The organism is Leucobacter sp. Ag1, from assembly GCF_000980875.1.
Taxonomy (GTDB): Bacteria; Actinomycetota; Actinomycetes; order Actinomycetales; family Microbacteriaceae; genus Leucobacter; species Leucobacter iarius.
This window is the reverse complement of record NZ_LAYO01000090.1, coordinates 1-57337: the sequence shown is the minus strand read 5'-3', so window position 1 is coordinate 57337 and position 57337 is coordinate 1. Positions and strand designations below refer to the sequence as shown.

Annotated in this window: 50 protein-coding genes and 1 tRNA gene (1 of these 51 cut by a window edge); 18 read left to right on the top strand and 33 right to left on the bottom strand. The window is 71.6% G+C overall.

Going from position 1 to position 57337, the window contains the following annotated elements; translation table 11 throughout:
- From XM48_RS07295 to XM48_RS07255, 9 genes are all read right to left on the bottom strand, one after another.
- On the bottom strand, positions 1-346 hold the beginning of the coding sequence (locus tag XM48_RS07295) for a homoserine dehydrogenase (protein WP_046455134.1). The gene continues 962 nt to the left of window position 1, outside the view; 346 of the gene's 1308 nt are visible here — the first part of the coding sequence; it begins with the start codon at positions 344-346; its stop codon lies beyond the left edge, outside the window.
- Positions 343-1776 (bottom strand): diaminopimelate decarboxylase, encoded by a 1434-nt coding sequence (lysA, locus tag XM48_RS07290; RefSeq protein WP_046455133.1) that lies wholly within the window; start codon positions 1774-1776, stop codon positions 343-345. The genes XM48_RS07295 and lysA overlap by 4 nt, the downstream gene beginning before the upstream one ends.
- A 178-nt stretch (positions 1777-1954) precedes the next feature.
- Complete coding sequence (locus tag XM48_RS07285) at positions 1955-3223, bottom strand: FAD-binding oxidoreductase (protein ID WP_046455132.1); 1269 nt, start codon at positions 3221-3223, stop codon at positions 1955-1957.
- Positions 3224-3278: 55 nt separating this feature from the next.
- Positions 3279-4457 carry a serine hydrolase gene (locus XM48_RS07280; protein WP_197074167.1) on the bottom strand — a complete coding sequence of 393 codons (1179 nt, stop codon included), beginning with the start codon at positions 4455-4457 and terminating at the stop codon, positions 3279-3281.
- Positions 4450-5385: an LD-carboxypeptidase gene (locus tag XM48_RS07275; protein WP_046455131.1), complete on the bottom strand. Its 936-nt coding sequence runs from the start codon at positions 5383-5385 to the stop codon at positions 4450-4452. Before XM48_RS07275 ends, XM48_RS07280 begins: the two co-directional genes overlap by 8 nt.
- Positions 5372-7177 (bottom strand): ABC transporter ATP-binding protein, encoded by a 1806-nt coding sequence (gene nikE / locus XM48_RS07270; RefSeq protein WP_084821054.1) that lies wholly within the window; start codon positions 7175-7177, stop codon positions 5372-5374. Before nikE ends, XM48_RS07275 begins: the two co-directional genes overlap by 14 nt.
- A complete protein-coding gene (locus XM48_RS07265; protein ID WP_046455130.1) occupies positions 7177-8094 on the bottom strand; it encodes an ABC transporter permease in 918 nt (305 codons plus the stop codon). The genes nikE and XM48_RS07265 overlap by 1 nt, the downstream gene beginning before the upstream one ends.
- Entirely contained in the window at positions 8091-9152 is a 1062-nt protein-coding gene (locus tag XM48_RS07260; RefSeq protein ID WP_046455129.1) for an ABC transporter permease, read from the bottom strand. The genes XM48_RS07265 and XM48_RS07260 overlap by 4 nt, the downstream gene beginning before the upstream one ends.
- 4 nt (positions 9153-9156) lie before the next feature.
- Positions 9157-11004 carry an ABC transporter substrate-binding protein gene (locus XM48_RS07255; RefSeq protein WP_084821050.1) on the bottom strand — a complete coding sequence of 616 codons (1848 nt, stop codon included), beginning with the start codon at positions 11002-11004 and terminating at the stop codon, positions 9157-9159.
- Between the two features lie 263 nt (positions 11005-11267).
- On the opposite strand from XM48_RS07255, the gene XM48_RS07250 reads away from it, so the two are divergent.
- From XM48_RS07250 to XM48_RS07240, 3 genes are read left to right on the top strand one after another with little or no spacing between them, the layout of a single operon-like run.
- The gene (locus XM48_RS07250) at positions 11268-12602 is read left to right on the top strand and encodes a M20/M25/M40 family metallo-hydrolase (RefSeq protein ID WP_046455128.1); all 1335 of its coding nucleotides are present in this window, start codon (positions 11268-11270) and stop codon (positions 12600-12602) included.
- A complete protein-coding gene (locus XM48_RS07245; protein WP_052961354.1) occupies positions 12595-14061 on the top strand; it encodes a serine hydrolase in 1467 nt (488 codons plus the stop codon). Before XM48_RS07250 ends, XM48_RS07245 begins: the two co-directional genes overlap by 8 nt.
- Positions 14045-14710 (top strand): MurR/RpiR family transcriptional regulator, encoded by a 666-nt coding sequence (locus tag XM48_RS07240; RefSeq protein ID WP_046455127.1) that lies wholly within the window; start codon positions 14045-14047, stop codon positions 14708-14710. Before XM48_RS07245 ends, XM48_RS07240 begins: the two co-directional genes overlap by 17 nt.
- A 1-nt stretch (position 14711) precedes the next feature.
- Here XM48_RS07240 and XM48_RS07235 read toward each other — a convergent pair whose 3' ends face one another.
- Complete coding sequence (locus XM48_RS07235; RefSeq protein WP_046455126.1) at positions 14712-16139, bottom strand: APC family permease; 1428 nt, start codon at positions 16137-16139, stop codon at positions 14712-14714.
- Positions 16140-16180: 41 nt separating this feature from the next.
- Positions 16181-17284, bottom strand: a complete 1104-nt coding sequence (locus tag XM48_RS07230) for an alcohol dehydrogenase catalytic domain-containing protein (protein WP_046455125.1) — start codon at positions 17282-17284, stop codon at positions 16181-16183.
- A 159-nt stretch (positions 17285-17443) separates the two neighbouring features.
- Here XM48_RS07230 and XM48_RS07225 point away from each other — a divergent pair, with 159 nt between their 5' ends.
- Positions 17444-18880, top strand: coding sequence for a CdaR family transcriptional regulator (locus XM48_RS07225; RefSeq protein ID WP_046455124.1), 1437 nt, complete (start codon positions 17444-17446; stop codon positions 18878-18880).
- A 12-nt stretch (positions 18881-18892) separates the two neighbouring features.
- Here XM48_RS07225 and XM48_RS07220 read toward each other — a convergent pair whose 3' ends face one another.
- Positions 18893-19669 carry a DUF2993 domain-containing protein gene (locus XM48_RS07220; RefSeq protein ID WP_046455123.1) on the bottom strand — a complete coding sequence of 259 codons (777 nt, stop codon included), beginning with the start codon at positions 19667-19669 and terminating at the stop codon, positions 18893-18895.
- 13 nt (positions 19670-19682) lie between these two features.
- Positions 19683-21353, bottom strand: coding sequence for an arginine--tRNA ligase (gene argS / locus XM48_RS07215; RefSeq protein ID WP_046455122.1), 1671 nt, complete (start codon positions 21351-21353; stop codon positions 19683-19685).
- Between the two features lie 73 nt (positions 21354-21426).
- Here argS and XM48_RS07210 point away from each other — a divergent pair.
- Positions 21427-21499 (top strand) — tRNA-Arg (locus tag XM48_RS07210).
- Positions 21500-21580: 81 nt separating this feature from the next.
- On the opposite strand, the gene XM48_RS07205 is transcribed toward XM48_RS07210, so the two are convergent.
- Entirely contained in the window at positions 21581-22543 is a 963-nt protein-coding gene (locus tag XM48_RS07205) for a GlxA family transcriptional regulator (protein ID WP_046455121.1), read from the bottom strand.
- A 117-nt stretch (positions 22544-22660) separates the two neighbouring features.
- On the opposite strand from XM48_RS07205, the gene XM48_RS07200 reads away from it, so the two are divergent.
- On the top strand, positions 22661-23260 hold the full coding sequence (locus XM48_RS07200; protein ID WP_046455120.1) for an isochorismatase family protein: 600 nt from the start codon (positions 22661-22663) through the stop codon (positions 23258-23260).
- Between the two features lie 136 nt (positions 23261-23396).
- Here the strand turns inward: XM48_RS07200 and XM48_RS17845 are convergent, their stop codons facing one another.
- On the bottom strand, positions 23397-23813 hold the full coding sequence (locus XM48_RS17845; protein WP_156174959.1) for a hypothetical protein: 417 nt from the start codon (positions 23811-23813) through the stop codon (positions 23397-23399).
- Between the two features lie 390 nt (positions 23814-24203).
- On the opposite strand from XM48_RS17845, the gene XM48_RS18470 reads away from it, so the two are divergent.
- Both XM48_RS18470 and XM48_RS07185 read left to right on the top strand, forming a co-directional pair.
- Positions 24204-26114 carry a helix-turn-helix transcriptional regulator gene (locus tag XM48_RS18470; RefSeq protein WP_046455118.1) on the top strand — a complete coding sequence of 637 codons (1911 nt, stop codon included), beginning with the start codon at positions 24204-24206 and terminating at the stop codon, positions 26112-26114.
- Positions 26115-26157: 43 nt separating this feature from the next.
- Complete coding sequence (locus XM48_RS07185) at positions 26158-26604, top strand: YdeI/OmpD-associated family protein (protein ID WP_046455117.1); 447 nt, start codon at positions 26158-26160, stop codon at positions 26602-26604.
- 7 nt (positions 26605-26611) lie between these two features.
- Here XM48_RS07185 and XM48_RS07180 read toward each other — a convergent pair whose 3' ends face one another.
- Positions 26612-27364 carry a copper homeostasis protein CutC gene (locus XM48_RS07180; protein ID WP_046455116.1) on the bottom strand — a complete coding sequence of 251 codons (753 nt, stop codon included), beginning with the start codon at positions 27362-27364 and terminating at the stop codon, positions 26612-26614.
- 145 nt (positions 27365-27509) lie between these two features.
- Between XM48_RS07180 and XM48_RS07175 the strand changes: the two genes are divergently transcribed.
- The 3 genes from XM48_RS07175 to XM48_RS07165 are packed head-to-tail and all read left to right on the top strand — an operon-like array spanning position 27510 to position 31026.
- Positions 27510-28892 (top strand): hypothetical protein, encoded by a 1383-nt coding sequence (locus tag XM48_RS07175; protein ID WP_046455115.1) that lies wholly within the window; start codon positions 27510-27512, stop codon positions 28890-28892.
- Complete coding sequence (locus XM48_RS07170) at positions 28889-30460, top strand: DNA-3-methyladenine glycosylase 2 family protein (RefSeq protein ID WP_046455114.1); 1572 nt, start codon at positions 28889-28891, stop codon at positions 30458-30460. The genes XM48_RS07175 and XM48_RS07170 overlap by 4 nt, the downstream gene beginning before the upstream one ends.
- On the top strand, positions 30457-31026 hold the full coding sequence (locus tag XM48_RS07165) for a methylated-DNA--[protein]-cysteine S-methyltransferase (protein WP_046455113.1): 570 nt from the start codon (positions 30457-30459) through the stop codon (positions 31024-31026). The genes XM48_RS07170 and XM48_RS07165 overlap by 4 nt, the downstream gene beginning before the upstream one ends.
- Here the strand turns inward: XM48_RS07165 and trmB are convergent.
- Entirely contained in the window at positions 31011-31775 is a 765-nt protein-coding gene (trmB, locus tag XM48_RS07160) for a tRNA (guanosine(46)-N7)-methyltransferase TrmB (protein WP_046455112.1), read from the bottom strand. The two genes, XM48_RS07165 and trmB, sit on opposite strands and share 16 nt — an antisense overlap.
- 108 nt (positions 31776-31883) lie before the next feature.
- Between trmB and aroQ the strand changes: the two genes are divergently transcribed.
- Positions 31884-32321: a type II 3-dehydroquinate dehydratase gene (gene aroQ / locus XM48_RS07155; RefSeq protein ID WP_046455111.1), complete on the top strand. Its 438-nt coding sequence runs from the start codon at positions 31884-31886 to the stop codon at positions 32319-32321.
- A 63-nt stretch (positions 32322-32384) separates the two neighbouring features.
- Entirely contained in the window at positions 32385-34769 is a 2385-nt protein-coding gene (locus tag XM48_RS07150) for an excinuclease ABC subunit UvrA (protein ID WP_046455110.1), read from the top strand.
- A 68-nt stretch (positions 34770-34837) separates the two neighbouring features.
- On the opposite strand, the gene XM48_RS07145 is transcribed toward XM48_RS07150, so the two are convergent.
- The 6 genes from XM48_RS07145 to XM48_RS07120 all read right to left on the bottom strand — a co-directional run bounded on the left by XM48_RS07145 (position 34838) and on the right by XM48_RS07120 (position 41368).
- On the bottom strand, positions 34838-35848 hold the full coding sequence (locus XM48_RS07145; protein WP_046455148.1) for a TIGR00730 family Rossman fold protein: 1011 nt from the start codon (positions 35846-35848) through the stop codon (positions 34838-34840).
- A 44-nt stretch (positions 35849-35892) separates the two neighbouring features.
- Positions 35893-36951 carry a P1 family peptidase gene (locus tag XM48_RS07140; protein ID WP_052961353.1) on the bottom strand — a complete coding sequence of 353 codons (1059 nt, stop codon included), beginning with the start codon at positions 36949-36951 and terminating at the stop codon, positions 35893-35895.
- Positions 36948-37712, bottom strand: a complete 765-nt coding sequence (locus XM48_RS07135; protein ID WP_046455109.1) for an amino acid ABC transporter ATP-binding protein — start codon at positions 37710-37712, stop codon at positions 36948-36950. Before XM48_RS07135 ends, XM48_RS07140 begins: the two co-directional genes overlap by 4 nt.
- A complete protein-coding gene (locus XM48_RS07130) occupies positions 37709-38683 on the bottom strand; it encodes an amino acid ABC transporter permease (protein ID WP_052961352.1) in 975 nt (324 codons plus the stop codon). The genes XM48_RS07135 and XM48_RS07130 overlap by 4 nt, the downstream gene beginning before the upstream one ends.
- A gap of 25 nt (positions 38684-38708) precedes the next feature.
- Entirely contained in the window at positions 38709-39692 is a 984-nt protein-coding gene (locus XM48_RS07125; RefSeq protein ID WP_231580833.1) for an ABC transporter substrate-binding protein, read from the bottom strand.
- Between the two features lie 86 nt (positions 39693-39778).
- On the bottom strand, positions 39779-41368 hold the full coding sequence (locus tag XM48_RS07120; RefSeq protein ID WP_046455108.1) for an amidohydrolase: 1590 nt from the start codon (positions 41366-41368) through the stop codon (positions 39779-39781).
- A gap of 119 nt (positions 41369-41487) precedes the next feature.
- Between XM48_RS07120 and XM48_RS07115 the strand changes: the two genes are divergently transcribed.
- A complete protein-coding gene (locus XM48_RS07115; protein WP_052961351.1) occupies positions 41488-42399 on the top strand; it encodes a LysR family transcriptional regulator in 912 nt (303 codons plus the stop codon).
- A 4-nt stretch (positions 42400-42403) separates the two neighbouring features.
- Here the strand turns inward: XM48_RS07115 and XM48_RS16885 are convergent, their stop codons facing one another.
- On the bottom strand, positions 42404-43651 hold the full coding sequence (locus XM48_RS16885) for an amidase (protein WP_052961350.1): 1248 nt from the start codon (positions 43649-43651) through the stop codon (positions 42404-42406).
- A 218-nt stretch (positions 43652-43869) separates the two neighbouring features.
- Between XM48_RS16885 and XM48_RS07105 the strand changes: the two genes are divergently transcribed.
- Positions 43870-44601, top strand: coding sequence for an aspartate/glutamate racemase family protein (locus XM48_RS07105; RefSeq protein ID WP_084821053.1), 732 nt, complete (start codon positions 43870-43872; stop codon positions 44599-44601).
- A gap of 17 nt (positions 44602-44618) precedes the next feature.
- Here XM48_RS07105 and XM48_RS07100 read toward each other — a convergent pair whose 3' ends face one another.
- From XM48_RS07100 to XM48_RS07090, 3 genes are read right to left on the bottom strand one after another with little or no spacing between them, the layout of a single operon-like run.
- A complete protein-coding gene (locus XM48_RS07100) occupies positions 44619-46859 on the bottom strand; it encodes an FtsX-like permease family protein (RefSeq protein ID WP_052961349.1) in 2241 nt (746 codons plus the stop codon).
- A complete protein-coding gene (locus tag XM48_RS07095) occupies positions 46856-47542 on the bottom strand; it encodes an ABC transporter ATP-binding protein (RefSeq protein WP_046455106.1) in 687 nt (228 codons plus the stop codon). The genes XM48_RS07100 and XM48_RS07095 overlap by 4 nt, the downstream gene beginning before the upstream one ends.
- Positions 47539-48072, bottom strand: a complete 534-nt coding sequence (locus tag XM48_RS07090) for a PadR family transcriptional regulator (protein WP_231580832.1) — start codon at positions 48070-48072, stop codon at positions 47539-47541. The genes XM48_RS07095 and XM48_RS07090 overlap by 4 nt, the downstream gene beginning before the upstream one ends.
- 74 nt (positions 48073-48146) lie before the next feature.
- On the opposite strand from XM48_RS07090, the gene XM48_RS07085 reads away from it, so the two are divergent.
- Positions 48147-49616 (top strand): RNB domain-containing ribonuclease, encoded by a 1470-nt coding sequence (locus XM48_RS07085; protein ID WP_046455104.1) that lies wholly within the window; start codon positions 48147-48149, stop codon positions 49614-49616.
- Here XM48_RS07085 and ispG read toward each other — a convergent pair.
- From ispG to XM48_RS07065, 4 genes are all read right to left on the bottom strand, one after another.
- Positions 49606-50733: a flavodoxin-dependent (E)-4-hydroxy-3-methylbut-2-enyl-diphosphate synthase gene (gene ispG / locus XM48_RS07080; RefSeq protein WP_046455141.1), complete on the bottom strand. Its 1128-nt coding sequence runs from the start codon at positions 50731-50733 to the stop codon at positions 49606-49608. The two genes, XM48_RS07085 and ispG, sit on opposite strands and share 11 nt — an antisense overlap.
- Before the next feature lie 76 nt (positions 50734-50809).
- Positions 50810-51583, bottom strand: coding sequence for a M15 family metallopeptidase (locus XM48_RS07075; protein WP_052961348.1), 774 nt, complete (start codon positions 51581-51583; stop codon positions 50810-50812).
- 1 nt (position 51584) lies between these two features.
- Positions 51585-52847 (bottom strand): CapA family protein, encoded by a 1263-nt coding sequence (locus tag XM48_RS07070; protein WP_046455103.1) that lies wholly within the window; start codon positions 52845-52847, stop codon positions 51585-51587.
- Between the two features lie 55 nt (positions 52848-52902).
- Entirely contained in the window at positions 52903-54273 is a 1371-nt protein-coding gene (locus XM48_RS07065) for an RIP metalloprotease (RefSeq protein WP_197074166.1), read from the bottom strand.
- Between the two features lie 85 nt (positions 54274-54358).
- On the opposite strand from XM48_RS07065, the gene XM48_RS07060 reads away from it, so the two are divergent.
- The gene (locus XM48_RS07060) at positions 54359-54706 is read left to right on the top strand and encodes a TfoX/Sxy family protein (protein WP_046455138.1); all 348 of its coding nucleotides are present in this window, start codon (positions 54359-54361) and stop codon (positions 54704-54706) included.
- Between the two features lie 63 nt (positions 54707-54769).
- Here the strand turns inward: XM48_RS07060 and dxr are convergent, their stop codons facing one another.
- Both dxr and XM48_RS07050 read right to left on the bottom strand, forming a co-directional pair.
- Positions 54770-55864: a 1-deoxy-D-xylulose-5-phosphate reductoisomerase gene (dxr, locus tag XM48_RS07055; protein WP_046455102.1), complete on the bottom strand. Its 1095-nt coding sequence runs from the start codon at positions 55862-55864 to the stop codon at positions 54770-54772.
- A 4-nt stretch (positions 55865-55868) separates the two neighbouring features.
- Positions 55869-56861 (bottom strand): FKBP-type peptidyl-prolyl cis-trans isomerase, encoded by a 993-nt coding sequence (locus XM48_RS07050; RefSeq protein ID WP_046455137.1) that lies wholly within the window; start codon positions 56859-56861, stop codon positions 55869-55871.
- Positions 56862-57018: 157 nt separating this feature from the next.
- Here XM48_RS07050 and XM48_RS07045 point away from each other — a divergent pair.
- Positions 57019-57337: 1-acyl-sn-glycerol-3-phosphate acyltransferase (locus XM48_RS07045; RefSeq protein ID WP_046455101.1), on the top strand; the 319-nt coding region annotated here is incomplete at its 3' end.

Sequence of the window (57337 nt, the reverse complement as noted above, 5' to 3'; positions counted from 1 at the left end):
GCTCGGGGCCGTGCGCCGCGATGAGCGCCTTGTTGGCCGTGACCACGTCGGCGCCGGCCTCGAGGGCCTGCAGGATCAGGGTGCGCGCGGGCTCGACGCCGCCCATGAGCTCGACCACCACGTCGGCGCCGAGCACGAGCTGCTCCGCGTCGGTGGTGAAGAGCTCCTGCGGCAGCTCGACGTCGCGCTTGGCGTCGAGGCTGCGCACGGCGATGCCGGCGAGCTGCAGGCGCGCGCCGACCCGAGCGGCGAGCTCGTCGCCCTGCTCGAGGATCAGCCTGGCCACCTGCGCCCCCACCGAGCCGCAGCCCAGCAGTGCGACGCGGAGATCGCGGTATCCGTTCACTTGCTTCCTCCGTTCGGGAGCGGCTCGAACACGCTTCGCGCGAGCAGCTCGTCCTCCGTCTCGCCGCGCACGATCATGCGGGCATCGCCTTCGCGCACCGCGACCACGGGGGGTCTGGGCACGTAGTTGTAGTTGCTCGACAGCGACCAGCAGTAGGCGCCGGTCGCGGCGACCGCGAGCAGATCGCCCGGGGCCACGTCGCCCGGCAGCAGGTCGCGCTGCACGACGATGTCGCCGGACTCGCAGTGCTTGCCGACGACGCGCACGAGCGCGGCCTCGGCCTCGCTCCGCCGGTTGGCGAGGCGCACGTGGTAGTCGGCGCCGTAGAGCGCGGGCCTCGCGTTGTCGCTCATGCCGCCGTCGACGCTGACGTAGAGGCGCTCGGCGTGCCCGAGGTCGGCCGGATCCGCGTCGGCGTCGCTGCCGCGCAGAGAGACGGGCTTGGTCGTGCCGACCGTGTAGAGCGTCACGCCGGCCTGACCGATCACGCTGCGCCCGGGCTCGAACGCGACCCTGGGGATCGGGATCCCCGCCTCGGCGCAGCTCGCGGCGACGATGTCGGCGAGCTCGCGCGCGATCGCCGCGACCTCGGGCTCCTCCTCGGCCTGGGCCGGGGTGTAGGCGATGCCGAAGCCGCCCCCGAGGTTCAGCTCGGGCACGGGGGTGCCGAGCACCTCGGCCAGCGCACCGTAGACGCCGACGAGGCGGCGGGCCGACTCGCGGAACCCGTCGGTGGCGAAGATCTGGGATCCGATGTGGCAGTGCAGCCCGGCGAAGTCGAGGGCGGGCTCCGCCGCGATGAGGCCGACGACCTCGACCGCGCGATCGAGCGGCAGCCCGAACTTCTGGTCCTCGTGGGAGGTCGCGAGGAAGTCGTGGGTGGAGGCGTGCACGCCGCTGTTGACGCGCAGGCGGACCCGCTGCCGGATCCCGGCCTCGGTCGCTGCGGCGGCGACCCGCGCGATCTCCTGCACCGAATCGAGGATCAGCGTGCCGACGCCGGCCGCGACCGCGCGGGCGATCTCGCGCTCCGACTTGTTGTTGCCGTGGAACCCGATGCGCGCGGGATCGACTCCGGCCGCGAGCGCAACGGCGAGCTCGCCGCCGCTGGCGACGTCGATGTTGAGGCCCTCTTCGCTCATCCAGCGGGCGACCTCGACGCAGAGGAACGCCTTGCCCGCGTAGTAGACGGTGGCCTCGGTGCCGACCCGGGCGAACTCGCGCTGCAGCGCCCCGCGGATCTCGCGCGCCCGGGCGCGGGCGGCGTCCTCGTCGACCACGTAGAGCGGCGAGCCGAAGCGCTCGACGAGTTCGGTGGCGCGGATGCCGCCGAGCTTGAGCTGGCCGCACTCGCTGCCGCGCCGCGCGGCGGGCGGGAACACGCGCTGGTCGATGGCGTTCAGGTCGTCCGATCGCATCGCATCGGTCATCGTTCGCTCCTGGGGGGTGGATCTGGATGGTGCTCGTCGGCGCTCGCTCACCAGCGTCTTCTGGTGGTGGCGAGCGGACCCGGATTGGCCCCTGAAGCCGTGCGAACGGAGAGCATCTCTCAGAACGAACTCGTCCAGCCTAGCGGGCCGTGCCGGGGTGTGGCGGCATGTGACGCGGTCAGCGCCGAACGGTGAACGGCGCGAGGTCGAGGGGCGCGCCGTCCGCGGTCGGCTCGCGTCCGGCGACGAGGTCGGCGACGACCTCCCCCGTGACCGGGCCGAGCGAGAGTCCATGCATGTTGTGCCCGGCGGCCACGATGGTCTCGGGGCGCCCGGGGACGATGCCGAGCAGCGGCATCCCGTCGGCGGTCATGGGTCTCGCCCCGACCCACTCGTCGGTCCGATGCTCCCAGTCGGCGCCCGCGATGAGGCCGCGCGCGGCTCGCGTGAGCACTTCCAGGCGGTCCCGGTGCAGCCGTTCCGGATGCCCGTCGAACTCCATCATGCCGACGATCCGGAGCCGGTCGTGCATGGGGATCGCGACGCAGTGCCGATCGATCGAGTGCACGAGGGTCGCGGGCATCCGTTCGACCGGCACGGTGTAGCTGTAGCCCTTGCCCGAGACGATGCCCGCCGAGCGGATCCCGGATCGGCGCAGGATCGGCGTGGTCCAGGCGCCCGCCGCGATCACGACCCGGTCGCCCGAAACCCGGATCTCCGCGCCGTCCCGGTCGATGCAGACGACCTCGGCGCCGTCGCCGAGCCGTCGGGCCTCGAGCCCGAGCCGGACCTCGGCGCCGGCCGCGATCACGTGTTCGGCGAGGCTCGCCACGAAGGTCACCGGATCGAGCGAGAACTCCTCGGGCAGCAGGAACCCCGCCTCGGTCCCGGGCGCGAGAGCCGGCTCCTGCGCGCGCAGCGCTTCGCCCCGCAGGATCGGACCGGGTGCGACGCCCCAGCCCCGCGCGGCGCGGGCGCGGTACTTCTCGTGCGCCGCGATCAGTTCGTCACCGTCCGCGCAGGTCATGAGGTATCCGCTGCCGCCGCCCGAGAGGTCGACGCCGTCCGCGCCGAAACGGTGCAGCGACGGCAGGATCGCCCGCGAGAACTGCGCGAGCGCCTCGGCGCCCCGCTCCGCGCGCTTCCGCCCGGATGCGCGGAGGAATCCCAGCCCGAACCCCGCGAGCGCGGGCAGCCTGGGGATCGCGATCGACAGGTAGGAGGACCGGGTCAGGACTCCGGCGACGACATCCCGGGCGGTGTTCGGCGACGCCAGGGGCGCGACCTGCTGCGGGGTCAGCTCCCCCGCGTTGCCCGTCGCCGCGCCGGCTCCCAGATGGTCGCGTTCGACGATGGTCACCCGATGCCCGTCGCGGAGCAGGGCGTGCGCCGCGCAGAGGCCGATCAGGCCCCCGCCGACCACCACCGCGTGCTGGATCTGCTGCATGGTTCTCGTCTTCTCCGTTTCGTGTGCGATGTCGTGTCTGCGGGCGGCGCCCGGATCAGCGGCCGGTGCCGAGCAGTGCTCCGGCGGCCCGCGATTCGCGCAGGATCCGGTGCTCCACCGCGGATCCGACCGCGCGGATGGTCTCGAGCGCGGCCGAGGTCTCGAGACCGGCGGTGCAGACGGCGAGCACGCTCGGGCGCTGCTGTCCGCGGTGCCGGAACCAGGCGACGTCGTGCCGGATGCCGGTCACCCAGCCGCTCTTCGATCCCCAGTCGTCGCTCTCGTCCAGTCCGTCGGCGATGACGGGGAAGCGCTGCCGCGCGAGGTGCGCCGCGAGGAGGCCGGCGGATTCCGCCGACAGCGCATCGCCGGCGACGATCGTCCGCATCACGGCGGCGAGGTCCGCCGCGCTCGCCTCGTGGGTCTCGCCCGCATCGCGAGCCGCGTAGTCGCCGATGAGCCGGGTCATGCGGGCGGTGCGGGCACCGGTCACGGCGAACGCCTCGGCCACCGCGGGGAGCCCGAGTCGCCGGACCAGCAGGTTGGTGCCCTCGTTCGATGAGACCTCGATCATGCGGGCGAGGCACTCGCCCAGGGTGACCGGAGCGCCGTCCGCGGGGAACCCGGCATCGACCTCGTCGGGGGTGAAGCCGAAGTCCCCCGCTCCGGGGATCGCGCTCGGGAACCGGTGCCGGCTCACGACGGTCTCGGAGAGATCCAGCACGCCGCGATCCACCGCGAGCAGCGCGGCCACGGCGACGCCGAGCTTGATCGTGCTCGCCGCGTAGCGGACGAGCCCGGGACCGCGCTCGGCGAGGATCCCGCCGTCGGCGTCCAGCGCGCGGAAGGTGACCGCCGGTTCGCCCCGCTCCGCAGGCGCGGAACCGCCGAACAGCACCGCCGAGATCGCGGCCGCGGCCTCGGCGGCGTCCGCGGCCGAGAACGCACGGGCGATCACCGCCAGCCGGACCTCCTGCCCGTCGGCGACGGCGCGGGATGCGTGGCAGCGCACCCCGCCGTCGCCCCCCGTGCCCGGTTCCGCCCCGTCTCCGAGGCTCGCGGCCAGAGCACGCGCGGTGAGCGTCTCGCCCGGTCTCCCGAGGGCTCCGCCGTCGAAGCGGCGGTCCGCACCGCGCCCGAACACCTCGCCGTCGGCCCCGATACCGCACCAGCTCAGCACCGGCACCCCGTCGGAGTAGGGACCGTGCACGCCGGAATCCGGCCGCTCACTCAACAACGTCGATCCTCGGGTTCGCTCCCTCGGCGACGAGTCGTCCCCGCAGACCGAGCGGTACGCAGTCCACGCCGAAGCCGTGTCCGAACGGCAGTCCCCAGAGCAGCGGGATCCCGAGCGGCGCGAGCATCTCCTCCGCGATCGCGCGGATCTCGGGCAGCGGCCCGCACTTCACCCAGGTGCCGAGCGCGATGCCGCGCGCGCCCGCGAAGTACCCGGAGCGCAGGAGCGTGAGCAGGAATCCGTCGATCCGGTAGGGGTCCTCGGTCACGTCCTCGAGCAGCACGATCCGTCCGTCGGCGCGCACCCGGTCGACCGGATGCGCGCCCGCGGTCATGACGAGCAGGCTGAGGTTGCCGCCCGCGAGCCGCCCCTCGACGGTGCCCGGAACGATCGGATCCGCGCCCGGAGCGGTCAGCACGCGGCCCCGGGTCGGGGTGAACAGCGCCCGCTTCAGCGCGGCGACGTTGCCGGGATCGTCCATCAGGTCGCCGGTGCCGAGCATCGGAGCGAAGAGGGTCGGCGTGCCGATCTCGTGCTCCCAGTACTCGTGCAGCGCGGTGATGTCGGAGGACCCGATCAGCAGCTTGGGCCGCGCCGCGCGCAGCTCTTCGGGATCGAGCAGGTCGAGCACGCGCGCGGCACCGTACCCGCCGCGCATGCAGAACACCGCGGAGAGCGAGTCGTCGGTCCACGCGCGGCGCAGGTCCTCGGCCCGGTCGCGGTCCTCGCCCGCGAGATAGCTGCCCGCGCGCGGGTGCTTGTCGAGGGCGTGCTCGCCGATCACGGGCACGAGCCCCCAGCTCTCGAGCAGGGCCACGGCCTCGCGCAGGCGGCGCTTGGGCACCGCGCTCGAGGGCGAGACGAGCCCGACCCGGTCGCCCGGGCGCAGCGGTTCGAGCGGTACGGCGGTCTCAGCGGTCGGCACGTGCGGTCTCCTTCGGTCGTTCGGTGTCGGTGGGTTCGCTGTCGGTCTGCTCGGTGCCGGCCCGGTCCGGGCCGGCACCCTCGGTCTCGCGCAGCTGCCGGGACGGCACTACCGAGAGCAGTCGACGCGTGTACTCGTGCTGCGGGTCGAGCAGCACCTGTTCGACGGTGCCGTGCTCGACGATCTCGCCGCGGTACATGACCGCGACGCGGTCGGCGATGTTCCAGGCCAGGCCGAGGTCGTGCGTGATCACGAGCGCGCCGAGTCCCAGCTCGCAGCGCAGTCGGAGCATGAGCGCGAGCACCCCCGCCCGCACCGAGGCGTCGAGGCTCGCGACCGGTTCGTCGGCGACGAGGAACTCCGGTCCGAGCGCGAGGGCGCCCGCGATCACGACGCGCTGCCGCTGGCCGCCCGAGAGCTCCTGCGGGATCGCTTCGAAGTACCGCTCGGGAGGGGTGAGCTCCGCGTCCGCCAGCGCGCGGAGGACGAGCTCCCGCTCGTCTCCGGGCAGGCGGTGCAACCGGGGCCCCTCCGCGACCGCTTCGTAGACCGTCTGCTTGGGGTTCAGCGCTGCCGACGGATCCTGCAGCACGAACTGCACCCGTCTGCGGTACTCCTTCAGGTCGCGGCGCCGGGTGGGCAACGGATCGCCGCGGTAGAGCAGCTCGCCCGAACTGGGCTGCTGCAGTCCGAGCACGGTGCGGGCGAGCGTGGTCTTGCCCGAACCCGATTGGCCGACGAGCGCGATGATCTCGCCCGGGCGGCAGGTGAGGTCGACGTCGCGCACGGCCGTGTGCGCCCGCGCGCCACGGCCGAACACCACGTTCAGCCCGCGGGCCGCGATCACGGCGTCCTCGAGCGGCAGCACCCGGGTCGGTGTCGCCGAGGCGCCGCCGGGCTCCGGCCGGGGACGCGATCCGGGACCGCCGGGCCCGGGCGCATCCGGCGCGGTGAAACCGGGCAGCGAGAGCCGCGACGACCAGTCGCCGATGGTGGGGAACGCGGCGGCGAGCGCCCGGGTGTGCGGGTGCCGGGGATTCGCCATCACCTCGGCCGAGGGCCCCTCCTCGACGATCTCGCCGTGCTGCATCACCGCGATGCGTTCGCAGGTCGATGCGAGCACCGAGAGGTCGTGGCTGATCATGAGGAGCGAGAGCCCGCGCTCGCGCACCATGCGGCGCAGCAGTTGCAGGATCTGATCCTGCACGATCACGTCGAGCGCAGTCGTGGGCTCGTCGGCGATGATGATCTCGGGTTCGCAGGCGAGCGCCATCGCGATCATGACGCGCTGCTTCTGCCCGCCCGAGAGCTCGTGCGGGTACGCGGCGGCCTTCGCCGCCGAGAGGTCCACCTGGCCGAGCAGCTCGGCGACGCGGGCGCGCCGGCGATCGGCGTCTCGGTACGCGGCGCGGTCGCCGCTCGCGTGCAGCCGCAGCGCCTCGCCGATCTGGTCGCCGACGCGCTGCACCGGGTTGAGCGAGTGCATCGCCCCCTGGAACACGATCGCCGCCTCCGTCCAGCGCACCGCGCGCATTCGGCCCCAGCGCATGTCGGCGACGGACTCGTCGCCGATCAGGATGCGGCCCTCGATGCGGGCGTTGGCCGGCAGCAGGCGCAGCACGCTCATGGCGAGCGTCGACTTGCCGCAGCCGGACTCGCCGGCGAGGCCGACGGTGGATCCGGGCTCGAGCGCGAGGCTTACGCCGCGCACGGCCTCCACCGTGCCGCGGCCGCCGCGGTCGTCGTGCGTCGTGTAGCTGATCCGGACGTCTTCGAAAACGAGCTGGGGCATCATCGACCTCGCAGGGTGGGATTGATCACGGACTCGAAGGCGCGGCCCACCAGGGTGAAGGCGAGCACCACGACGGCGATCGCGATGCCGGGGGGCAGCACGTACCACCAGTAGCCGCCGGTCGCGGCGCCGGTGTCGAGCGAGAGCTTGAGCATGGAGCCCCACGAGATCGTGCTGGGATCGCCGAGCCCGAGGAACGACAGCGTCGACTCCGAGATGATCGCCGAACCGACCGTGAGGGTCGTGTTCGCGAGCACGAGCGGCAGAACGGCGGGCAGCACGTGGCGGCGCAGCACGTGCCCGTCGCCGGCGCCGAGCGCCCAGGCCCGCTCGATGTATCCGCGCGACTCGACGGTGAGGGTCTGCGCGCGCACGAGCCGGGAGGTGGCCGCCCACGAGGTGACGCCGATCGCGACGATGATCGTGACGACGCCCGGCCCGAGCACGCTCGACAGCACGATCGCGAGCACGAGCGAGGGCACGACCAGGAAGAAGTCGATCACGCGCATGAGGACCGCCTGAGTCGCGCCGCCGAAGTGCCCGGCGGCCATGCCCATCGCCGTGCCGATGACCATCGAGACGAGGGTCGCAGCGAAGCCGACGAGGAGCGAGGCGCGAGCGCCCCAGACGAGCAGGGCGAGCACGCTGCGGCCGAGCGGGTCGGTGCCGAGCGGCAGCGCCCACGTGGGCGGTTGGTTCGGCGCATTCGAGATCCGGGTGACGTCGAGCGTCTCCGCGGGGAACAGCAGCGGGGCCGCGAGCGCGAACGCGATCACGACGACGAGGACGGCGAGCCCGAACAGGCCGGAGCGCTGGGCGCGGAATTCGCGCCAGACCTCGGCGGCGCGGGCGCGCCTGCGGGATGCGGCGACGCCGCGGGCGGTGAGCGGCGTGGAGAGCCGTGGTGATGCGGTCATGCGGTGCGCAGCCTCGGGTCGAGCGACCGGTACAGCAGGTCGGCGATGAAGTTCATCAGGATGACGATCGCGGAGAAGACCACGAAGGTGCCCTGCAGAACGGGGAAGTCGGGCGCGCGGAGCGCCTGGAAGGTGAGGTAGCCGAGGCCGGGCCACGAGTAGACGGCCTCGACCGTCACCGCGCCGCCGATCAGCCCGCCGAGCGCGAGGAAGATGAGGGTCACGGTCGGCAGCAGCGCGTTCGGCACTGCGTGGCGCCGGCGCACCCCGTCCTCGTTGAGGCCCTTGGCCCGGGCGGTCACGAGGTAGTCGGAGGTCATCTCCTCGAGCAGCGAGGCGCGCATCACCAGCAGGTACTGCGCGTAGATCACCGCTGCGAGCGTGAGCACGGGCAGCACCAGGTGGTGCGCGACGTCGAGCACGAGCGCGAGGCCCGTCGCGCCGGATCCGACCGAGACCATGCCGCCCGTCGGGAACCAGTGCAGCGTGCCCGCGAAGACGAGCAGCAGCAGGAGCCCGAGCCAGAAGGTGGGCACCGACCAGAGGGTCAGCGCGGTGCCCGTCTGCGCGCGGTCGAAGAGGGATCCGCGCCGCCAGGCGGCTCGCTGCCCGAGCCACAGCCCGAGCAGCACCGAGATCGCGAACGCGGTACCGGTGAGCAGCAGCGTCGGCAGCAGGCGCTCGCCGATGAGCTCCGAGACGGGCTGGTTGTAGGTGTACGAGTACCCGAGGTCGCCGCGGAAGAGGTCGGTCAGGTACCGCCAGAACTGCGCCATGAGCGGCTGGTCGAGTCCCATCTCGATGCGCATCGCGTCGAGCTGCTCGGGGCTCACCCGACGGCCCCGGGCCAGGGAGCGCACGGGGTCGCCGGGCAGGATCCGGAACGCGAAGAAGCCGAGCACCACGACCATGACGAGCGAGACCAGGGCTCCCCCGGCCTTCGTCGCGGCGAAGCGCAGCCAGCTGCCGCCTCGGTGCGGCTCGTCGGTGTCCGGTGCGGACGCGGGTTCCCCGGCGGGGCCCGTGCGGGCCCCGCCGGTCAGGACGACGTCGGTCATGGTCCTACTCCCGATCGTCCGAGGCCGCGGAGCGCCGACGCAGCACGAGGAATCCGCCCGCTGCGAGCACGACGACGGCTCCGCCGACGATCCACCAGACGGCCCCGCCGCCGGAACCGGCACCGCCTCCGGATTCGGCCGACACCGGCGTCGCCGAGTACAGGCCCCACGGGCCGTTCTGCGCCAGGATCACGCCGGTCTTCGCCGGCTGCTTCTGGATATCGGTGAAGCGGTCGGAGCGGTAGGCCTGGAACGCGTCGCCGTAGTACATGACGTTGTTGACCGCGGCCCCGTGGATCATCTGCTGCAGCTCGATCACCATCGCGGCGCGCTTCGCGGGGTCGAGCTCCGAGTGCTGCTTCGCGTAGAGCGCGTCGAACTCGGGCGAGCACCAGTTCGACTCGCTCGTCGCACCCGACCCGTCGGCGTTCGGTCGCGATTTGCAGGTGTTGAGCGACATCATGAAGTCGGGGTCCGGCCCCATCGTCCAGCCGGTGAAGTACAGGTCGTAGCGCCCCATCACCGACTCGTCGTTGACCTGCGCGGCCGACAGCATCGTGGTCGTGATGTCGATCCCGAGGTCCTTCATCCAGGGCTTCAGGAAGTCGGCGACCTGCTGGTGGCTCGCGCTCGACGCGTCCCCCATCAGCCGGAGCTTGATCGGCTTGCCGGTCTTGTCGAGCCGGATGCCGTCGGTGCCCTTCCGATAGCCCGCCTCGTCGAGCATGCGGTTGGCCTCGGCCTGGTCGAAGGCCAGCGGCAGCTTCTCGGGCGCCACGTCCCAGTGGTACTTCGGATAGATCGGGGGCACCTCGCCCGTGCCCGGAGCCCCGTGCCCCTGGAACACCTTCTTGCGCAGCGTCTCGTTGTCGATCCCCCGCACGATGGCCTGGCGGACCACGGGATCGTGCAGCACCGGGTTGCCGTCGCCGAGCGGTTTGCCGTCGATGTCCTTCGCACCGGGGTTGATCGCGATCGAGGAATAGCCCCGGCCGGCTCCCGAGACCGTGGTGATGCCGGAGGCTCCCTTGAGGGCGTCGAACTGGGCGACGGTGAGATCGCTCATCATGTCGATCTCGCCGGTCTTGAGCGCCTGCACCGCGGCGTCAGAGTTCTTGTACGGCACCCAGGCGACGCCGCCCGACTTCGCTTCGCCGCGGCGGTAGTGCGGGTTCGGGATCATCTCGACCCCGTTGGTCTTCGACGACACCGAGACCGTGTAGGGGCCCGAACCGACGACGTCCGTATCGTTCGCGAAGCCGGCGGGATCGGAGATCTTCGACCAGACGTGCTTCGGCACGATCGGCAGGTCGGTTCCGGGGTTCGCCGCCTGCGGCGACCGCATGCGTATGACCACCGTCGTCGTATCGGGCGCCTCGACCGACGCGATGTTCTCGACGAGCGACCCGTTCGCCATCTTCAGGGCGTTGTTCTTCTGGATCGCCTGCACGGTCCAGACGACGTCGTCCGCGACGATCGGCTGCCCGTCCGACCACTTCCCGTCCTTCGGCAGGTGGAAGGTCCACTCGGTGGCGTCGGCGCTCGATTCCCATTTCTCGGCCATGCCGGGCGACTCGGTGTTGTCGTCGGCGCTCCACTCGACGAGCGGCTCGTACTGCAGCCGCATGATCTCGAGGCTCGTCCAGAGCACCGAGAGGAACGGGTTGAGGGTGTCGACGTCGCCCAGCAGCGCGACTCGGATGACCGGGGGCTTCGCTGCCGCCCCGGCCGGGGCGGCAGCCGCACCGGCGGCCGCTCCTCCGAGGGCAAGCGCGCAGGCTCCCGTCAGGGCGAGCGCGCGCCGCCGCCAGGCGACCATGGGCCGCACCTTCTGCTCCCGTTGTGCCCGCATCGAACCACTCCTTCGTGTTTACGTTTCTCAAATGTGAGAATTGGCATCGGATGTGCTGCGGTTCGAACGAGATCAGATCCTCATTGATCCGCATGATCAAGCCGAAACTCTGCACGTTTCGCACTTGCCACCGTCAAGCTATCCGTGAATGATAGGAATCGCAAGATGCATTTTCGGCACGGATTGCGCTGCGCCAGGTGCGCGGATCGCCCCGCGTCGGAAACAATGGAGGCCGGGCCTCCGTGAGCCAGAGCAGGAGCAAGATGTCCAGACCGGAAACCGCCTCGAAGATGAGCGCCGCCGAGCTGTGCGCCCGATTGATCCGTTTCGACACCTCCAACTACGGCGAGGGCCGCAGCGCGGGCGAAGCCGACCTCGCCGCCTGGCTCGTGGGCGCGCTCGAACGGGCGGGCTACGCGCCGCAGCTGGTCGGGCCGTCACCCGCCCGGGCCTCGGTGGTGCTCCGCGTGCCGGGCACCGATCCCACGCTCCCCGCGGTGCTCGTGCACGCCCACACCGACGTGGTGCCCGTCGAACCCTCGCAGTGGACCGTGCCCGCCTTCGCCGGCCGCATCTCCGACGGCTACGTGTGGGGCCGCGGGGCGACCGACATGAAGGACATGGTCGCGATGACCCTCGCCACGCTGCTGAGCTGGGCGAAGACCGGCACCCGCCCGCGGCGCGACATCGTGGTGCTGTTCGTCGCCGACGAGGAATCGGGCGGCGAGCACGGCGCGCTCTGGCTCGTCCGGAACCGGCCCGAACTGTTCGCCGGTGTGCAGTTCGCGATCGGCGAGTCCGGCGGCGATGCGACGGAGCTCGTCGCCGCGGACGGTCGCACCGTGCGCTGCTACCCCATCGCGACCGGTGAGCGCGGCACCCTGCACCTGCGGCTGCGGGCGAGCGGCGATCCCGGGCACGCATCACGCCCCCACCCCGGGCACGCGCTCGAGCGCCTGATCGCCGCGTGCCACCGCATCAACACCCACGAGTGGCCGCTCCGGCTCACCGACACCGTGCGCGGCTACATCGAAACGATCGATCGAGCGCTCGGCAACGAGCCCGAGCTCGATACCGAGGCCGGCGTGCTCGCCGCGATCGACCGCCTGGGCCCCGCGGGCGAGGTCGCGGCTGCGACGATCCGCTGCACCGCGACCACGACGGTCATGAACGCCGGCATGACCGTGAACGTGATCCCCGGCAACGCCGAGGCCCTGGTCGACGTGCGGTGCCTTCCCGGCACCGAGGACGAAGCCGTCGAGACGCTGCGCGGACTCATCGGCGACGGCATCGCCTGGGAGTTCGTCGACCGGCAGTCCCCCGTCAGCGCCCCGCATCCGTCGCCCTGGTTCGATGCGATGCGCGACGCGATCATCGCCCACGATCCGGACGCCGTCGTGCCTCCCGTCTGCATGGGCGGCGGGACCGACGCGAAGGCGTTCGCCGCGCTCGGCATCGCCGGTTACGGCTTCGCCCCGCTCACGGCGGATCCCGAGGGGCGCAGGCCCGCGGGCACGCACGGCGCCGACGAGCGCACGCCCGTCGCGTCCATCGATGGCGGCCAGCGGATCCTCGAGGAGTTCCTGACCCGTGTCTGATTCCCTGCTGACCCGGCCCTCGGCCGAGGCGCGTGCGACCGGGACGGATGCGGACGCGCTGCTCGCCGATCTTGCGGCATCCCGGGTCCGCTCCGGCTCGACGCCGGCAATCGCGCTCTCGGCCCGCATCGGCGGCCGGGACGCGTTCGCCGCGTCCGGCGACCGCGGCGACGGGATCCCTCCCGACGCCGGCACGGTGTTCCGCATCGCTTCGGTCACCAAGTCGTTCACCGCGGCTCGTGCGCTGCAGCTGCGCGACGCCGGCGCGCTCGATCTCGATCGCCCGGTCGCCGATCTCCTGCCCGCTGCGGTGTTCCGTCCGGCCGGATCGGGCGCGCGGATCACTCCGCGCATGCTGCTCACCATGTCGGCGGGACTCCCCACCGACGACGCCTGGGCGGACCGCCTCGAGTCCATGACCGCCGCAGATTTCGATGCGCTGCTCGCGGCAGGGATCCGGCTCGTGCGCGAACCGGGAACCGGCTTCGAGTACGCGAACCTCGGGTGGGCGATGCTCGGCCGAATCCTCGAGCACCTCGACGGACGCCCGCTGCCGCAACAGGTCGAAGCCGAGATCCTCGACCCGCTGGGGCTCACCGGCGTGCGCTTCACCGCGCCGACCGGCAGGCCGCTCGCGACCGGTCATGCGCGACGGGCGGCCGGGTGGGAGGCGCAGCCGCTGACCGGGCCGGGCGCATTCTCGGCCATCGGCGGGATCTTCGCGTCGACCGCCGATCTGCTCGACTGGGCCGCTTGGCTGGCGAGCGCGTTCTCGCGCCCCGACGACGATCGCGTTCTCGCCGCCGCGAGCCGCCGCGAGATGCAGCAGCTGCACCGGACGCTCCCGCCCGAGCCGTCCGCCCCGTCCGCTGCCGTCGTCGGCTACGGCTACGGCCTGTTCGTCGAGCTGGTGCCCGAACTCGGCCGGGTCGTCTCGCACTCCGGCGGGTACCCCGGATTCTCGGCGCACCTGCGCTGGGGGCTCGATCGCGAGGTCATCGTGTGCGGCCTCGAGAACGGCGGCTACTCGGGAGCCTGGGAACCGACCGGCGAGGCCTTCTCGCGCTTGGCTGCGCAGTGCCCCGAGCCGAGCGTGCGTCCGTGGGCCGAGACCGAGGCCGCCGTGGCGCTGACTCGGGCCCTCGCCGAACGGCCCGACGACGACGCGCGCTGGTCGAGCGCGGAGCGGGATGCCTTCGCCCCGTGCGTCGCCCTCGATCTGCCGATCGCCGAACGCCGCGCCGCGCTCCTCCGGGTGCGCGACGAGCTCGGCCCCGGGGCGCGCCTCGCCCCCGAGGGGATCCGCTACCCGACCGCGGCGAGCGCCCGCTGGCGTATGATCGGGCGCGATCGGCAGTGCGACTTCGCGCTGGAACTGACACCGACGGATCCGCCGCTGATCCAGCGATTCGATGCGAGGCCCGCGGGCCGTGAGGAGGACCATGCCGAAGCCCGCTGAGCACGCACCGCAGCCCAGGCGCCGGTCCTCCGCACTGAAGTCGCGGATCCTGCAGGCGGAACGCGCGGCGCTCGAGAGCGCGGTCGAGGCGTTCGAATCCGACCCCTCGTTCGAGCGGGCCTCCGCGCTCGTCGCGGGCAGTCGTCGGCGCTTCGTGCTCGGCCGGGGCGCCTCGCAGGGCTACGCGGCGACGCTCGCGAGCGCGCTCGGCGCGAGCTTCAGCCAGGTGATGCTGGCGGCTCCTCCCAGCCTGGAAGCGCTCGACCTGCTCTCCGATGTGCGCACGGGAGACGCGCTCATCGCGGTGTGCACGCGCCCCTACCGACGGGACACGGTCGAGATCGCGCGGCAGTACGTCGCCGCCGGCGGCACCGTGGTGCTGCTGACGGACAGCTCCGACTCGCCGCTCAGCGCTTTCGCCGCCGAGCAGGTGGTCGTCGACACCGAGGACCGCGAGCTCGGCGACACCTCGTCGGGGATCCTGCTCGCGATCCGTCTGCTCGTCGACCTGGCGGCCGCGAGCTCCAAGGGAGCCGCGCGGCGCGCCCAGGAGCGGGAACGCCTCGGCGCGGTCCTCGACCTGTACGCCCCCGAGCAGCGCTGGGACGGACGGGTCGCGGATCCGCGCCTCGGCGGCAGCGTGGTCTGACTCAGCCCACGCCCTCCAGCATGTCGGTCTCGGTGTTGCCGATGCGGTCGAGCACCTGCGGGTCCCGCTTCCGCAGGCGGAGGAACCATGCGAGTGCCGCGATCATCGTCACCAGGAAGATGTACGGGATCACGTTGAGCGGGAACGCCGGTACGGGGAACACGTTCGCGAGGAACACGTAGACCATGGCGATCACGGCGATCGCCGCACACAGGGTGACGAGCGCGCTGCGCATCCGCTCGCGGCGCACGTAGGCGACGCAGGCGATCGCGACGAGCGCGTACGCGACCATGTACCCGTAGGTGCCGTAGGTGTCGACCCACACGGTGATGTCCATCGGCTGCACGCCGCAGGCCAGCAGGATCACGTCGAGCACGATCGCCGCGGGGCCCGCGATCAGCAGAACCCGGTGCGGGGTGAGGTGCGTGTCATGGGTGCGACCGAAGCGCTCCGGTACCACGCCCTCCTTGCCCATCACGTAGACGATGCGGCCGACCACGTTGAGCGGGGCGACGACCACGGCGAAGAACGATGCGGCGACGCCGAAGGTGAGCAGCGGGGTGAACCAGCCGGGCATCCCGATCTTCTCGGAGATCGCCTGCAGCGGGCTCGCCGCGGTCGCGAGGTCGTCGCCGAGCACGGCGATCTGCGTGTAGGCGGCGAACACGTAGAGCACGCCGACCACGACGGCGCTCCACATGATCGCGCGCGGGATCGCGGTATAGGGGTTCTTCGCCTCGCGGCCCAGCGCATCGGCCGAGGAGAACCCGACGAAACCGAGGATGCCGAGCACCATGCCTGCCGCCACGCCCTGGAAGGGAACGCCCTCGAAGCTGAACTGGGCGGGATCCCAGGCGTCGGGGCCGAGCACGACGAGCGCCGTGATGAGCAGGATCAGGATGATCGCGACCGACACGAGCTCGAGCACGAGCGAGACGCGCGCCGAGATGCGGATGCCGCGGATGGTGAAGAAGGTGGCGAGACCGCCGATCACGATCGCGAGCGCCACGAGCCAGACGACGCCCGAGGCGGGGACGCCCAGCAGGCGGAGCAGGTCGGACATGTAGGACACGGCGCCGCCGAGCGAGCCGGCCGCGATGCCCCAGCAGCCGATGATGAGCGCGACGCCCGCGGTGTAGGCGCCGGTCGGGCCGAGGCCCTTCGCGACGTAGGTGTACAGGGATCCCGCCGAGGCGTTCTTCTTCGCGAATACCGCAACGCAGTAGCCGACGCAGACGATCACGATGGTGGCGAGCAGGAACGACAGCATCGTGCCGTTGCCGGCCCCGATGAAGATCGAGGCCGCGGTGAACGCGATGACCGCGCTCGGTGCGATGTTGGCGATGGCCTGAGCGGCGAGCTCGGGCCCCGACATCACTCCGTGGCGCAGGCCGGCGTCGACCGGCTGCTGGGAGGTGGTGGTGGACATGGTGGTGGACTCTCCTTCGAGTGGCTTCGGTGGCGCGGGGCTCAGGGGATCAGCAGGGTGCGCAGCACGCCGCCGGCCTCCAGATCGTCGAGCGCCTCGGCGGCCTCGGCGAGCGGGCGTCGGCCCGAGATGAGCGGATCGAGCTTCAGCTGCCCGTCCATGTAGCGGTCGACCAGCGCGGGGATGTCGATCGAAGGGCGCACCGATCCGTAGTTCGAACCGAGGATCCGCTGATCCGCCTCGGCGAGCACGAGCGGCTCGAACGACGCCTTTGCGCCGGTCGGCGGCAGGCCGACGATCACGGCGGCGCCGCCGAGACCGAGCATGCGGATCGACTGCTCCGTGGTGGAGGTGCGGCCGATCGCGTCGAACGCGTAGTCGACGCCGTCGGGCACGAGCTCGAAGAGCTGCTCGACGGCGTCGCGCTGCGAGGCGTCGATGCGGTCGGTCGCGCCGAACTGCAGCGCCATGGCGGTCTTCTCGGGCACGACGTCGATCGCGATGATGCGCTCGGCCCCGGCGAGCTTCGCGCCCTGGACCACGTTGAGGCCGACGCCGCCGCAGCCGATCACGGCGACCGTGGATCCCGGCTCGACGGCGGCCGTGTTGAGCACGGCGCCGACGCCCGTGGCCACGGCGCAGCCGACCACGGCGATGACGTCGAGCGGTGCGTCGTCGCGCACCTTGATCGCGCCCGAGACGGGGACCACGACCTCCTCGGCGAACGAGGACACGCTCAGGTAGTGGTGCAGCGGCTCGCCGGTCTCGGCGTTGCTCAGGCGCGAGGTCCCGTCGAACAGCGAACCGTGCGCGTTGTTGACCTCGACGACCTTCTGGCAGCGCGCCTCGTGGCCCTGCAGGCAGTAGCGGCACTCGCCGCACGGCGGCACCCAGCTGAGCACCACGTGGTCGCCGACCGCGAGCGAGGTGACGCCCTCGCCGAGCTCGGTCACGACGCCGGAGCCCTCGTGCCCCATCACCATGGGAGCGGGGGCGTCCCACTCGCCGCGCTTCACGTGCAGGTCGGAGTGGCACACGCCCGCTGCGGCGATCTTCACGCGCACCTCCCCCGCCTTCGGCGCGGCCAGGTCGGCATCGACCACTTCCACGCGGGTATCGGTATCTCGGAACACCACGGCCTGCATCTTGCACTCCTTCGTCGGCGGCTGCACTGGGTCGGTCTCGCCGTCGCGGCCTGGGCCGGTCGGGCGACTGAGGAGATGCTACGGAGGGATTGGGATCCGTGTCACTGCACCGAAGGGCGGAAGGGGCCCGGCAGATTCGACGTTTGGTACATTCGAGGCGTGCCTCTCACCCTGTCAGCCATCGCCCGCGCCGTCGACGGCAGCTGCCTCTCGCAGCGGCTGTCCGAGCGCACCCCGGTCGACGGCGTCGCGCGGTTCGACGAGGTCGTCGTGGTCGGGCATCCCGCCTACGCGACGCTCGTGACGGGCGATCCCACGGCGCTCCTCGACCGGCTGGACGCCGGCGGGCCGGAGGCCGATGCCCTCTCGCGGGCCGTCCTCGTGACCGATGCCGACGATCCGGCACTGCGCGAACGACTCGCAGCGCACGGCACCACCGCGATCCTCGGCTGCGCGCTCGGCGGTGTCGCCCTGCACGCGACGCTCGCCGCGCTGCTCGCCGACGACCTGGCTGCATCGGACCGACTCGTCGCCGCAGGCATGAAGGTGCTCACCCAGGCAGCCCGGCGGGGAGGCTCGACCGCGGCGATCGCCGAGCTCGCGCACCGCATCGACGGCTGGGCGGTCCTGCTCGACGCGCAGGGGCAGCTGATCACGAGCGCCGGTGCGGGTCGCCTGCATGTCTCCGATGCGACCGCGGTCGCGCTCGGACGCCCCGTCCGCGTGCGGCACGAAGGCCTGCAGCTGCACCAGGTCGGCTCCGACCGCGACCTTGCCGGATACCTCGTGATCTCCACCAGATCCGGCACGGTGAGCCGCTCGCGCGATCTGGCGTCGCTCGCCGCCGCCCTGTTCGACCTGCTGCTCCGCTCTCACGACCCCTCGGTCACCGAGCACCTCGGCCGCGAGTCGCTCATGCGCACGATCATCGACGGCGGCGCACCCGCGCTCGAACTGCTGCGCCGCTGGGGCGTGCACGACCGCAGCCTCACCGCCTTCGCGCTCGGCGCCCGCACCCGCACGATCGACGCCGAGCGCCTGCTGCGCCGCTGGTTCGACGAGCTCGGAGCCGAGCACGTCTTCGCCGCGTCGCAGGGTCGCGTGCTCGGCTTCGTGCGCGACGACCTCATCGACGAGCTCGCGAAGCGGGTCGACGAGCTCACGCCGGTCTCGGGGCAGCGCCTGCACCTCGGCATCGGCACCCCGTCCCCCGCCGACGCGCTCGCCCGCGGCGCCGCGCAGGCGGGCCAGGCGCTCGACACCGCGCTCGACGAATCGCGCACGGTGGTGCACTACGCCAGGCTCGCCTCGGTGGAGCTGGTGCTCGGATCCCTCGCCGCCGAACCGCGGGCGGAGCTCGCCCGCGCGCTCGATCCGCTGCGCGACGCGACCGGTGCGCACGGCGAGCTCACCGAGGCGCTGCGGGTGTTCCTCGCCGAGAACGGTCGCCACCGGGCGAGCGCGGAGCTGCTGGGCATCCACCGGCAGACCCTCGTCTCGCGCCTGCGCCGGGTCGAGGAGCTGACCGGGCTCTCGATGGAGCACGCTGACGACCGCGCGACCGCCTGGATCGCGCTGCGCGCGCTCGACCGCTGAGCGGGACTCGGGTCAGCCGCAGCTGCCCTTCTCGCGCTGCTTCGGATCGCTGACGAGGGTCGGCGAGATCTTCGCGTCGACGCGCACCGATCCGGTCGACGACAGCTGGATGCCGGTCAGCTCGATCCCACGCGGCAGCTGGTCGCGCACGCAGACCGTCTGCGGCTGGGTCAGCGCGCGCACGGCGGGTCCTCCGAACGACTCGATCTGCTTCGCGGTGAGGTCGAAACCGGCGGCCTTGACGCCCTCGGGGGTGATCTTCACGTCGCCCTTCTCGACCCCGAGCTTCAGCGTCGCCGAGAGCGACACCTTCTGCCCGAAGATCTCCATGCTGCGGCCGACGTCGATCGCGCCCTCGCGCACCGTGCCCGTCTGCGCGATGCCCTTCGTGAGTAGCGAGATGGTCTGGTCGATCTTGTCCTTCGGCACCGTGATCGACGCCGTGGCCCCCTGCACCTCGCCGGAGCCGGAGATGAGGCTGAACGGCGCGGAGTCCGCGTGCACCGTGAGGTCGCCCTGCAGGCCCTCGACGAGCGGGGCGTCCGGCACGGTGACGGTGACGTCGCCCAGCTTGCCCGTGATCGTGTGCAGCAGCACCGAACCGTCGAGCTGCACGTCGACCGGGTGATCGCTCGACAGCTCGAGCGGTTGACGCACCGCGGTCGAGATCATCCCGGGCAGGATCGCGCGCAGCGCGATCTCGCCCGCGCCCGCGAGCACCGCGAGGATGACGACGATCCAGAGGATCCTCAGCCACCAGCGCGGTCGGCGCTCCCGCTGCTCCGTCATCGTGCCGTGCCGATCAGAGGCGCTCGGGCGCCGAGACGCCGATCAGGTCGAGACCGTTGCGCAGCACCTGGCCCGCGGCGTCGTTCAGCCACAGGCGCGTGCGGTGCAGGTCCTCCACCGGGGCGTCGCCCAGCGGGATCACGCGGCAGTTGTCGTACCAGCGATGGAACGCCGCCGCGAGCTCCTCGAGGTAGCGGGCGATGCGGTGCGGCTCGCGCAGCTCCGCGGCGCCGGCCACGATCCCCGGGTACTCCTGCAGCTTGCCGAGCAGCTCGGTCTCGGTCTGGTGCGTGAGCAGCTCGGGCGCGAAGGCGCTGCGGTCGATCCCCGCGGCGGCCGCGTTGCGGTCGACCGCGCAGGTGCGGGCGTGCGCGTACTGCACGTAGAAGACCGGGTTGTCGTTCGTGCGGCTGCGCAGCTTCTCGCCGTCGAGCGCGAGCGGCGAGTCCGCAGGGTAGCGGGCGAGCCAGTAGCGCAGCGCGTCGGAGCCGAGCCACTCGAGCAGGTCGTCGAGCTCGACGATGTTGCCGGCGCGCTTCGACAGGCGGGCGCCGTTGAGGTTGACGAGCTGGCCGATGAGTACCGTAATGTCGGTCTCGATGTCGTCGCCGGCAGCACCGGCGATCGCCGTCAGGCGGCCGATGTAGCCGTGGTGGTCGGCACCGAGCAGGTAGATCTTCTCGCCGAAGCCGCGATCCTTCTTCGTCAGGTAGTAGGCCGCGTCGGCCGCGAAGTAGGTGTAGATCCCGTTGCCGCGGGTGAACACGCGATCCTTGTCGTCGCCGAAGTCGGTCGTGCGCACCCAGATCGCGTCGTCCGCCTCGAAGACGTGGCCCTGCTCGCGCAGGCGGTCGACCGCCGCGTCGATGGGGCTCTTCTCACCGTTCTCGCCCGGCGCGTGCAGCGAGCGCTCCGAGAAGAACACGTCGAAGTGCACGTTGAAGCGCTCCAGCGAATCCTTGATCTCGGTGAGCTGCTGCTGGTAGCCGATCTCCTGCGCGAGCTCGAGCGCGCGGTCGCGATCCTGCGCGGCGATCTCGGCGAGATCGGGCTGCTGGGCGAGCACGTGCGCGCCGAGCGACTGGATGTAGGCACCCGGGTAGGCGTCCTCGGGTGCGGGCTCGCCGAGCGCGGCGGCCAGCACCGAGCGGCCGAACTTGTTCATCTGCGCGCCGGCGTCGTTGATGTAGTACTCGTTCGTGACCTCGGCGCCCGCGGCGCGGAGCACGCGCGAGATCGAGTCGCCGAGCGCCGCCCAGCGGGTGTGCCCCAGGTGCAGCGGACCGGTCGGGTTCGCGCTCACGAACTCGAGGTTGATCTTCTGCCCGGCGAGCGCGTCGCCGTGCCCGTAGGCCTCGCCCTGCTCGACGACCCGGCGGGCGGTCTCGCCCGCGCTCGCGGCATCGAGAGTGATGTTGATGAAACCGGGGCCCGCGATATCGGCCGCGGCCACGCCGTCGATCTCGGAGATGCGCTGCGCGATCTCCGTCGCGAGCTCGCGCGGGTTGGTGCCGATCCGCTTCGCGAACTTCATCGCGGCGTTCGACGCCCAGTCGCCGTGCTCTCGGCTCTTCGGTCGCTCCACCTGCGTGTCCGCGTCGGTCACCGGGACCTCGACGCCGCGCGCGGCGATGAGGTCGGTGAGGATCCGGGCGATGGCGGTGGCAAGTTCCTGTGGCGTCACAAGCACCGATCCTACCGGCCGCCGGGCGACCGGCGCGCGCGGGCCCCGAGAAGTGCGCTAGGCTTGCGGAGTCGCCTCCGTAGCTCAGGGGATAGAGCGCCGGTTTCCGGTACCGTAGGTCGGGAGTTCGAATCTCTCCGGGGGCACGAAACATCAGCCGGGTCGGCCCGCAGAAATGCGGACCGACCCGGCTTTTTCGTATTCTCCCGCAGCGATTGCCCGAATCCTCAGTTCAGCGCGCCCGCACGGAACGCCTCGCGGTAGCTCGCCGGGGTCGTGCCGAGTTCGGCGCGGAAGTGCTCGCGCAGGATCGCGGCCCCGCTGAACCCGCAGGCATCGGCGATCGCTTCGACCGCGAGGTCGGTGCGCTCGAGGAGCTCGCGCGCCCGAGACACCCGCTGCTGAGTCACCCATCGGGCGACCGAGCTGCCGGTCCTGCGGCGGAAGGCCCGGGTGAAGGTGCTCCGGCTCAGGTGCGCGCGCGCCGCGAGCTCGTCGATCGGGAGGGAGCCGTCGAGGTGCGCGAGCGCCCACTCGCAGGCGCGCCCCACCGGGTCGTCCGATTCCGATACCGCGGGCTGTTCGATGAACTGCGCCTGCCCGCCTCGGCGGTGCGGCGACGCGACGATGCGGCGCGCGACCCGGTTCGCGGCGCTCTGCCCGATCCGCGAGGCGAGCAGGTGGAGGCAGGTGTCGATGCCCGCGCTGGCTCCCGCACCGGTCAGCACGGCACCCGCATCGACGTAGAGCGCAGCCGGATCGAGCCGGACCTCGGGGAACCGTCGCCGGAAGGTCTCGATCCACTTCCAGTGCGTGGTGGCGCCCCTGCCGTCGAGGACTCCGGCATCGGCGACCGGGAACACGCCGAGGCACAGGCCCACGATCGTGGCGCCGCGCAGGTGCGCTGCGCGGATCGCGGAGACGACCGGCGCAGGTGCGGGCGTCGCGGGATCGCTCCACCAGGGAACGATGACGATGTCGGCGGTCTCCGTCGCGTCGAGTCCGCGCGGGACGACGATCTCGTACCCGGCGGAAGTCCGCAGCGATCCGGGGCGTCCCGCGCAGATCTCGATGGGCCAGGGCTCCGCCTCGCCCGGAGGGTTCTCGGGTCCGAGCACGAGCGAGGGCACCGAGAGGTGGAAGGGACTGATGCCGTCGAATGCGATGACGGCGACCGACGGTGCGGGCATACGACTCCTCAGCGGTTCGGCCGCTTCCTGCGCGAAGTGACCCGATTTCACCTGTTCATGCTATTTCAGCTCACGAATACTGGACTGCAGCACCCCGATCCCAACGAAAGGCCGGCCATGACCGTCTCCGCCACACTCCGCTCGCTCAGCGGACTCCCCCAGCAGCCCGCATCGCTCGCCGAAGCCACCCTGATCCTCGTCGACTTCCAGAACACCTACACGACCGGAGTGATGGAGCTCGAGGGCTGGGCGCCGGCGCTCGAAGCGGCCGCCGAACTGCTGGCCCGTGCTCGGGCCGCCGGGGCGACCGTGATCCACGTCGTGCACGACGACGGGCCCGGAACCCCCTACGACATCCGCAACGAGATCGGCGCGATCCACTCCGCCGTCGTCCCCGTCGACGGCGAGCCGACCGTCGTGAAGCACGCGCCGAACGCCTTCGTCGGCACGGAGCTCGGAGATCTGGTCGACGCCGCGGGTCACGAGGAGGTCGTCATCGCGGGGTTCATGACCCACATGTGCGTCACGTTCACCGCCGAGGGCGCGTTCCTGCGCGGCAACAGCCCGACCGTGGTGGCGGACGCGACCGCGACCCGCTCGCTGCCGACGCCGTACGGCGACGTGCCCGCGGAGCAGCTCCACCGCTCGGCGCTCGCCACGATCGGGGACCTCTACGCGGTGGTGGTGCCGAGCGCGGACGACCTGCGCCCGGCCTGACCGGGGCCCGCATCGCCCTTCCGTGGGGGCGACCTCCGCGCGGGGGTCACGGACGCTCAACGATTCACATGAATCGTCATGTTTCAGAAGTAGCATGAGGCTGTCGATCCGCAGGGCAGCGAGGCCCGCCGGATCCTCAGGCAGGTGGTGCGGCGATGGTGTCGGAGAACGCGGGCGGGCGCGAGGTCGGATCCTCAGCAGAACCCGTGCCCGTCCCGACCTCGCCGCACTCGGCACCGTTCTGGGGACGCAGCGCGCTGCTGGCCGATGCCCGGGCCGCGCTCGAACCCGACGGGGCGAGCGCGATCCTGGTGGGCACCGCCGGTTCCGGGAAGACCCGCCTCGCGAGAGAAGCCGCGCTCGGCTTCCTCGAAGATCGCCCGAATACCCGCATCGCACGATTCGGGGCGACGAGCGCGACGCAGCGCACGCCGCTCGCCGTCTTCGCGCCGGCCCTGCGCTCGCTGCGCGGCCCGGCCGGCGACACCCCGGAAGAGGTCGCGCGGTCGCTCGTGCGCGCCTGCACGGGAGGCGCGAAGGGGGTGCCGCTCATCGTCCTCATCGACGACACGCCCCAGCTCGACCCGATGAGCGAGGCCGTCACCGATCTGCTGCTGGCGCTCCCCGACGTCCGCGTGCTCCTCACCTGCCGCAGCGCCCCGGGTCCCTCCGCCCTGTTCGCCCGCGCCTGGCGCGATGGCGAGCTGCAGCGGATCGAGGTGCCCGAGCTGACTCGGCCGGAGACCGCGGAGTTCTCGACCGCGATGCTCCCCGGGAAGCCCTTCGCACCGGACACGATCCGGCACCTGCACCAGTCGACCGGTGGCAATCCGCTCTTCCTCGCCGAACTCATCGGCGCGCTCGACCGGTCCGGCGCCTTCGAGGAAGGCACGGCCTCCGGACCTGGCCCGGTTCGCTCCCGGTCGGCACCTCCCTGCACGATGTGCTGCGCGCCGAGATCACCCGGCTTCCGGCGGACGAACGTAGGGCGTTCGAGACGACGGCCCTCTGCTCCCCGGCGCCGCTCCACCTGCTCGACGATTCGATCTCGCCCGACGCCCTCGAACGGCTGCTGGAGAAGGAGGTCGTGCGGATCGTCTACCGGGCCGACGGCAGACCCGTACTGGAGCTCGCCCACCCGATCTACGGCGAGACCGCCGAGACGATGCTCAATCCGATCCGGATGCGGGAGCAGTACCGCACGCTCTACGATCGGGCCGTCGAACCGCTCCTCGAGCAGGACCTCGAACGCACCACCGGCGGCGGAACGATCCCGACCGGGGATCTGCTGACGGTCGTCGACTGGGGCCTGCACGGCGAGCGCGAGGTTCCGCTCGAACTCCTCGAACCCGCGTTCCGCTTCGCCCGTCCGCTCGTCGACCACGGGTTCAGAGTGCGCATCGCGTCGGCCCTGCTCCGGCGCCGCGGCCTCGAACCGGCGCTCCGGATCGATGCGCTGGTCAATCGGCTCGAGGCCTTCCGTTCCCTCGGCGACCCCGATGCCGTCGCCGCCGACGAGGTGTCCGCGCGCACCCTCATCGAAGCGATGCCCGCGAGCGCAGAACGCACCCGCCTGGCCGCGGACCTCGCCATCGCCTTCGCCGACGCCGCGGTACTGATGGTCGGGCGCTGGGAGGAGGCGGTCGCCGCGCTCGGCTGGGCGGATCGGCTCGGAGCAGAGGGCCCGACCGCAGCGGCGGCGGCCGCCGCGATCCGGGTCGAGGCGCAGCGCGGCATCGCGCTCTGCTACGGCGGCGAGATGGTCACGGCCGCCGAGCTCGAGCGGCGCCTCTCCGAGGCTACGCAGGGCACCCCCGGGTTCCTCCCCTTCGCCCCGACCTCGATCCTGCTGCACGGCCAGCGGGGCGAGACCCGGCAGGCACGCCAGATCGCTCGGCAGCAGCTCCGGTACGCCGTGCAGGCCGCCGCCGACTATCCGCTCGCCGCGGGCGAGATCATCGGAGTATGGTGCCTCGTCGACGTGTTCGCCGGGCACAGTCGCGAAGCGGCGTTCATCTACGGAGTGATGGATCAGGCGATCGCCCGAGGCGCCGGCGGTCCGCGCCTCCGGGAGACGATCGTCTCGTTCGGGCGGGGCCTGCTGGCGCTCATGCAGGGCGACTGGGTAGGCGCATCCGAGCACCTCGCGATCGCGTGCTCGGAGCTGGACGATTTCACGGGCACCGGTTCGGAGGGGCTGCTGCTCGCCTCACTCGCGCTCGCCCAGTCGGCGAGCGGAGACCTCGACGGTGCGCGGGTCACCCGTGCCACCATCGCCGGATGGACCACGGGGACGAGTCGGCTGCTCGACGTCCCGAGCCGGTACCACCTGCTGCTCGCACGGCTCTGGGCGCCCGACGGCACCGAGCGCGGAGAAGCCGAGGCGATCGCGCTGCGAGCCCGCGAATACGGGTTCGGACTCATGGAGCTCCGCGCCCTGCACGCGATCCAGCTCTGCGGAGGACCGCCGCTCGCACCGGAGCAGCTCGCTCGGGCTCGAGAACTCGGTTCGTCCCTCGCCGCCCCCATCGCGCCCCTGCTGGCGCTGCACATCGACCAGCTGCGCACCCCCGGACGGGAGAACGCGGGAGACACCGCGAGGCGGCTCGCCCGGCGCGGCCTGTTCCTGCCCTCCCCCAGGCACCCCGCGCTCACGGTCCGCGAGCAGCACGTCGCGGAGCTCGTCTCCCTCGGCTACAGCAACGCCCAGATCGCGAAGCGGTTGCAGAACTCCCGACGCACGGTCGAGACCCACGTCGCTCGGATCCTCATGAAGCTCGGCGTCGGATCGCGGGAGTCCGTGGCCGATGCGCTCGACGCGACACGCTGGGACGACGAGGAGGCCGCCGGATGAGCGGGCTCTCCCGCGGAGCCCGGCCGAGGAGCATACTGAAGCGATGACCCTCACAGTCCGCACCGTCCTCGCCCCGCACGGTCCCGCGACCGCCATCGTGCTCAGCGATGCGCAGGTCGCCGAGCTCGGCGGCGGCAAGCGCGCCGCCGTGCGCGTCACCATCGGAACCGCCTCCGTCCCCCTCCGCCTCGGCGTGATGGGCGGGCAGAACCTCATCGGCATCTCGAAGGCGAACCGCGCGGAGCTCGGCGTCGAGATCGGCGACGCGGTCGAGGCGCGCATCGACCTCGACGAGGCGCCGCGCGAGGTCGAGGTCCCCGCGGAGCTCGCCGCGGCGCTCGACGCGGATCCCCTCGTCCGGACCCGGTTCGAGGCTCAGTCGTTCACCGCGCGCAAGGAGGACGCCCGCGCCGTCGCCGACGCGAAGCGGGAGGAGACGCGCGAGCGACGGATCCTCGCGATCGTCGAGCGGCTGCGGGCCGGGATCTGATCCGGGATCAGGCGCGCGCCGCGGCGACCGCGGCCCGCACGATCCCCGCGTCGGTCGCGTCGTAGGACGAGTCGCCGCCGCCGGGCCCGGTCGGCCCGCCCATCAGAGTGCGTCGGGCGGACAGGTGCAGCGCGTCCGCACCGACCGCGCGCAGCGCGTCCGCGTCGCCCGGAGTCGCTCCCCCGCCCGCCATGATCTGCACGCCGGTTCCCGCGGCGGCGAGCGCCCGCAGCACGGGCATGCCCTCCGAGACGCGCGCCGCTCCGCCCGAGGTCAGCACGCGCGCGACGCCGAGCTCGGCGAGGTCCGCGAGCGCGGCCACCGGATCGGTGCTCAGGTCGAGCGCGCGGTGGAAGGTGACCTCGGCCGCACCCACGGCATCGCGGAATGCCGCGACGGCCGGGAGATCGATCGCGCCGGACCGGTCGAGCGCGCCGACGACGGCACCGGACGCGCCGAGGCGGATCGCGTGCGCGGCATCCCGGCGCATGAGTTCGAGCTCCTCCGGGCTGTAGACGAAGTCGCCGGGACGGGAGCGGATCAGGACGTGCACGAAGCCCTCGCGTCCGGCGTCGCGCGCGAGCCCGGCCGCCGATTCGATCAGCGCGGCGCTCGGCGTCAGGCCTCCCGTCACGAGCGCGGTGCAGAGCTCCACGCGGTCCGCGCCCTCGGCGAGGGCGATCCGCACGCCGTCGAGGTCCTGCGCGACGATCTCGACCGTCAGCCGGTCCGATGCGGGCGTCTCCGCTGCTGTGTTCATCCGACCAGCCTAGGAGGTCGGACGGGCGGTCCCGGAGCCCGGGCGCGCCCGCGAGTGGCTTCCGGGTGACGCATCGCCCCGCAGGCCGCTGCGCGCTGCCAATATGGACCCGTGCGGTGTGCACCGCTCCAGGGAAGGATCACCGATGAACGAACCCCGCGAAGTGGATGCCCTGCGCGAACGCGTCGCCGCGCTCGAGAGTCGCAATCGCGAGCTCGAGGCCGCCGGGAACGGCGGCGGGTCCGATCGCGTCGGTTCGAAGCGCGGTCGGCTGCGCGCGGTCGGCGCGATCGCGCTCATCGCCATCGGAGCGCTCCTCGCCCCGGTCGCCGTCATCGGGAGTTGGGCGCGCGCCGAGCTCGTCGACACGGATCGCTTCGTCGAGACCTTCGCCCCGGTCGTCACCCGCCCCGCGGTGCAGGACTACATCTCGGCGCAGGCCGAGCAGGCGATCGCGCAGCACGTCGATGTCGAGGGGCTCGTCGGCGATCTGCTCGGCGGCGTCGAACAGCTGGACCTGCCGCCCAAGGCCAAGGCCGCGCTCCCGCTGCTCAAGGCCCCCGCGGTCGCGGGGGTCGAGTCGCTCATCTCCACGGCGGTCGACCGCGTCGTGCGTTCGCCCGAGTTCGCCCGGGTGTGGTCGACCGCGCTCCGCGAGACCCACAGCCGGGCCATCGCGGTGATCCAGGACGATCCGTCGAGCGCCGTCCGGCTCGGCGACGACGGTACGCTCTCGCTGCAGCTCGACTCCGTCGTCGCCGAGGTCAAGCGCTCGCTCCAGCAGCAGGGATTCGGGTTCGCCTCGGCCATTCCTGAGGTCCACCGCAGCATCCCGCTCGCGGCCTCCGACTCGCTCGCGCTCGTCCGCATCGTCTACCAGCTCGCGACCGCGGCGGGCACCTGGCTCCCCTGGCTCTCGCTGGGCCTGCTCGCGCTCGGGGTGCTCGTGGCCCGGGGCCGCCTGCGCGCCATCGCGTGGGCCGGAGCCGCGCTCGCGGCGTCGCTGCTGCTGCTCGTGTCGGGCCTCGGTATCGGCAGGCAGTTCTTCATCGGATCCGTGAGCCCCTCGATCATGCCGGCGGCCACGGCCGATGCGCTGTTCGAGCAGCTCACCCTCGTCATGCGATCCTCTCTGCTGGCGCTGGTGGCGCTCGCGATCTGCATCGCGGCGGGCGCCTGGATCTCCGGTGGATCCCGCATCGCGGTCGCCGCACGCTCGGCGGGCGCCACGGGGTTCGGCGCGCTGCGGGCTGTGCGCGACCGTGCCGGGCTCGATCCCCGCGGCTTCGGCCGGGCGGTCGAGCGGCGGCGTCCCGCGATCTTGTCCCTCGTCGCGGCGCTGGGCGTACTCCTCGTGTTCCTCAGCAGGCCCGCTTCGTTCGCGGGCGTGGTCTGGACCCTGGTCGCCGTCCTGGCCACTGCCCTGGTGGTGGAGCTGCTGCGGCAACCCGGTGATCGTCCGACCCCCACCGAGATGTCCGAAAACCGCGAGTCGGGAGCCCCGGCCGCCGCCACAATGGAGGAATGACGAGCGACGCCCGGACCCACCCCGCCCTGGGCCTCGACTTCGCCGCGAGCTATCGCGCGATCTCCGGGCGCGATGCGCGCTGGGACGGCAGGCTCTACCTCGGCGTGACCAGCACGGGCATCTACTGCCGCCCCTCGTGCCCGGCGCGCAAGCCGAAACCCGAGAACTGCCGGTTCTTCCCCAGCGCCGCCGCGTGCGTGGCCGCGGGGTTCCGCGCGTGCAAGCGGTGCCGCCCCGACACGATCCCGGGCTCCCCCGACTGGAACGCCCGGGGCGACCTCGCGGCCCGGGCGGTCCGCCGGATCCGGGACGGCGCCGTCGACGAGGCGGGAGTGCCCGGTCTCGCGTCCGAGCTCGCCGTGAGCGAGCGGCACCTCCGCCGGATCCTCGTCGAGGAGATCGGTGCGGGTCCGCTGCAGCTCGCGCGCACCCGCCGGGCGCACGCGGCGCGGGCGCTCATCGAGCAGACCGATCTGCCGCTCGCCGACATCGCGTTCGCCGCGGGATTCGGCAGCGTCCGTCAGTTCGGGGACACCATGCGCGAGGAGTTCGGCGTGGCGCCGTCGTCGCTCGTCCGGGACTCCGCTCGCGCACGGGCTGCGCGGGGTTCCGGCACGGCGACCTCCGACGAGCGCCCCGCGCTCGCGCTCAGGCTCCGCACGCGAGCGCCGTTCGCGGCGGCCCCAGTGCGCGCGTACCTCGCCGCGCACGCGGTGCCCGGTCGCGACGAGGTCCCGTCCGATCCTTCGGAACCGACGCGCCACGCGATCGATGCGCCCGGCGGCACGGCCGTCGCCCGCGTCGACTGGGGCCGGATCGCCGCGGCCGGGGACGGATCCGTCGCGATCCCGGTCGGGCTCGAACTGCCCTCCCTCGCCGACACGCTCCCGGCGATCGAGAACCTGCGCCGCCTGCTCGACCTCGACGCCGATCCCGGCCAGCTGGGCGGCGCGTTCTCGGAGGACCCGCTGCTCGCGCCCCTGATCGCGGCCCGACCGGGACTCCGGTCGCCCGGCGCACGCACTCCCGCCGAGTTCGCGCTCGGAGTGGTGCTCGGGCAGCAGATCTCGCTCGCCGCGGCGCGGACGGTGCAGGGTCGCCTCGCCTCCGCCTTCGCGAGTCCGGACGAACGGCCGCTCGCCCGAGCCGACGGGTTCCTCGGCGCACCGGATCCCGCGCGGATCGCCGATACCCCGCTCGAGGAGCTGCGCGCCGCGCTCGGGATCATGCGCAGCCGGGCGGAGACGCTCCGGACGCTCGCCGCCGCGATCGCGGGCGGCCTCGACCTGGGTCCGGGTGCCGACCGCGCCGAAGCACGGGTCCGCCTGCTCGAGCTCCGCGGCATCGGCCCGTGGACGGCGGAGCTCATCGCGCTGCGGGGGCTCGGGGATCCGGACGCCTACCCCGCCGGCGACTTGATCCTGCACCGGGCGCTCGGGGTGGGGACGGCGCGCGCGGCGGTTCGGCGCGCTGAGGGCTGGCGACCGTTCCGCGGGTACGCGGCGCAACTGCTCTGGGCCGGCTTCCTCGAATCGACCGCGACACCGACCCGGAAGGATCCGGCATGACCGCCGCACCGCTCTCCCACGCCACCGTCATGATCGCCGGAAGCCCGTTCCGGGCGATCTGGACGCCCGAGGACGGCGTCGTCCGCGCCGGCGGTTTCGACACCGAGTTCGATCCCGGCCACCGGTTCCTCCGGGATCGGCTCGCCGCGGGCTCGCCCGAGCTCGCGAGCCGCGGGCTCGAGCCCCGGCCCGACGACGAGCATCCGATCGCCGAGGCCCTGCGCGCCTATGCGGCGGGTCGGCTCGATGCGATCGACGGAATCCCGGTGTCCCAGCCCGAGACGGAGTTCCGCGGCGGCGTCCGGCGCGCGCTGCGCGAGGTCGCCGCCGGGGAGCATGTCACCTACACCGGCCTCGCCGAACGAGCCGGGCGGCCGGATGCCGTGCGCGCGGCCGCGTCGGCCTGCGCCACCAACCTCATCGCGCTCATCGTCCCCTGCCACCGGATCCTCCGCCGGGACGGCGGCGCCGGCGGCTACCTGTTCGGGGTGGACCTCAAACGGCGACTGCTGCAGCACGAGGGCGCGCTGACGCCCTCGGCCGCGCGGGCTCAGCGCAGGCGGTAGGCGAGGTCGCGGATCTCGCGACCTTTGTCGATCCCCTTCTGCTCGAACGCGGTGAGCACCCGCCCGTCGAAGCGGGGCGCCCAGTCGCCGTCGAACGCGCGCTCGAAGGCGGCGGAGGCGGCGTCGCCGACCTCGCGCATCTGCTCGGCGTAGTCCTGCCAGTCGGTGGCGAGGCGCAGCAGGCCGCCGGGGCGCAGCGCCCGCGCGGCGATCCGCATGAAGTCCTCGGAGATCAGACGGCGCTTGTTGTGCCGGGCCTTGTGCCACGGGTCCGGGAAGAACACCCAGATCTCGTCGACCGAGCCCGCGGGCAGGGCGTGCTCGAGCACCTCGGGGGCGTTCGCCTCGACCAGCTTCAGGTTCGTCGTGTCGGCCCACTCGGCGCGGATCATCGTGCGCGCGAGACCGGCCTGGAACACCTCGATCGCGAGGTAGTCGCGATCCCGGTGCTCGGACGCCGCGTGCACGATCGCGTGCCCCTGTCCCGAACCGACCTCGACGGTCAGCGGCGCCGTGCGCCCGTAGACGGCCGCGGGATCGAGGCTCGCGTCCTTCGCGATGCTCGTCACCGCGTGATCGCGGGGCAGCTCGACCAGGAACCGCGGGCCGAGCTCGTCCCACGCGCGCTCCTGCGACGGGGTCATGCGGCCGCGGCGCACGAAGGAGACCGGCTTCTCGCGGAAGGTCCGGGGGTCGAAGCTCTTCGCCGGGAGGGGCTGCTGCGGGGTCTCGTTCGGGGTCTCGCTCACCCGACAACGGTAGCGCAGCGGGCGCCGAGCGGCCGCGACGATACGATGGGGGCAGGAGCGCGGCCCGCGATCGAGCGGCATCGGAACGGCTCCCGAGACGGAGCGAGCATGTCGAAGCGGATCCTGCTGGTGAACGGGCCGAACCTGAATCTGCTCGGCACCCGCGAGCCCGAGGTCTACGGGCACGACACCCTGGCCGGCATCGAGGCGCTCGTCTCGTCCGTCGGTGCGGAGCTCGGCCTCGAAGTGCGGGCCGTGCAGAGCAACCACGAGGGCGAGCTCGTCGACGCGATCCAGTCGGCCCGCGAAGACTGCGCCGCGATCCTCATCAACCCGGCCGCGTACACCCACACCTCCGTCGCAATCCGCGACGCGCTCTCGGCCGTCGCGCTCCCCGTCGCCGAGGTGCACCTCTCCAACGTGCACGCGCGCGAGGAGTTCCGACACCATTCCTTCGTCTCGCCGATCGCGGCGTTCGTGATCGCGGGCGCCGGGATCCAGGGCTACGAATTCGCCGTCCGGAGGCTCGCGACGCTCATCGGGTGACACCCGAGCACCCGATCAGGAATCGAGAAGCCCGCTGTCGGAGGTGCGCGCTACTCTTTCGGCATGAGCGCAGCTGCACACCCCCCGCACCCCGCCGACGGCCACGACGTGATCCGGGTCTCCGGCGCCCGCGAGAACAACCTCAAGAACGTCTCGGTCGAGCTGCCCAAGCGCCGGCTGATCGCGTTCACCGGCGTCTCCGGTTCCGGCAAGAGCTCGCTCGTGTTCGGCACCATCGCGGCCGAGTCGCAGCGCCTCATCAACGAGACCTACCCCGCGTTCGTGCAGGGCTTCATGTCGTCGCAGGCGCGCCCCGATGTCGACGTGCTCGAGGGGCTCACCACGGCGATCCTCGTCGACCAGGAGCGCATGGGCGCGAACCCCCGCTCGACCGTCGGCACGGCGACCGACGTCAACGCTATGCTCCGCATCGTCTTCTCCCGTCTCGGCCAGCCGCAGATCGGCTCCCCCAATGCCTTCTCCTTCAACGTCGCATCGGTCAGCGGCGCCGGCGCCGTCACCTTCGAGAAGGACGGCAAGAAGGTGAAGGAGCGCCGCGAGTTCCAGGTGCTCGGCGGCATGTGCCCGCGCTGCGAGGGCCGCGGCACTGTCTCCGACTACGAACTGTCCGAGCTGTACGACGCCGACAAGTCGCTCGCCGACGGCGCGCTCAAGATCCCGGGCTACAGCATGGACGGCTGGTGGGGGCGCATCTTCGGCGACCTCTTCGACCTGTCGAAGCCCATCAAGGACTACAGCGACGAGGAGCTCGACCGACTGCTGCGCGCCGAACCGACCAAGGTCAAGGTCGAGGGCGTCAACCTCACCTACGAGGGCCTCATCACCCGCATCGAGAAGTCGATGCTGTCGAAGGACCGCGAGGCCATGCAGCCGCACATCCGCGCCTTCGTCGACCGCGCGATCGTGTTCCACGCCTGCCCCGCCTGCGACGGTACCCGCCTCAACGAGAGCGCCCGCTCGTCGAAGATCGGCGGAACGTCCATCGCCGATGCCTGCGCCATGCAGATCAGCGACCTGCTCGACTGGGTGCGCACCGTCCAGGATCCGGGCATGGCCCCGCTCATCGAGAAGCTCGTCGACACCCTCGAGTCGTTCGTCCAGATCGGGCTCGGCTACCTGTCGCTCGACCGCGCGACCGGCAGCCTGTCGGGCGGCGAGTCCCAGCGCACCAAGATGATCCGCCACCTGGGCTCCAGCCTCACCGACGCCACCTACGTCTTCGACGAGCCATCGATCGGACTGCACCCTCACGACATCCAGCGCATGAACACGCTGCTGCTCAAGCTCCGCGACAAGGGCAACACCGTGCTCGTGGTCGAGCACAAGCCCGAGATGATCGCGATCGCCGACCACGTCGTCGACCTCGGCCCGCGCGCCGGGGTGAACGGCGGCGAGGTCTGCTTCGAGGGCACCGTCGACGGGCTCCGCGCCTCGGGCACCCTCACCGGCACGCACCTCGACGACCGCGCCCGCATCAAGGAGTCGGTGCGGACCGCCACCGGCGCCATCGAGGTGCGCGGGGCCTCGACCCACAACCTGCAGGACGTCGACGTCGACATCCCGCTCGGGTTGCTCTGCGTGGTCACGGGCGTCGCGGGCTCGGGCAAGAGCTCGCTCATCCACGGCTCGGTCTCGAACCGCGACGGGATCGTGTCGGTCGACCAGGGCGCCATCAAGGGATCCCGCCGTTCCAACCCGGCCACGTACACCGGACTCCTCGACCCGGTACGCACCGCCTTCGCGAAGGCCAACGGGGTCAAGCCCGCCCTGTTCAGCGCCAACTCCGAGGGCGCCTGCCCCGAGTGCAAGGGCGCCGGCGTGATCTTCACCGATCTCGGCATGATGGCGACGATGGAGAGCCCCTGCGAGGTCTGCGAAGGCAAGCGGTTCAACGCCGAGGTGCTCGAGTACACCTTCGGCGGCTCCTCGAGCGAGGGCGGCAAGAACATCGCGGAGGTGCTCGCGCTCAGTATGAGCGAGGCGCACGAGTTCTTCGCTCGCGCCGAGTCGAAGGTACCCAAGGCCGTCAAGATCCTCGAGCGCCTCGTCGACGTCGGGCTCGGGTACCTCTCGCTCGGGCAGCCGCTGTCCACGCTGTCCGGCGGCGAGCGCCAGCGCCTCAAGCTCGCGATCCACATGCTCGAGGACGCCGACACTTACGTGCTCGACGAGCCGACCACCGGCCTGCACCTCGCCGACGTCGAGCAGCTGCTCGGCCTGCTCGACCGCCTGGTCGACGCAGGCAAGAGCGTGATCGTGATCGAGCACCACCAGGCGGTCATGGCGCACGCCGACTGGATCATCGACATCGGTCCGGGTGCCGGTCACGAGGGCGGCACGGTCGTCTTCGAAGGGACCCCGTCCGACCTCGTCGCGCAGCGCAGCACGCTGACGGGCCAGCACCTGGCCGAGTACGTCTCGGCGTAGGCCGCTGCTCGCGGGTCTCGTGCCTCGGCGCTCGGCGCTCGGCTGCGGGCGCTCGGACCGGGGCCGGCTCAGACTGCTTCGGGGGCCGCTGCCTCGTCCGGGGCCGACGCGAGGCGGTTGAGCGCCCGGATCAGGCGGTGCAGCTCGCCCACCGCGCGGCGCTGCGGCGTGAATACGAGTCGCGGCAGCGCCGCGGTCTCGGGTTCGTCGCGTTCCTCGGCGAGGGGCGCGGTCCGGGCGAAACCGCCCGACAGGCACATCGTGCCGAAGCGCTCGTTCAGTTCGGCGACCTCGGCGTCGCTCGGCTCGGCGCGGAGCCGCAGCACGAGGTCCGAACCGACCCAGCGAAGCGAGTGGTAGTTGCGCCAGAAGCCGGTGATCTCGGCGATCGCCTCCTCCGCGGACTCGGTGATGAGCACGCGATCGAGGTCCCCGGGAGCGATCATGCCGGAGCCCGCGAGCTCCTCGGTGACGAAGCGCTCCAGTCCGCGCCAGAAGGTGCCGCCTGGCCGGTCGAGCAGCACGATCGGCACCGGCACCATCTTGCCCGTCTGCTGCAGCGTGAGCAGTTCGAAGGTCTCGTCCATCGTTCCGAACCCGCCGGGCAGGCAGACGAAGCCGAGGGACTCCTTCACGAGCATCAGCTTGCGGGTGAAGAAGTACTTCATCGACACGTGGTGCCCGTCGAGGGTGACCAGGTCGTTCGGTTGCTCCTCGAAGGGCAGCCGGATCGAGACGCCGAGGGAGTGCTCCGGACCCGCACCGGTCGCCGCGGCTTCCATGATCCCGGGCCCCGCACCGGTGACGACCATCCATCCCTGCTCGGCGAGCCCGTGGGCGACGGCCTCCGCACCGAGCCAGAGCGGATCCTGCGCCTGAGTGCGCGCCGACCCGAAGATCGTGACCTTCGGGGTTCCGACGAACGGCGCGAAGAGACGGAACGCCGCCCGCATCTCCTCCACCGCCGCGGCCGTGATCTTGAGATCGAGCCGCTCGGTGCCGTCCGTGCCCAGACCGACGCCGGCTCGCAGGATCCGACGGACCAGCGCGCGCTGCTCGCGCACGCCGGCCGCGTCCATCGCCGCATCGAGGGCTTCGGTGATCCTGGGGTCTTCGTTCGCGCTCACGGCCTCAGTCTAGGGAGCGGACCGGGCGGAACCGCCCCGGCGCGCAGCAGGCGCTCCCGAACCCGGTCGATCGGGATCGCACGGGCGGTGCGCCCCTCGAACCCGATCCGGGTCTCGGCCCGCAGCACCGAGTTGACGAGCGCCTCTTCGACGGCTTCCATCGTCGCGAGGAACGCGGGAGACAGCACGTCGTCGTCAGGCGCCCGCCCCTCGCCGACTGAAAAAGCGATGGCGTAGTCGCCGCTCCCCTGCGCGAAGTCGGAGCCCGTACCGCGCAGAGCGAAGACGGCCCGATTGGCGACGCGACCGAGCTGACGCCCGTCGAGGGGCGCGTCGGTGGCGACGATGATCATGCAGGAGTTCCCGATGGTCTCCGCCGGCTCCGCGTCGAGCAGTTCGTCGGCGGGGAGCGGGACGCCTGCGAGCTGCATCGTGCCGGTGTAGTTGCTCTGCACGATCGCCCCGACGGTGCAGGTGCGTCCGCCGACCTCGACGATTCGCGAGGCGGTCCCGATCCCGCCCTTGTATCCGAGCGCGACGGTGCCTGTGCCCGCACCGATGCTGCCCTCCTCGACCGGCCCGCCGGAAGCGGCGCCGAGTGCGTCGCGCACCTGCGCATCGCCGACCGGACGGCTCCGGATGTCCGAGAGGAATCCGTCGTTCGTCTCGCCGACGACCGGGTTCAGCGTAGTGGTGCCGGCGTGCCAGGGCTGCTCGAGCAGATACCCGACGAGCGCGTCGGCGACGCGGAATGCCGAGAGCGTGCTGGTGAGCAGAACGGGGGTCTCGAGCGCTCCGAGCTCGACGAGCTGGGTCGCTCCGATGAGCTTCCCGTAGCCGTTGCCCACGGAGAGACCCGCGGGCAACCAGCGCCGATCGGGTCCGAGCGCGTCTGGCACGATCGCGGTGACACCCGTGCTCAGCCGGTCGTCGCGCACCGTCGCGTGCCCGATCCGCACTCCGGGGACGTCGGTGATGGCGTTCCAGTCGCCCCGGGGAAACGCTCCAGCCGGGATCCCGAGATCCTGCGCGCGAGGCCGCGCCTGCGCGCTCACCGGACCCGGTCCACGAACGCCCGGGTGCGCTCCGATCCAGTGCCCGAGAGCACCTCCTCGGGGGTGCCCGATTCGAGCACCCGGCCGCGATCGAAGAACGAGAGCGTGTCGGCTACTTCGCGTGCGAAACCGATCTCGTGCGTGACGACGATCATCGTCATGCCGCCCTCGGCGAGTCTGCGCATGGTGTCGAGCACCTCGTCGACGAGTTCGGGATCGAGCGCGCTCGTCGGCTCGTCGAACAGCATGAGGTCGGGATCCATCGCGAGTGCGCGCGCGATCGCGACGCGCTGCTGCTGGCCGCCCGAGAGCTGGTGCGGACGCTTGTGCGTGTGGTCGGCGAGACCGACCCGCGCGAGCTCTTCGAGCGCGCGCTCCTGCGCCTCCCGGCGAGGCATCCGCTTGACGTGGATCAGGCTCGCGGCGACGTTCTCCGTAGCGTCCATGTGGCCGTAGAGGTTGAAGCGCTGGAACACCATGCCGATCCGTGATCGGAACTGTGCCCATTCGGCCCCCGTCCAAGGGTGGTAGCGCCCGCTTCGCAACCGGAACCCGACCTGCTCGCCGTCGACCACGAGGCTGCCGTCGTCGACGGTCTCGAGCCCGTTGATGGTGCGCAGGAAGGTCGATTTGCCGGACCCCGAGGGGCCGATGATGCAGCTCACCTCGCCCTGCCTGACGGTGAAGTCGACCCCGGTGAGCACCCGGTGGTCGCCGAACGATTTGATCACGCCGTTCGCGTGGACGAGTGCATCGCTCATGCGCCCGCTCCTTCCTTGACGTCGCCGCGGCGCGGCACGCGGATCGCGCCCGTCGCGACGCGAACGATCTGCTGGCTGAAGGTCTCCCCGCGAACGAGCCGCACGCGGTCCTGACCGAAGCGTTTCTCGAGCCGGGACTGCAGGAACGTGGCGATGGCGGTCATGAGCATGTACCAGAGGCTCGCGACGATCAGCAGTTCGATGATCAGGTTGTTCTGCTTGTAGATCTGGCTGGCCCGGGTCATGAGGTCGTTGCCTGCGACGACCACGATGAGCGAGGTCGTCTTGAGCATCGAGATGAACTCGTTGCCCGTCGGCGGGATGATGATCCGGAGCGCCTGCGGCAGCACGATGAGCCGCATGGCCTGCGCACGCGTCAGGCCGCCGGCGAGCGCGGCCTCCGTCTGTCCGCGGTCGACCGCCTGGATGCCGGCCCGCACGGTCTCCGCGAAGTACGCGGCGAGGTTGAGGCCGAGGCCGAGGAGCGCCGCGACCGATCCCGAGATCACGGCGTTGGTGTCCCACCGCATACCGATGTCGGTGAACGGGATCTGCAGTGTGATGTACGGCAGCAGGAAGGCGAGGTTGAACCAGAAGATCAGCTGCACCAGCACCGGTGTTCCGCGGAAGAACCAGATGTAGCCCTCAGCGATCCAGCGCAGGACCGGATTCTGAGAGAGTTTCATCACCGCGAGGATCACGCCGAGCACGAGGCCGAGGATCGTCGCGACGATGCTCACCCAGATGGTGACCCAGACCCCCTCGAGGATCCGGGCGGAGAACAAGTACTCCCACACCCGGTTCCAGCGGATGTTCTCGTTGAAGACGACGATGGAGACCGCCCAGGCGACGAACGCGAGAGCGAAGGCGCCGACGATCCAGCGCTTCGGATGCCACTGCCGGGCGATCTCGACGCTGGTGCCGTCGGGAGCGACGATGGGAGCCGTTCTGGCTCCGGATGCTGCGGACACGATGTTCCTCCCTCGGCGCTGCCGCTCAGGCCCCGCCGTTGATGGTCGCCTTCGAGAGCGCCATCTCGCCGACGCCCCACGCGTCGAGGAGCTTCTCGTAGCTGCCGTCGTCCATCAGGGACTGCACGGCGCCCTGCACTACCTTCGCGAACTCCGCGTTCGAGTTATCGATGCCGATCCCCCAGATGCTCTCGTCGCCGTCGATGCGCACCGCCTCCGACTTCGACGCCGGATCGGCCGCGTGCGCGACGGCGACCGGGTAGTCGGTGATCGTAGCGACCGCTCGGCCGCTCTGCACGGCGAGGTTCGCCTCGCTGTCGCCCGCGAGCTTCAGCACGTCGTAGGTGGGCTTGCTCTTCGCAGCGCAATCCTTCGAGAACTGCTCCGCGAGGAGCGCCGAGGAGCCTCCCTCGACGACCGCGACGGTCTTGCCGCACAGGTCAGCGGGGACCGTCACCTTCGACGGATTGCCCGCGGCGACGAGGAAGGCGTTGCCCGCCCGCACGTAGTCGACGAAGGTGGTCGTCTCGCGGCGCTCCGCATTGTCGGTCATCGAAGAGAGCAGCAGATCGTAGCGGCCCGAGATGAGCCCCGGGATCATCGAGTTGAACTCCTGATCCTGAATGGTCATCTTGAGCCCGAGCTTGCGGGAGATCGCGTTCGCGAGCGCGGGATCGACCCCGATGACATCGGTTCCGTTCGTCGCCCACTCCTCCATCGGCGGATACCCGACGGACGTGGTGACTCGCAGGCCGCTCGAACGGATCTTGTCGGGCACCCGCGCCGCGAGGGCCTGATCGACCTCGATCTGCTCGATGACCTTCTTCGCCTTCTCCTCCGACGGCACCGGCAGGGCACCGTCGTTCGAAAAGGCCCCGGAGGCGGCCGCCTTTTCGGACTTCTTGACGTCGGAGAGACTCTGGCCGCCGCAGGCGGTGAGGCCGACGAGCAGCGCTCCGACGGCGATGATCCCCGCAGCGATTCGGACGGTGGTCGGACGTTGCATCATTGCGACTCCTTCGGTTGGCCCGGCGGGTGCCGGGCGCAGTGGGATGGCGGCCTCGCGGGTGCGGGGCCGGGTCTCGCGTCCCGGGCTCAGCCGCCGGGCGCGAACACGACCTCGCCGCCGACGATCGTTCCGGAGACGGCGATCGTCGCGATCGTTTCGGGATCGACGGTCGTGAGATCGGCGCCGAGCGCGACGAAGTCGGCGTCGCAGCCGACCGCGATGCGCCCCGCACGACGCTCGAGTCCGGCGGCGAGCGCGGCTCCCGAGGTGTATGCGGCGAGTGCTTCACCCGCGGTCACCCGCTCCTCGGGCTCGAACCCGCCGTCGGGCGTGCCATCGGCGCGCTTGCGGGTGACCGCGGCCCGGATCCCGGCGAGCACGTCCGCCGGTTCGATCGGTGCGTCGGACCCGAATGCGAGGATCGCGCCGGCGTCGAGGAAGGATCGCCAGGCGTAGTTGGCGAGTCGGCGCTCGCCGATACGGCGCCCCGCGAGCTCGAAGTCGGTGGTGCAGTGCAGGGGCTGCAAGGAGGCGACGACGCCGAGTGAGGCGAAGCGCCGCAGATCCTCGTGTGCCAGGTGCTGCGCGTGCTCGATGCGGTTGCGGAGTCCGCGCTCCCGAGCCAACGCGACGTTCCGCTCGTACGCGTCGAGCACGCGCCGGTTGGCCTCGTCGCCGATCGCGTGGGTCGCGACGGCGATGCCCGCGGTGTTCGCGCGTCTGACGTGCTCGGTGAGCTCGTCGAGGGTCATGACCTCGATGCCCCGGTTCCCCGGGTCGTCGGCGAAGTCGGCGTGCATGTGCGCGCTGTGGGATCCGAGCGCGCCGTCCGAGAACAGCTTCACGGGTCCTTCGGTGATCCAGCGGTCACCCGCGCCCGTGCGCCGTCCCTCGGCGATCGCTCGCTCGAGGTCCGGCATCGGAGTGCCCTTGTGGACGCGGAGGCGGAGCCGATCGGCATCGCGCAATGCGGCGAACGCCTCGCGGGTGGGCTGCTCGTCGAGATCGGTGAGGCGGGTCAGTCCGAGTGAGTGCAGGTGGGCCTGCGCCCGCAGGAGGAGTTCGGGCAGGTCCGCGTCCTGCCCGCGCTCGGACAGCTCGCGAACGGGATCCACTGCGGTTTCTCGCAGCACACCGGCGGGGGTTTCCCCGTCTGATTCGCGGGCGATGTCACCGCCGAACGGGTCGGGGGTCGTGCGATCGATGCCGGCGAGTTCGAGCGCGCGCGTGTTGAGCCAGATGGAGTGCCCGTCGAGACTCGGGAGCGCCAGGGGTCGGGTCGCGCAGACCGCGTCGAGGTCGTGACGGGTGGGCACGCCCGTCGGCCAGCGGTTGCTGTCCCAACGGCCGCCGGTCACCCAACCGTCGCCCGGGTGCGCGTCGAGATGAGCGCGGAGCACCTCGAGCGCGGCGTCGATCGTGTCCGCCTCGCGCAGGTCGAAGGAGGAGAGCCCGCGGGCGACGTTGCCGGTGTGGATGTGCGCATCGTGGAAGCCCGGGACGAGCACCGCGCCGGGCAGCGCGACTTCGGGGATCCTCGGATGCGCCGCTCGAAGGTCGTGTCGGGATCCGAGCGCCGCGATGCGGCCGTCGTCCACGAGGATCGCGTCGACGCCGTCGAGCGGTCGGCCGTTGTCGGCCAGGATCCTCGGATGCGTCAACAGGCGCTTGACCATCAGCGTTCCTCCTTCACCTCTTGGCGTCGATGCCAATGCAAGCAACAATAGAGTCCATTGTTCGCGGCGACCAATCCCCCTGCCGCTGCAATCCGATACGCTGAGAATAAGGATCACTGATGCTCAATCCCGTTCACTTGCGAACTCTCGTGGAGGTGATCAGCCACGGATCCTTCGCCGGTGCCGCCAATCGGCTCGGCTACACGGCCTCGGCCGTGTCCCAGCAGATGGCGGCGCTCGAGGCCGCGGCCGGACTCCCTCTCTTCGAACGGACTGCGCGCAGCACTCGGCCCACCGAGGCCGCGCTCGCTATGGCGCGCCGCGCGGCGCCGGTGTTCGCGGACCTCGATGCGGTGCTGCGAGCGGCGCATAACGCCCACGAGGCGAACGTCGACGAGATCACGATCGCCCTCTACGCGAGCCTCGCCCGCGTCGTCGCTCCCGAGATCCTGCACGACCCGCGTCTCGTCGCGACCGGCACCCGTGTGCGCTTCTCCGTCCACGACCCGTCGGCGGCGATCCGAGCGTTGACCGACGGCGACACCCCGGACCTCACCGTCGTCTATCGATGCTCGAGCACCGGACTCGCCTGGCCGGCGACGCTCACCGAGATCGACCTCGGCGTCGAACGCTACCGGCTGCTGCTCCCCCGCGAGTGGGATCTGCACCGCGACGGAGCGGTGCAGGCCGACACCCTGTCCGGTCTGCCCTGGGCCCTGCACCACCCCGGATCGAGCGACGCGACCGTCATGGCCGATGCGTTCCGCACCGCCGGGATCCTCCCGCGCCCCCTCGCCTACGCCGACGACTTCGAAGTCTTCGTCGACCTCGTCGCTTCGGGCTCCGCCGCGGCACTCGTCCCCGAGACCGTCGCGAGCGCGGCGCCGGCGAGCACGGTCGCGGTCGACGCGATCGGCCTGCACTTCTCCCGCAGCCTGCACGCCCTCGTCTCGCCCCCGGCGCCGCGCGCCGCAACCGACGCCGTCATCGAGGCGATGCGGCGCGCCTTCGAGCGGGCGCTCGTGAGCTAGCGGGTCAGGGAGCCGGCCGCGCGAAGAGCCCCTCTGCCTCGAGCCTCAGCCCGAGCGCGAGCACGTCGGCTTCGGTGCGGCCGACGATCTGCACGCCACCGATGGCGAGGGCGGGCAGGTCGAGCGCGGACCACGGCGCTACGAATCGGCCCAGCGCGTCCTGCACGGCGAACTCGTCGGCCCCGACCGACGGCACTGGGCAGCCGAGCGTCGGCGTGAGCACGGCGTCGACTCCGCGCTCGTCCCAGTCGGCGATCAAGGCGGTGCGGCGCCGAGCGAGAGCCGCGAGCGACGCCGAGTGCACCTCCGGCTCGACGCCGGCCGCGCCGGCGAGCTTGCGCGCAACGCTCGGGTCGTACTCCTCGGCCCGAGCGGGGAACCATGCCGCGTGCGTGCGCGATGCCTCGAAGCGGAATGCGGGCCAGAATTCGTCCTGCACGCGGTCGAGCCCGGCGTAGTCGATACCGGGGTCCGGATCGATGCGCGCACCGATCTTCTCGAGCGCCGACCCGAGCCCGTCCAACCCCGTGCACTGGTTCAGCGCGTGCGCCATGCCCGTCGCGGGGTCGACGTCGAACCCGATCAGTCCGATCCGCGGCCCCGGCGAGGGTTCCCGGTCGAGTAGCGCCCCGTTCCGGCGCCGGTCGCGGGCGCCCGCAGCGGGTCCCGGCGCTCCGTCGACCAGGACATCCCAAGCGAGCACGACGTCGGCGACGGTGCGAGCGAGCGGCCCGACCGCGTCGAAGCTCGGGCAGAGGGGGCGCACTCCCGCCTGATCGAGACTTCCGGTGCGCGGGCGCAGACCGACGACCCCGACGCACGCGGCGGGCATCCGAATGGATCCCGCGGTGTCGGTGCCGAGCGCGAGGTCGGCGATACCCGCGGCGAGCGCAGCGGCGCTGCCTCCGGAGGATCCGCCTGGGATTCGGTCGGGCCGCGCTGGATTGGGCACGGCGCCGAACCAGGGGTTCGCACTCGTCGTACCGTAGGCGAACTCGTGCAGGTTGACCTTGGCGACAGTGGTCGCACCACGCTTCTCGAGCGCCGAGACCACGGGCGCGGTCGCCGAGGCGACCTCTACCGCGATCCGTGAGCCCTGGGTCGTCGGGACGCCCGCGATGTCGATGTTGTCCTTCACCGCGAGGCGCAGGCCGCGCAGCACACCCCGGCGCGCGCTGCCGGCAAGTCGCTCGTCCTCGTGGAGCGCGAGGATCACGATCCCGTCATCACCCTCCGTGGTCGGCCGCTCCATCGCTCCCCCTCGTTCCGATCCGCGTCCGTTCCCGGCGCTCGGCTCACGCTAGCAGCGGCACCCGCGGCACGTCGCGCCACGAGGCTCACCGTTGCTGCGGCTCAGCATCGACGACCCGCGTGCCCGCGGGGATGCGCTGGTGCGCCGCACGGATCTAGCGTGAAGGAACCGGCGTCGGAGCCGGTTGCGAGGCGTGGAGGGAGACGCGAATGGCGGTCATGGGATCCTCCGCACCCGTCGTCGGCGTCCTGGGGGGCATGGGCCCCGCCGCCACCGCGGACTTCTATCGCAAGCTCGTCGAGGCGACGCCCGCGCGCAGGGATCAGGATCACCTCCGCACGCTCATCTGGTCGGATCCCTCGATCCCGGACCGGGCCGAAGCGTTCCTCCGCGGAGGGCCGAGCCCGGTGCGCGGTCTGACCGCGGGCGCCCGTCTCCTCGAGGAGTCCGGGGCGGACTTCATCGCAGTGCCCTGCAACACGGCGCACCTGTTCCTCGCCGCCGTGCGGCGACGGGTGGGAGTACCCGTGCTCGACATGATCGGCTCGACGGTGGACGAGATCCTGACCGCCGTGAGCGGTGCCGAGCCGCCCCCCGGCGCGGTCGCGGTGCTCGGAACCGCGGCGACGATGGCGAGCGGGATCTACACGGATCGACTCATCGGCAACGGTGTCGCAGTCCTCCATCCGCGGGACACGGAGCAGCACGCGGTCATCGCCGCAATCACCGCGGTGAAAGCGGGCGAGATCGAACGCGGAGTCGGGCTGCTGGCACCGGTCCTCGAAGCGCTCGCACGGGGCGGGGCGACGCGGGTCGTCACCGCCTGCACCGAGCTGCCGATCCTGAGCGAGCGGATCGATGCCGGCCCTCGGATCGTCGATCCGACGGCTGCGCTGGCTCGAGCCTGCGTCCGCTCGGCGCTGGCGCTCCCCGTCGCCGCCGTGCGGTGACGGGGAGACCTGCCCGCTCACTCGAATCTGGTCGCCGCCGCACCGCGCCCCGGCCGCGAGGCGGCGAAGGCCACGGCGACCGCGAGACCGACGAGCAGCAGGCACACGCCGAGCACACCGAACGCCTCGGGATCCGGAACGGAGACCGTGCGCCGCCCCTCCGACAGCCCGGTCACGAGCCCCCACGCCGACAGCCATCCGAGCCCGATGCTCGGCACGATCACCGCGAGCAGCGGCACGGCCGTCTCGATCACGATCATGCGCCTGATGAGCCGTGCCGGCGCACCGCTCAGCCGGAGCAGGCCGAGCACGCGTCGCCGATCGATGATCCCGGCGGCCGTCGAGATCGCGAGCGAGATCGCCGAGATGGCGGCGGCGATGAGCACGCCGATCCCCGCGAGAATCGAGTACCTCGCGGCCCAGCTCGCCGCTCCGATGCCGATGCCGGCGTCCTCGGCGCGCGTCGTCGGCCCCGCCTGCAGCGGGAGGTCGGATTCGACCACGGCGGTGCGGGCCCGATCGAGCGCGGCCGCGGAGCCGTCGGTGCCGATGAGCACCTGCATGGGATTCATCGCCATCGCGGCCGCCGCCGAGACGGTCGAGATACGCGCGGGTTCACCGGTCACCTCGAAGTTGCCGAAGTACCCGCCCGGGTCCTCGATCGCGACGAACTCGGCGTCGGGGGCGGGGTCGAGCCCGATCGCGCGGGCACCTTCGGCAGGGATCACGAGGCCCGAGATCTGCTCGGTCCCCTCGCCGGTGACGCCCTCGAAGGAGCGCCCGACGAACGCGGCGTTCACGCCCGGCGTCCGCGCGATCTGCGCGAGACCGCGTTCGAGCCGCGCGTCGGTGTCCGGCTCGCCCGGCGCGACGGAGGCGACGAGCACGTTCGGGCTCAGGAGCTCCGCGGGCGGGGCGATCGCGAACTCCGCCTCGCGCTCCGTCGTCGCCCCGACGACGAAGGTGGTCACGACGAAGAGCGCGAGCGCCATGCCGCCGACTGCGCGGAAGGTCGCGCGGGGGTGCCGGGTGATCCGGTTCATCGCGAGCAGGACCGATGGCCGCCCGCTGCCGCGCGCACCCGCGCGGCTCACGAGCCCGGTCAGGTACGGCCCGGCGAACAGCAGCCCCGTGGTCATCAGCACGAATCCCGCGATGAGCAGCTCGCCGGTGAACGGGATCGGCACCCCGGAGATGGTCAGCACGGTCGTTCCGGCGATCACCGCGCCGCCGAGCACCAGCGGCAGCAGCGAGAGGATCCGCGGGCGACGCTCCTGCCGCTCGCGACTGGCGCCGAGCGGACCGAATCCGGTCCGCAGCGCGGTCACGTAGGCGATCGCGCAGGTGATGGCGGCCACGCCGAGCGCGACGCCCGCTTGAACGCCGCCGGACACCGCGAGGTCGTCGGGGTAGAAGCGCATCCCCTCGACGGGCACCATCGCGGCGACCGGACGCAGCGCCCAGAACAGGCCGACCCCGAGGAGCGCTCCGACGAGGCTCGGCAGCCCCGTCTCGACCGCCGTCGCGCCCGCGACCTGGCTCGGACGCGCCCCGATGAGGCGGATCGTCGAGATCCGCTCGGAGCGCGCGGCCTGCCCGAGTCTGGTGAGGATCACGATGAGCACACCGACCGGGAAGATCACGGCGAATCCGCCCGCGAGGGTGACCAGTTCGTAGCCCTGGCTCGGGAAGGCGAAGGTGCCGAAGCCGTGCACGAGCGTCGCTCCGAGCCGGTTCTTCACCTGATCGACATCGGCGCCGACCACCGCGACGAGCGCGTCGGGGCTCGCGAGCCCCGAGTCGTCGATGGTGCCGATGGGCTTCCCGTACCGGTCCCCCAGCTGGTCGGCTGGATTCGCGGCGATCAACCGTTCGAGCGCCGGCGATGCCAGGTACTCCCCCGGTCGCGGGATCCGGTCGACGCCCGGGATCCGCAGCGCGGTATCGGGCGCCGTCGCGACATCGAGGCGGGCGATCCCGGCGCCCCGGAACGGCTCGGGCGCCGCTCCCACCCGGCCGCTCGTGACCGCGATGGCCTCGTCCGGTCCCAGTGGTTCCGTCCGCTCCGCGTTCGCGTGCTCGCCCGACAGGTAGGTCCAGGTCGAGCGCTCGTTGCGGCTGTTGAGCCCGTTGTAGGCCGCCACGACGAGGAGCATGAGCGCGACGCCGACGGCGACCCCCACGGCGACGCCGGCGAGCCGGCCGCGCCCCGACCGCTCGGTGCGGGCGAACAGCCAGCCGAGACGGAGCGCGTTCACGCGAGGATCCCGACGCCCGAGATGCGTCCGTCGCGCACCACGACCTCGCGGTCCGCATAGGCGGCGACGCGGGGATCGTGGGTGACGATGACCACGGTGGCGCCGGTGCCCTTCGCGAGCTCGAGCAGGGTCGCCATGACCTGCTCGGCGGAGAGCGAATCGAGCGAACCGGTCGGCTCGTCGGCGAAGACGATGCGCGGTGCGGTCACGAGCGCACGCGCGATCGCGACGCGCTGCGCCTGCCCGCCCGACAGTTCGCCGGGACGCTTGCCCGCGTGGTCCGCGAGACCGAGCTGCGTCAACCAGGACTTCGCCTGGCGCACCGCCTGCCGACGCGGTCGACCGGCGATCAGCAGCGGGAGCGCCACGTTGTCGAGCGCGGTGAGGTCGGGCAGCAGCTGTCCGAACTGGAACACGAAGCCGAACTCCTCGAGCCGGAGCCGGGCCCGATCGGCCTCCCCCAGCTCGCTCACGAGCGTGTCGAGGTAGTGCGCGGATCCCTCGTCGGGCGCGTACACGCCTGCCAGGACGTGCAGCAGCGTCGATTTTCCGGATCCCGAGGGGCCCATGATCGCGAGCACCTCGCCCGCGCGCACGTCGAGATCGACGCCATCGAGCGCCGTGTCGAGACCGAAGCGCTTGCGGACGCCGCGGAGCCGCAGGATGGGAGGTGCCGAGCTCACGCGCGCACCTCCTCGCGGAGCGCGCCGAGGCGCGCGGAGGTGAGGTCGATCCAGCGCAGATCGGCCTCGATGTGGAACAGCGCGTGGTCGCACAGCAGCACCGTCGGCAGATCGGATCCGATCTTGCGCTTGGTGAGGTCGCGCATGCGCGCCAGGTGGCCGGAGCGCTGCGCGTCGAGCAGTCGTTCGGCGTCGTCGTCGAGGAGCAGCGCGATCACCGTCTTCGCGAAGAGGTCGCTCTGGAGCGCGGCCGAGGGCACCTCGACGGCGAAGAGCCATTCGGCGATGCGCTCCCGGCCGGCGGGGGTGATCTCGTAGCGCTTGCGGTCGGGGCCGCCGCCGGCCTCGTCGCCGAGCAGTTCGATCAGACCGTGCTTGAGCAGGCGCGCCAGGGTCGCGTACACCTGCCCGAAGGCGAGGGGCTTCTCGGCGCCGAACAGCCGGTCGTAATCGTGCTTCAGGTCGTACCCGTAGCCCGGCCCCGTCCCCAGGATGCCGAGCAGGGCGTTCGAACTATTCATTCCGCTCATACACCGAGCGTATACACCGAATGTATAGATGCGCAAGTCATGGGTGATGAGCCTGGTCGGGCTAGGCTGAGCCCATGCCCAGCCGGCACGTCTCCCTCCCCCGAGTCCCCACCGCAGCCGACGAGCGCGCCGCGCTCGAACAGAGCCTCGCCGCGCTCCGCGACGAGCTCGAGCTCCCCGACGAGTTCTCGCCCGAAGCGCTCGCCGAGGCGGCGTCGACGCGCCCCGAGGACCCGGGGAACGACCTGCGCGACATCCCGTTCAGCACGCTCGATCCCCTCGGGTCGAAGGACCTCGACCAGGCGTTCCACCTCGCGAAGAGTCGCCGCGGCGTCACGGTGCGCTACGCGATCGCCGATGTACCCGGCTTCGTCCGTCCGGGCGGCGCCCTGGACGCCGAGGCCCGCCTCCGCGGGCAGACGATCTACCTCCCCGACGGCTCGATCCCCCTGCACCCCCGCTCGCTCAGCGAGGGGCGCGCATCGCTCCTCCCCGCCGAGGAGCGCCCCGCCTACGTCTGGACGATCGAGCTCGACGCCGATGGCGCGCAGACCGACGCCCGGGTGGAGCGCGCCCTGATCCGCTCCCGCGCGCAGCGCGACTACGCGAGCGCCCAGCGGGAGATCGACGGCGGCCGGGCCGACGAGCAGCTGCTCCTGCTGCGCGAAGTGGGCGAGCTCCGCATCGCCCAGGAGCGGGCACGCGGCGGGGCGAGTCTGCCGATGCCCGAGGAGGAGGTCGTCGAGGACCCGGCGGACGGGTATCGGATCGAGCGCCGGAGCGTGCTCCCCGTCGAGGACTGGAACGCCCAGCTCTCGCTGCTCACGGGCATGGCCGCTGCCGAGCTCATGCTCGCGGGCGGCATCGGGATCCTGCGCACCATGCCGAAGCCGGACGAGGCGGCCATCGCCCGCTTCCGATCGCAGGTCGCCGCGCTGGGCCACCCGTGGGCGCCCGACGTCGAGTACGGCGAGTTCCTGCACGGCATCGACGGCGCGGCGCCCGAGTCCGTGCCTCTGCTGCAGGCGGCCTCGGCGCTGTTCCGCGGCGCCGGCTACACCCCGTTCGACGGCGCCGTCCCCGAGCAGCCGTCGCAGGCGGCGATCGCCGCGCCGTACGCCCACGTGACCGCTCCCCTGCGCCGCCTCGTCGATCGCTGGGGCCTGGCGATCTGCGCGGCGATCAGCGCCGGAACCCCGATCCCGGAGTGGGCGCGGACGAGCCTCCCGGAGCTTCCGGAGCTGATGCGTGCTTCGGCTCAGCGCGCCTCACGAGCCGAGGCCTCGGCGCTCGACCGCATCGAGGCGGCGCTGCTCGCGCCGAGCCTGGGCGAGCTGCGCACGGCCCTGGTGGTCGACGCGAGCCCGAGCCGAGCCCGCCTGCTGCTCGACGACCCGCCCGTCGTCGCGAGCGCGGAGATCGCCGACGCGACGCCCGGGACCCGGATCGAGGTGCGCGTGACCGCCGCGGACATCGCGACGGGCAGGATCTCGCTCTCGGCCGCCGAGGCCGACGACGCGGAGCCGCTCGCCGCTACAGCGTGACGACCTCGGGGCTCCCCGACTCGGCGTTCGGCATCTCGGCCGCGATCCGATTGGCCTCCTCGATCAGAGTCGCGACGATCTCGTGCTCGGGCACGGTCTTGATGACCTCGCCCTTGACGAAGATCTGGCCCTTGCCGTTGCCGGACGCGACACCGAGATCCGCCTCGCGCGCCTCGCCGGGGCCGTTCACGACGCAGCCCATGACGGCGACGCGCAGCGGCACGCTCATGCCCTCGAGGCCCTTCGTGACCTCTTCCGCCAGCGTGTAGACGTCCACCTGAGCCCGACCGCACGAGGGGCACGAGACGATCTCGAGCTTCCGCTCGCGCAGGTTCAGCGACTGCAGGATCTGCAGACCGACCTTGACCTCCTCGACCGGGGGCGCCGACAGCGAGACGCGGATCGTGTCGCCGATGCCCTCGGAGAGCAGGATCCCGAACGCGGTCGCGCTCTTGATCGTGCCCTGGAACGCGGGACCCGCCTCGGTGACCCCGAGGTGCAGCGGCCAATCGCCGCGCTCGGCGAGCTGGCGGTACGCCTTGACCATGACGATCGGGTCGTTGTGCTTCACCGAGATCTTGAAGTCGTGGAAGTCGTGCTCCTCGAACAGCGACGCCTCCCAGACCGCGCTCTCGACGAGCGCCTCGGGTGTCGCCTTGCCGTACTTCTGCAGCAGGCGCGGGTCGAGGGATCCGGCATTGACGCCGATGCGCAGCGAGACGCCGGCGGCCTTCGCGCGCCGCGCGATCTCGCCGACCTGATCATCGAACTTGCGGATGTTGCCGGGGTTCACGCGCACCGCGGCGCAGCCCGCGTCGATCGCGGCGAACACGTAGTTCGGCTGGAAGTGGATGTCGGCGATCACCGGGATCTGGCTCTTCATCGCGATGATCGGCAGCGCCTCGGCGTCATCGCGGCTCGGGCAGGCGACGCGAACGATGTCGCAGCCCGCGGCCGTGAGCTCGGCGATCTGCTGCAGCGTCGCGTTGATGTCGGTCGTGGGCGTGGTGGTCATCGACTGCACCGAGACCGGCGCGTCGCCTCCCACCATCACGGAACCCACGCGGATCTGGCGGGATGTGCGTCGCGGGGAGAGGACCTCGGGAACCGAGGGCATGCCCAGGTTGATTGCTGCCACGAGCAGGATTCTACCGGCGCGGGCTGTGCGCGCCCTCGAACGCGGGCACGCCGGGCTACGGCGTCGCGTAGTCGGGGGCCGCCGGAAGCCCGAAGAACTCCTCGAGCGTCGTGACCCCGGTGCGCTTCATCTCGGCGGCGAGCTCGGGACCGACGTAGCGCAGGTGCCAGGGCTCGGGCATGAATCCCGTGACGCCCTGCTTCCCCTCGGGGTACCGGATCACGAAGCCGTACTCCGCGGCGTGCGCGGCGATCCACGTGCCCGCCGGCGTCCGCCCGAAGCAGGCGGCCAGGTAGCAATCGCCGAAATCATCGAGGTCGACCGCGAGACCGGTCTGATGCTCCGAGTGCCCCGGCCGCGCCGAGTAGGTGTCGGCCTGCTGCTTCCCGTCGCGCTCCACGTAGCGGTCGTAGAGCGTCACCTGGGTGGCGTAATCGCGGTAGGCGCTGATGATCCGGACCGTGAGCCCGGCCTGCTCGGCACCCCGGATCAGTTGCACCACGGCAGCGGCTGCGGGCGCCCTCAGCGGCTGCGCGAACTCATTCTCGACGCCCTCGGGCATCGCCAGGTCGCTCGGAGCGAAGTCGACGGGTTTCAGGGCTCGTCGCTTGTTGCTCACGACCCAGATCGACTGCGGGTCGTCGATGGAGTGCGCCGCTCGGTCGAAGGCGGGCGTCGTCGGCTTCGGTTTCGGGGCAGGCGACGACGTGCTCGGTGCGGCGCTGCTCGGCTTCGACGCCGAGCGCTCGGGCTCCTGGGCGCAGGCCAGCAGCGTGCTCGCGAGCACCGCGCAGGCGGTGACGGCGGACAGCACCCGGATCCCGCGCACGCTAGCGGGGCTCCAGCTTCACGTCGGGGCCGAGGATCTTCGCGGACGCCTCGGCCTGCTGCGCGGGCGTCACGCCGAAGCGGGTCCGCGACAGCAGCGATGCGGAGTCGGCGAGCGGCGTGATCGACAGGTTCTTCCGTGCGTCGAGCCGGTTCGCCGCCTCGTCCTCCGCGGTCCAGTCGTAGTGCATGTAGGTGAGCACCCCGGTCGGGTTCTGCACGGTGACGGGGCCGCCCGCCTTCGCGCGGGCGAGCTCGAACCCGGCGATCAGGCCCGTGCGCTGGTCGAGCGCGATCTGCGTGTTCAGCATGTTGCCGATCGAGTACCAGACGAGGGTGCGACCGCCGCCCGAGCGATCGAGCCAGGCGACGGGCTGCAGCACGTGCGGCCCGGTCCCGATCACCACGTCGGCCCCGAGGTTCGCGACCTTCTGCGCGAACCCGCGCTGCTGATCGTTCACCTCGTGCGAGTCCTCGGTGCCCCAGTGCGCCGACACGATCACGACGTCGGCCTGCTTCCGCGCCTGTGCCATCAGCTGCGCCACGAGGGCGTCGTTGCTCATGAGGTTCAGGGAGACGCCGTCGATCGGCGCGTTCGAGTACTCCGCGAACGAGACGAGGGCGATCTTCACGCCGTCCTTCTCGAAGATCGGGACCGTCTGCTGCTCCTGCGCGCTACGGTTGGCCCCGTCGACGATGGCGGGCTTCAGCGCGTCCCAGGCCTTGCGGGTCGCGGCGATCCCCTCGACCCCCTTGTCGGCGGTGTGGTTCGTCGCGGTGTTCACGAGGTCGCAGCCGACGGTCTTGCGCAGGTCCCGCGCGAACTCGGTCGGCGCGTTGAACGTCGGGTAGCCGCTGATCCCGAACTCCACGCCGGCGCTCGGCACCTCCTGATTGCAGAAGCGGACGTCCGCAGCGTCGAGCTCCTTCGTGATCCCGGTGAAGAACTGGCCGTAGTTCCAGGTGCCGTCGGCCTGCTTGGCGTTCTGGTTGACCGAGTCGTGCGGCAGCATGTCGCCCATCGCGATCACCGAGATCGGTTTCGGGACGTCCGGAGTGGTGGGCTTCGACGAGGCGCTCGGCGACGGGGTCGCGGAGGAGGAGGCTTTCGGCTTCGGCTCGACGGGGTGCGGCATGAACGCGAACGCGGCGGCCGCTCCCCCGCCGATGAGCAGGAGCGCGACGACGCTCAGCGTGATCGCGAGCCGGGTGCGGCGGGCCGGCCGGCGACGGGCCGGTGCGACCAGGTTCGGATCGTCAGACATGCGACCACACTACCGAGCGCCGCCTGGGCGCCTCCGAGCGCGACCGGCGTTCCGCTCAGCCGAAGAACGAGATGGGCTTCACCAGGTCCGCGTAGACGAGCAGCACGGTCATCGCCCCGAGCACGATCACGACGCCGAAGGTGATCGGGACCATCTTGGCGGTATCGACGGGCCCCGGATCGGGCTTGCGGCGCAGGCGGGCGATGCCGCGCTTGATCGCCTCGTAGATCGCACCGGCGACGTGGCCGCCGTCGAGCGGCATGAGCGGGACCAGGTTGAACACGAACAGCGCGACGTTCAGCGATCCCAGCAGGCCGAACATGACCTGCGCCTTCGCCGCGACCGGGGCGTCGGTGCTCACGATCTCGCCCGCGAGGCGTCCGACTCCGACGACGCTCATGGGGCCGTTCGGGTCCCGCTGCTCCGGCCCGAAGGCCGCGTTCCACACGTCGACCATGCGCTGGGGAAGCCCGACGACGACCCCCGCGACGCGCACGACGTTGTCGCCGACGAAGCCGGGCACCTCGGTGATCGGCTGCTGCACGAGCTCCGACGCGGGAGTCGCGCCGACCATGCCGACCTGCTCCGTCTTCGCGGAGCCGTCGGAGTTCTTGACCGTCTGACCGTTCGCGTCGGTCACGACGCGCGTGTTGGTGACGGGAGTGAGCGAGAGCTGCTTCGTCTCGCCGTCGCGCTGGATCTCGATCGAGAGGGTGCGGCCGGGCGATGCGCTGACGGTGTCGCGGAACGCGTTCCAATCGCGGACCGAGGTGCCGTCGATCGACAGGATCTTGTCGCCGGGGCGCAGACCGGCCGCGGCCGCGGGCGCTTCGGGGTCGTTCGCGCTGCAGGCGGTCTCCCCGCTCTGCGACGCGGACTTCAGGCACTCGTTCACCGAGCCGAGGGTCGTGCTATTCTGCGGCACGCCGAACCCGCACAGCACGATCGCGAAGAAGACGAACGCGAGCACGAGGTTCATGAACGGCCCGCCGAGCATGATGATGATGCGCTTCCAGGACGGCAACCGGTAGAAGGTCCGCGAGTCCTCCCCCACTTCGATGGTCTCGGCGCTCGCGAGCCTCGCCTCGTCCACCATGCCGGCCACGCCCCGGCGCGGCGCGCCCTCCTGGACCACGGAGTTCAGGAACCCGGTGGTCGACTCCCGCGGAGCCTCCCCCGGTTTGGACGGCGGGAACATGCCGATCATCGAGATGTAGCCGCCGAGCGGGATCATCTTGACGCCGTACTCGGTCTCGCCCTTGCGACGCGACCAGATGGTGCGTCCGAAGCCGATCATGTACTGCGTGACCTTGACCCCGAACAGCTTCGCGGGGACCAGGTGACCGATCTCGTGCAGTCCGATGGACACGGCGAGCCCGACGAGGATGATCAGGATCCCGAGCACGTAGAGCAGCACATCGAACACCGGTTCAGCGTACCGCCCGCGCGCTGTGGTCGGGCTGTGGCCGGGATCCGGAGCCGCTGCGAATCGCGGCGACTACACTCCGAGCATGAGCACCAGGCCCGAAACGATCGAGTTCCTCATGGATCAGCTCGGCCGCGCGCCGATCTTCCGCACCAAGGCCATGTTCGGCGAGTACGCGCTCTATCGCGACGAGAAGGTGATCGCCTTCATCTGCGATGACGAGCTGCTCATCAAGCCGACGCCCGAGGGGCGAGCGTGGCTCGAGGGTTTCGGTCCGGTCGAGGAGTCCGAGGCCTACCCCGGTTCGAAGATGTACTACCTGATCGGCGGCGACCGCTGGGAGGATCGCGACTGGCTCGAGGAGCTCACCCGGGTGACCGCGGACGCGCTCCCCGCGCCGAAACCGAAGAAACCCCGCGCGCCGAAGCGGTAGCCGCCGTCCTCCCGAGCGACGGAGGAGCCAACCGTCATCCTGCGCGACGGAGGAGTCGCAGGATCAGCGCCGCCCCGCGCGCGCCGAGATGACGATCTGCGCGCGCTCGCGCGCCCAGCGCTCGATCTCGGGCAGCGCGTCGAGGGTGAGCTGGGCGGGCGCTTCGTGCGCCTCCAGCACGTCGCGCACGGTGTCGACGATGTCGAGGAAGCCGATGCGCCCGTCGTGGAACGCATCCACCGCTTCCTCGTTGGCTGCGTTGTAGACCGCGGGGTAGCTGCGTCGGGCGCGCCCGACCTCCTTGGCGAGGTCGACGGCGGGGAACGCCTCGGCGTCGAGCGGCTCGAAGTCCCAGCTCGTCGCGCGGGTCCAGTCGATCGGTGCGCCGACGTTCGCCAGGCGGCCCGGCCAGGTGAGACCGAGCGCGATGGGCAGACGCATATCGGGCGGCGAGGCCTGCGCGATGGTCGATCCGTCGATGAACTCGACCATCGAGTGCACGATCGACTGCGGGTGCACCACCACCTCGATGTCCCCGTACGAGACGCCAAAGAGCAGGTGCGCCTCGATCACCTCGAGGCCCTTGTTGACCAGGGTCGCGGAATTGGTCGTGACGACCCGTCCCATGTTCCAGGTCGGGTGGTTCAGCGCTTCCGCCGGCGTCACGTCGCGCAGCGATTCGCGGCTCCGCCCGCGGAACGGCCCGCCGGACGCGGTGAGCACGAGGCGTCGCACCTCGTGCTCGGAGCCGGAGCGGAGCGCCTGCGCGATCGCCGAGTGCTCGGAATCGACCGGGACGATCTGGCCGGGCGCCGCGAGCCCCGTCACCAGATCGCCGCCGACGATCAGGGATTCCTTGTTGGCGAGGGCGAGCGTGCGCCCCGCTTCGAGCGCGGCGACGGTCGGGCCGAGCCCGACCGATCCGGTGATGCCGTTGAGCACCACGTCCGCCGGTACCTCACGGATCAGCTGCACCGCCTCGTCGGCGCCGAGCCCGGTGTGCTCGACGTTGAATTCCTCGGCCTGCGCGCGGACGCGGTCCGCCTGCGACCCCGCGATCAGGCCGACGACCTGGAATCGCGAGGGGTTGCGGCGGACCACGTCGAGCGCCTGCTCGCCGATCGAACCGGTCGAGCCGAGGATGACGATGCGGCGCACGGGATTATCCCTCGTGGACGGTTCCGAGGATGTCGAGCACGAAGACCATGACGTCGTCCGCCTTGTGCCCCTGCTGCTGCAGCGCCTCGGGACCGTAGCCGCCCTGATCCTTCGCGGCCGGGACGACCGAGATGATCTGCGAACCGACCTTCTGCCCCTCGAGCGCCTTCTGGAATCCGCCGATCACACCGGTGGTGAGGAAGTCGGCGGGCTTGCCGCGGCTCCAGCTCGAATCGAACTCCTTGCCCGTGCTCCAGATCACGCCGCGGTAGTTGACGTAGACGCGGTCGCCGGGCTTGACGGTCTCGCCCTTGCCCTCGATGAGCGTGGCGGTCTTGAGGGTCGTCGGAGGCTTGACGTCCTTCGGGATCGTGATGGTCGGCTCGCCGTTCTCGGCCAGCTTCACGGTCGGGAAGCCCTCGGGCGCCTTCTTCGCGGTGCCCTCGGCCTTCTTGAGCAGCTTGCCCTCCGAGAGCGTGCCCGGCTGCTGCTTGGTGACGTCGATGACCGCGACGATCGAGTCGCCGTCCTTGAGGTCGGGGATCCCGAGCGAGGAGGCGGGCTGCCCGTTGGCGAGGTCGCTCGCGGGCATCACCATCGCGACGCGCTGGTCCTTCACCGAGCAGCGCACCGCCTGGTACGCCCAGTTCGGCAGCTGCTGCGAGTCGTTCATGAGCGGGGTCTCGGGGATCGCCTGGACGACCTTGCCGGTGCGGCCGTTGAACAGGGTGACCGCCGCGGAGACGCCGCCGTCCTTCGCCGTGGTGCTGCCCTTGCCCTCGATCAGCACCGAGCGCTCGAGCTCCTTGGCCTTCAGCGGCGTCTTGGAGGTGAGCTTCAGCGTCTTGCCGAAGTCGCCCTCGACCTGGACCGACTTGCTGGCGTCGCCCGCGGGCGTGCAGTCCTTCGGCATGCCGGGGGCCGCCTGAGCGGTGCAGCCGGCGAGGGCCAGGGGCAGCACGAGGGCTGCGGGAATGAGGAGGCTCAGACGCTTCACGAACACGGATCCTTACGGTCGAGGCACGGTTTTCCTCCATCATGCCGGAGTTTCCCCGGCCCCGCCTGAGCGTCGTGCCAGGGACCCGCCGATGATCACCCCGGACAGGCCGATCGGTCACCCGGCCCGGGGGCGCACCTGCGATTAGGCTCGTGACGTGTCCGATCCCGTAGCAGACTCCGCACGCCCCGGGCCCGTCTTCTTCATCGGGCGCGCCGTGCTCCGCCCGCTCCTGCGCCTGCGCTTCCGCCCCCGGGTCTCCGGCCGCGAGCACGTGCCCGTCGCGGGTCCGGTGCTGCTGGCGAGCAACCATCTCAGCGGCCTCGACACGATCCTGATCCCCTCGTTCGCACCGCGCCAGGTGCAGTTCCTCGCGAAGGAGTCGTTGTTCTCCTCGCGCATCGGGGGCTGGTTCTTCCGCGGGATCGGCGCGATCCCGGTGCATCGCTCCGCCGGATCCGCCGCGCAGGCCGCGC

Bases quoted from the DNA above. Each gene is read 5' to 3' on its own strand.
- XM48_RS07150 (WP_046455110.1), top strand. From the start codon at position 32,385: ATGAGCGCAGCTGCACACCCCCCGCACCCCGCCGACGGCCACGACGTG.
- nikE (WP_084821054.1), bottom strand. From the start codon at position 7,177: ATGCCCCAGCTCGTTTTCGAAGACGTCCGGATCAGCTACACGACGCAC.
- ispG (WP_046455141.1), bottom strand. From the start codon at position 50,733: ATGCCCTCGGTTCCCGAGGTCCTCTCCCCGCGACGCACATCCCGCCAG.
- XM48_RS07090 (WP_231580832.1), bottom strand. From the start codon at position 48,072: ATGAGCGGAATGAATAGTTCGAACGCCCTGCTCGGCATCCTGGGGACG.
- XM48_RS07220 (WP_046455123.1), bottom strand. From the start codon at position 19,669: ATGACGGAGCAGCGGGAGCGCCGACCGCGCTGGTGGCTGAGGATCCTC.
- XM48_RS07255 (WP_084821050.1), bottom strand. From the start codon at position 11,004: ATGCGGGCACAACGGGAGCAGAAGGTGCGGCCCATGGTCGCCTGGCGG.
- XM48_RS07250 (WP_046455128.1), top strand. From the start codon at position 11,268: ATGTCCAGACCGGAAACCGCCTCGAAGATGAGCGCCGCCGAGCTGTGC.
- XM48_RS07285 (WP_046455132.1), bottom strand. From the start codon at position 3,223: ATGCAGCAGATCCAGCACGCGGTGGTGGTCGGCGGGGGCCTGATCGGC.
- XM48_RS07260 (WP_046455129.1), bottom strand. From the start codon at position 9,152: ATGACCGACGTCGTCCTGACCGGCGGGGCCCGCACGGGCCCCGCCGGG.
- XM48_RS07070 (WP_046455103.1), bottom strand. From the start codon at position 52,847: ATGTCTGACGATCCGAACCTGGTCGCACCGGCCCGTCGCCGGCCGGCC.
- XM48_RS07240 (WP_046455127.1), top strand. From the start codon at position 14,045: ATGCCGAAGCCCGCTGAGCACGCACCGCAGCCCAGGCGCCGGTCCTCC.
- XM48_RS07180 (WP_046455116.1), bottom strand. From the start codon at position 27,364: ATGAACACAGCAGCGGAGACGCCCGCATCGGACCGGCTGACGGTCGAG.
- XM48_RS07200 (WP_046455120.1), top strand. From the start codon at position 22,661: ATGACCGTCTCCGCCACACTCCGCTCGCTCAGCGGACTCCCCCAGCAG.
- XM48_RS07135 (WP_046455109.1), bottom strand. From the start codon at position 37,712: ATGAGCGATGCACTCGTCCACGCGAACGGCGTGATCAAATCGTTCGGC.
- XM48_RS07085 (WP_046455104.1), top strand. From the start codon at position 48,147: ATGCCCAGCCGGCACGTCTCCCTCCCCCGAGTCCCCACCGCAGCCGAC.
- XM48_RS07175 (WP_046455115.1), top strand. From the start codon at position 27,510: ATGAACGAACCCCGCGAAGTGGATGCCCTGCGCGAACGCGTCGCCGCG.
- XM48_RS07230 (WP_046455125.1), bottom strand. From the start codon at position 17,284: ATGCAGGCCGTGGTGTTCCGAGATACCGATACCCGCGTGGAAGTGGTC.
- XM48_RS07265 (WP_046455130.1), bottom strand. From the start codon at position 8,094: ATGACCGCATCACCACGGCTCTCCACGCCGCTCACCGCCCGCGGCGTC.
- XM48_RS07205 (WP_046455121.1), bottom strand. From the start codon at position 22,543: ATGCCCGCACCGTCGGTCGCCGTCATCGCATTCGACGGCATCAGTCCC.
- XM48_RS07120 (WP_046455108.1), bottom strand. From the start codon at position 41,368: ATGGTCAAGCGCCTGTTGACGCATCCGAGGATCCTGGCCGACAACGGC.
- XM48_RS07235 (WP_046455126.1), bottom strand. From the start codon at position 16,139: ATGTCCACCACCACCTCCCAGCAGCCGGTCGACGCCGGCCTGCGCCAC.
- XM48_RS07165 (WP_046455113.1), top strand. From the start codon at position 30,457: ATGACCGCCGCACCGCTCTCCCACGCCACCGTCATGATCGCCGGAAGC.
- XM48_RS07185 (WP_046455117.1), top strand. From the start codon at position 26,158: ATGACCCTCACAGTCCGCACCGTCCTCGCCCCGCACGGTCCCGCGACC.
- lysA (WP_046455133.1), bottom strand. From the start codon at position 1,776: ATGACCGATGCGATGCGATCGGACGACCTGAACGCCATCGACCAGCGC.
- XM48_RS07145 (WP_046455148.1), bottom strand. From the start codon at position 35,848: ATGGACGCGGCCGGCGTGCGCGAGCAGCGCGCGCTGGTCCGTCGGATC.
- XM48_RS07125 (WP_231580833.1), bottom strand. From the start codon at position 39,692: ATGATGCAACGTCCGACCACCGTCCGAATCGCTGCGGGGATCATCGCC.
- XM48_RS07105 (WP_084821053.1), top strand. From the start codon at position 43,870: ATGGGATCCTCCGCACCCGTCGTCGGCGTCCTGGGGGGCATGGGCCCC.
- XM48_RS07060 (WP_046455138.1), top strand. From the start codon at position 54,359: ATGAGCACCAGGCCCGAAACGATCGAGTTCCTCATGGATCAGCTCGGC.
- XM48_RS07115 (WP_052961351.1), top strand. From the start codon at position 41,488: ATGCTCAATCCCGTTCACTTGCGAACTCTCGTGGAGGTGATCAGCCAC.
- XM48_RS16885 (WP_052961350.1), bottom strand. From the start codon at position 43,651: ATGGAGCGGCCGACCACGGAGGGTGATGACGGGATCGTGATCCTCGCG.
- aroQ (WP_046455111.1), top strand. From the start codon at position 31,884: ATGTCGAAGCGGATCCTGCTGGTGAACGGGCCGAACCTGAATCTGCTC.
- XM48_RS17845 (WP_156174959.1), bottom strand. From the start codon at position 23,813: ATGAGCGGCACCCCCTTCGCGCCTCCCGTGCAGGCGCGCACGAGCGAC.
- XM48_RS07170 (WP_046455114.1), top strand. From the start codon at position 28,889: ATGACGAGCGACGCCCGGACCCACCCCGCCCTGGGCCTCGACTTCGCC.